This is a genomic window from Sarcina sp. DSM 11001 (genome assembly GCF_900101015.1).
GTDB lineage: Bacteria > Bacillota > Clostridia > Lachnospirales > Lachnospiraceae > CAG-791.
The window spans coordinates 57,672-115,342 of record NZ_FNFZ01000006.1; the positions used below are offsets into that span (position 1 = coordinate 57,672).

A 57,671-nucleotide genomic window follows, 5' to 3' on the forward strand; every position below is an offset into this window, starting at 1 on the left:
ATGGGTGCGGCAGCAGCTCAAGGCAGCTCGTCAGGCAGGAGACCTCGTCCTGGCAGCCAGTCACCAGACTCTGCTGACCCATAACAGGCTGTTTTCGGACGGATATGTGATCGGGAAGGGCAGCCGGCTGCTGGAACTCTACGAAGAATACGGCGTATTCTGTAACCTGAGCGGACACATCCATATCCAGCACATCGCTCAGAGCCAGAAGGGCCTGACAGAGTTCGTCACATCTTCCCTCATCACATCGCCCTGCCAGTACGGGATCCTGAAAGTAGATCCGAATGAGCTGGATTACCACACAGAGCGGATTTCTTTTTTCCATGCGGCAGAGGCAGAGCAGTTCTTCCGGGACACCGCCTGGCGGATGGCCTCGCAGCTGCTGCCTGACGCAGATGACGAACTGTATAGTCATTTTACAAATCTCAGCGTCGCATATTTTTCAGGCCGCCTTGATACTCATTTAAAAGATGAAGCCCTCTTTAAGGACATCTGTGCACGGGACCCCTTTATCGGCTTTTACCTTCAATCCATTCTCGAAGACGGGTTTCAGGATCATACACAGAGAAAGGTAACAGTGGGACATTAATGGTGGAACCGATCCGGAAGGGGACGCTTCTCTGTCTCTTTTTTTGAGGAGACAGAGAAGCGTCCCCTGTCTTTCTTCCTCCGTCTCCGCAAATCTGTTCCTTTGTCTCCTTCATGATTGCAGCAGGACCACGGCAGGACCACATCGCATGATCACATCGCATGATCATAGAGGAGATCAGTCGAAAAAGGGGTATTGCATTATACCGGTGGGGGGTATATAATAGGTCTCAGATACCCAGGTGGGGTATCTGAGGCCTGATTTCATATCCAGGATATATCCGGAACATGATCAGATTCTGACCGGGCTTTTTAACAATTCTTGTTTTTGCAGTTTAATACGTTAATACAGTTTTTACATTTTTGTTTATATGGAGATTTGACCATGGAAAGCATGGAGAAAACGAATCCTGAGGGCGTACAGGGAGCAGGAGATACGGAGAAGACCTGCTGCTGCCGCAAAAAGCTCCGCCCGGAAAAAGAATACAGGGATCTGCTGAACCGCCTCAGCCGTATAGAGGGGCAGATCCGGGGCCTCAAGGGAATGGTCGAGCGCGATGCCTACTGTATAGACATCCTCAACCAGGCATCTGCCGCGAGCAGTGCTCTTTCGAGCTTCTGCAAGGTGCTGCTCTCCAGCCACATCCGCACCTGTGTCACAGAGGATGTCCGCGAGGGAAATGACGAGAAGGTCGATGAACTGGTTAAGACCCTGCAGAAAATGATGCGGTAGAAAGTATTGCAGAAAATGATGCGGCAGAAGACTCCGCAAAAGATGCTGCAAAAGAATCTGCAGAAGATGCCGCAAAAGCTGCGGTATAAGATGCTGTATAAGCAGCTGTAAAAGACGCCGCAAAATATGTCTGGGTGATTCAGTATATCATGCAGAAAGAAACCACGCAGATCTGCCCGGATTTACGTTTATATGTGGAATTTAAGAGGATTAAATTTTAAGAGGATTAAGAAGGAATGGATCAGTACACAGTCACAGGAATGAGCTGCGCGGCCTGTCAGGCGCGCGTGGAGAAGGCGGTCTCCAAAGTCGAGGGAGTGAGCAGCTGCAACGTGAGTCTGCTCACGAATACGCTGGCGGTGGAGGGAACAGCTTCGCCGGAGGCGGTCATGCAGGCCGTGGAGAATGCGGGCTACGGCGCGGCGCCCAAGGGTGCCGGAAGCGCGGCAGGCGCCGGATCCGCGGGGGCAGGGAGCCGGGGCGCCCTGGGGAGTCTCTCCGCGAAACTGGCGGCGGAGGAGGATGCGCTGAAGGACCGGGAGACACCGGTCCTGAAAAAACGTCTTCTGACTTCGCTGGGCTTTCTCATCGTCCTCATGTATTTTTCCATGGGGCATATGATGCTGGGATTACCCCTGCCGGCCTTTTTTACAGGCAACCATGTGGCGATGGGTCTGATCCAGCTCCTTCTGGCCGCCATCGTCATGGTGATCAACCAGAAGTTTTTCGTGAGCGGGTTTAAGAGCCTGCTGCACGGCGCGCCCAACATGGATACGCTGATCGCCATGGGCTCCGGCGCGGCCTTTATCTACAGCACGGTGATGCTGTTCGCGATGACACGCGCGCAGACCGATGGAAATATGGCTGCGGTCTCGCAGTATATGATGGAGTTCTATTTCGAATCCGCTGCGATGATACTGACTTTGATCACAGTGGGCAAGATGCTGGAGGCCAGGTCCAAAGGACGCACGACGGACGCGCTGAAGAGCCTGATGAGGCTTGCGCCCCGGACTGCGACAGTCATCCGGGACGGGCAGGAGCAGGAGATCGGGATCGATTACGTGCGGACGGGAGATATTTTTGTTGTGCGTCCGGGCGAGAACATCCCTGTGGACGGTATCGTCCTCGAGGGATCGAGCGCGGTCAATGAGGCAGCGCTCACGGGCGAGAGCATTCCGGTGGATAAAAAGGAGGGAGACGAGGTCTCGAGCGCGACCCTGAACCAGTCCGGCTATCTGCGCTGCGAGGCGACGCGTGTCGGAGAGGACAGCACTCTCGCCCAGATCATCCAGATGGTGAGCGACGCGGCTGCGACAAAGGCGCCCATCGCCAGGCTGGCGGACACGATCTCGGGAGTCTTCGTACCGGCGGTCATCGGGATCGCCCTGGTCGTGATCTTCTTCTGGCTTGTGATCATGCACCGGCCGGCCGGCTTCGCGCTGGCCCGCGGCATCTCTGTGCTTGTCGTGAGCTGTCCCTGTGCACTGGGGCTGGCGACGCCGGTTGCGATCATGGTCGGCAACGGCATGGGCGCGAAAAACGGCATCCTCTATAAGACTGCGGAAGCCCTGCAGGAGACAGGCAACGTGCAGATCGTAGCCCTGGACAAAACGGGGACGATCACGAAGGGGGAACCCGTCGTGACAGATATTCTTCCGGCGGACAAGGTTTCGGCAGAGGAACTGCTGACCTGGGCGGCAGCGCTGGAATCCCGCAGCGAACATCCGCTGGCCAGGGCTGTTCTGGATCATGCGGCAGCTGTGTCTGCAGGAAGCGCAGAAGTATTTCCGGATTACAGGGCCCTTTCCGTCTCGGATTTCGAGGCAGTACCCGGCAATGGCCTGACAGCCGTCTGTGAAGGAAGGAAAATGGCGGGCGGAAACCTGGCCTTTATCCTGACCAGAGTCGATCAGCCTGCAGACGCGGACGGTGTCATGGGGACGCAGATCCGCGGAACGGCGGACAGACTGGCGGAAGAGGGGAAGAACCCGCTGTTTTTTGCCCGGGACGGACAGTATATGGGCACGATCGCTGTGGCGGACACCATGAAGGAAGACAGTGCGCAGGCTGTTGCGGAGCTTCGCGGTATGGGCATCCATGTTGTCATGCTGACCGGCGATAACCGCAGGACGGCGGAGGCCATCGGACGCCAGGCGGGCGTCGATGAGGTCGTGGCGGGAGTCCTGCCGCAGGGCAAGGAGGAGGTCATCCGCCTTCTGCAGGAAAAGGGCAGGACAGCCATGGTCGGCGACGGCATTAACGACGCTCCGGCGCTGACCCGGGCGGACATCGGCATCGCCATCGGAGCAGGCACGGACGTAGCGATCGACGCCGCGGATGTCGTCCTAATGAAGAGCCGGCTGACAGATGTCAGTGCTGCCGTGCGCCTTAGCCGGCAGACCTACAAGACCATCCTGTGGGGCCTTTTCTGGGCGCTCATCTACAATTCGATCCTCATCCCCATCGCCGCGGGACTCCTCGTCCCCCTGGGCATCACCATGGATCCCATGTTCGGCGCGCTCGCCATGAGCCTGTCGAGCTTCTGTGTGGTCACCAATGCGCTCCGCCTGAACCTCATGCAGGTGCACAGCGCCGCAAAGGATACAAAAAACTGGAAAAACAGCTCCGGGCATCCGCTGCCGCTTGACGCGGACGGGAAGCTTCTGGCCGACTACACCCGCCGGCAGGAAGAGCGGAATAAAGAGGAGCAGCAAAAAGCGCTGGAAGCGTTGAGAAAGGAGAATCTCATGACTAAGACAATGGAAATCAAGGGTATGATGTGCACCCACTGCGAGGCGACCGTGAAAAAGGCCCTCGAGGCTGTTGCAGGTGTGACCGCGGCGGATGTCAGCCACGAGAAGGGTACAGCTGTCGTCTCCATGGACGCTGAGATCGCGGATGATGTCCTCAAAAAGGCGGTCGAAGACAAAGATTATGAGGTGCTCGGCATCGCGTAAAAAAGCAGACATAAGAAGCAGCCGCGAAAAGCAGCTGTAAAAAAGTAAACGCAAAAGAAAACAATTGGAAAAGCAGACTGTTTTTTAAGAACGTGAGAAATTAAGAACGCGAGAAATGATCAAAGGGGCGTTTCCTGCAGCAACGGGAAGGCCCCTTTGTCAGGAGACAGTCAGGAAATAGTCAGGAGACAGTCAGGAGGCAGAACCATGCGTCAGAAAATGCTGTCGGAGGCGCTCAGGGAGCGCTTCGGGACAAAGGTCTATAAGCTGTCGCTGACGAGCGGCTGTACATGCCCGAACCGGGACGGGACGATCGGGACGGGAGGCTGCACTTTTTGTTCCGAGGGAGGCTCGGGAGAATTCGCGGCTCCTTTTCTTCCGATCGATGAACAGATCAGGGTCGCGAAACAGTGGGTCGACTCGAAATTCCCGGCAAAGATTCCGGTTTCTGAGCGCAGGTATATCGCCTATTTCCAGTCCTTTACAAATACCTGGGGAGACGTGGACAGACTGCGGCAGCTCTATCTGGAGACGATCCGGAGGCCGGAGATCGCCGTTCTGTCGATCGGGACGAGACCGGACTGTCTGCCGGCGGAGATCCTGCAGATGCTGCAGGAACTGCGCTCGATCAAGCCAGTCTGGGTGGAGCTTGGCCTGCAGACCATGCATGAGCGGACCGCCCGGGCGGTCAACCGGGGATATTCTCTCCCGGTGTTTGAAGAGGCCTGCAGAAACCTGCACACGATCGGCGTCGAGGTCATCGTCCACCTGATTATGGGACTTCCGGGTGAAACCCGCGAGGATATGCTGGAAACCGTCCGGTACATCTCCCGGCTGGACCCGCTTCCCGAAGGTATAAAACTTCAGCAGCTTCAGGTGCTGCGCGGAACAGAGATTGGAAAGCTGTACGAAAAGCTGTATGAAAAACTGTATGGAAAACCGTGTGAAAAACCTTATCGATATCCCAATCTCAGTGAAGAAACTCACCGCGATATCCGCAGGGAGGAGCAGCCCTTCCCTATCATGTCATTAGAGGAGTACTGCAGCCTGGTGCGTGACTGTCTGGCGATCCTGCCGGAGAGTATCGTGGTCCACCGCCTGACCGGGGACGGCCCCAAATCACTGCTCATCGAACCGTCGTGGTCTGCGGACAAAAAGCGTGTGCTCAATACCATGCGGAAATATCTGACCTGAGATTTACAGATCAGCTGTCCGGTATTTTTTCAAATCAGCTGCAGTGCGCTGAAGCTTAATCCGGATGATTGATCACCCTGGCCGGATGACTGGCGCTGAAGCCGCTGTCAATCCAGATGATTGATCATACTGGCCAGATAACCGGCGCCGAAGCCATTGTCAATGTTCACGACACTGACACCGCTGGCGCAGGAATTAAGCATTGACAGAAGAGCGGACAGGCCTCCGAAGGAAGCTCCGTAGCCAACACTGGTCGGCACGGCGATGACAGGGCAGTCAACAAGCCCTCCGATGACACTGGCCAGAGCCCCCTCCATACCGGCGATGGCAATGATGACGCGGGCGGAGAGGATCTCATGCTGGTGCGCCAGAAGGCGGTGGAGCCCCGCTACGCCGACGTCGTAGAGACGGATGACTTCATTTCCAAAGGCCTCCGCAGTCAGTGCGGCTTCCTCCGCGACAGGCATGTCACTGGTGCCGCCTGACGCGATGACGATCCTGCCGCGGCCGTCCGGCACGGGGATCTGTCCGATGATGCCGACCTGGCTGAGGGGGTCATAATTCAGGGAAATGCCGCTGCCGACAAGATCAGCGGCTTCCTGAGACATGCGCGAAATAAGGACAAGCTTCTGCCCGTGGGAAATCAGGGAGCGCGCGATCCCGAGGATCTGTTCAGGCGTCTTCCCCGCGCCGTAGATCACCTCGGGGATGCCCTGGCGCATGGCGCGGTGCAGATCCGGCCTGGCATAACCGAGATTCGCAAATCCGTGTCCGTACGCGGCATTTGTATCATTCGTATCGCAGCCGCAGGAGGGGTCCTGCTCGCTGCTGTGGGGAGCCCCGCCCGGAAGGGCATAGGGAATCTCCCGCAGTTCGATGGCGGCTTCCTCAGGGGAGACTGTGCCGGAAGCCACCTGTTCAAGTAGATGTTTCAGTTCTTTGTTATTTTTCATAGCTGCCTGTCTTATAAATGTCAATCTTCTTTCTGTTGTCCGAATAACGCGGCTGCCTTTTCAAGTTCGTCGCGGATTTTGATATGCTGGGGACATACTTCCTCGCACTTACCGCACTTGATGCACTGGACAGCCTGCTTTTGCCCGTGACCGCCGACGAGCCAGCCCTCCTGGTGTTTTGCGGCATCCAGGTTATTGAACTGTGTATAAATATTAGAGGCTGTGAAGGTGCCGGAGATTCCGATATTTTTCGGACATACTTTGGCACAGTAGTTGCAGGTGGTGCAGGGGATAAGAGGGATGCCGCTGAGGACTGTGCGGGCCTTTTCGACGACCCCTTTCTGCTCTTTTGTGAAGCCGGTGAAATCCTTCATGTAGGAGAGATTGTCCTCCATCTGGGCGAGGTCGCTCATACCGGAGAGAACGACCAGGATCCCCTCCAGGTCCGCGGCGAAACGGATCCCCCAGGAGGCGGCGGAGATAGAAGGATCCGCGGCATTGAAGATCTCCATTACTGCTGCGGGAGGGTTCGCCAGGAGACCGCCCTTGAGCGGCTCCATAATGATGACGGGCTTGCCGTGTTTTCTGGCCACCTCATATACGCCACGGGACTGGATCGCGGGATTTTCCCAGTCGGCATAGTTGATCTGCAGCTGGACAAACTCCGCGTCCGGATGAGCTGTCAGGATCTGGTCCAGCTCCTCAGGAGTCGAGTGGAAGGAGAAACCGTAATGACGGATCTTTCCTTCCGCCTTTTTCTCTTTCACAAAATCCCACAACTTGAAATCGTCAAAAACCCGGGTGCGGTGCTCGCCGAGGTTGTGGAGCAGATAGCAGTCAAAATATCCTGCCCCGGTCTTTGCCAGCGAGGTCTCAAACTGGGCAATGGCATCCTCCCGGGTCTTACACTGGATCCAGGCGGCGTTCTTGGTCGCCAGCTGGAAGCTTTCTCTGGGATACCGCTCCATCAGGGCCTGCCGTACCGCTTCTTCCGATCCTTCATAAGCCCAGGCTGTATCAAAATAGGTGAAGCCGGCTTCCATGAAGCGGTCTGTCATTTCCTTTACCTGTTCAATGTCAATGACATTATCTTTTTTGGGAAGGCGCATCAGGCCGAATCCCAGTTTCCTGATTTCTTTTTCAAAGAGCATGGTAATCCTCCGTTTGTACTCAATATACCGCCTGTTCTTTGTTTTTTTTCGATGGATTTTTACTCCAATGGAAATTTTTTCCGGTGGACTTTTACTCCAATGGAATTTTCCCGGATGGATTTTTCGATTGAATTTCTCCGATTGAATTTCTCCGATGGGATTTTCCCGGATGAAATTTTACTTGATGAAATTTACTTGATGAAATAAGAATTTATGTAATAAGCTGATTATAGCGTATCTGTTTATGAATTAGAAGTGCCTTGTCTGTTCCCACACGAGTGCAGAAAATGTTGCAGAAAATGTTTGTTTTGAAATTGAAATCTAATCATTTTCAGTCTGGTGTGGTATGATTGTCTGTGAAAAAAGGCAGCGCAGGATTGTATTAGGAGGGACAGCGGATTATGAAAAAGCATCAGCTGCGAAATATGTTTATAAAGACGGCAATTGCCCTTACAATGATGATTTCGGCCGCATGGCTCTCCGGTTGCAGCCGGCAGCAGGCGGAGATGGAACAGAAAGTCGTGCATGTTTCTGAATATGGAAACGATGAGACAGGTACAGGCACATGGTACGCACCGTACGCAACCATTTCCCACGCGGCCGAAACAGAGCCCGGATCGCTGATCCTGGTAGGGGGAGGGGAATACGAGCCATTTGAGCTCGGACCGGGCTGTTCGGGCAGCGAAGATTCGCCTACAGTGATCCGTCCGGCAGAAGGCGCGAAGGTGGTCATTCCTGTGGAGGATGAGGCCGGTATTTTCCTGAAGAATGTACAAAATATATCGGTCGAAGGACTGGAAACCGTGGGTGGTGTTTATGCGATCGAATATCTCAGTACTCCTGAAGCGGGTAAACAGACCTTAAGCAACATCAGTATCCGGAACTGCAGAGTTCACGATGTCCGCGGAGAACATGGCATTTGTGTTTATGCGCGCAACGACCTGGCACCTGTTACAAACCTTACGATCGAGGGGTGTGAGGTATACGACTGTGAGTGCCACTGGAGCGAATCTATGGTCATCAACGGCAATGTAGACGGATTCCTGATCGAGGGAAACAAGATCCATGATAACAACAACATCGGGATCGACATGATCGGCTTTGAAGGGATGGCGTTTCATCAGGACGAGGCCGGCGGGATAAACCCATATGATGCGGATTATGTAAGAAACGGAATCTGCAGGAATAATTTTGTCTATAATATCAGTACTGAGGGCAATGAAGTGTATTACGAGGACGGGGAATACGACCTCTGCGCCGGAGGTATTTATGTAGACGGCGGTCAGAATATTGAGATATACAACAATTTTATTTTCAACTGCGATATCGGAGTGGAAGTCGCCACTGAACACAGCCCTGATGATAATGAATTGTTCAAAGTATCGGGAATCAATGTACATGACAATGTGATTGCCGACTGTACGGGATGGGCAGGAATAGTTTTCGGAGGATATGATAAGGACCTGGGATTTACTGAAGATTGTGTATTTGATTATAATACTCTGATCGATAATGTTTATCAGATCGTAGTACAGCGCAGCCAGAATAACCGGGTATGCTCCAATCTTATTCTCGGCGGAGAGGAAGGGATCCATTTTGAATATTTAGTCTGGGGAGACAGCCTGGTCAACGAGATCAGTGGAAATGCTGCCTCCGGGATTATGAATGAGGAATCCTGGTCGGAAGTGTTCGGAACAGTATATCCCGACAGATCAGAAACAAAGGATGGCTTCCGCTCGCTGGTCGAAGATACAGGTTCCCGCTTTGTACCCGACAAAGAAATGACAGCTGTCTACAAAGCTCAGATAACCAGGAAAAGATGGAACAACCTGAAGGAAAGAGTTAAATCCTGGTTCGATCGTTATTTCGGGGAACCGGAAGAAGAAAATGCGGAAGAAGAGAATGCGGCAGAAGAAAATGTGGAAGAAGAAAATGCGGAAGAAGAATAAGCCTGAAAACCGGGCAGGCGAGGCTTCCCCGGATCTTTAATGTAAACCGGGAAGGTACGCCGCCAGCACGGACAGGAGCACAGCCGGAAGCATATTGGCGACCCGGACCTTTTTCCCCCAGACCAGATTAAGGCCCACGCAGAAGATCAGGATGGAGCCGATGAGGGAGAGGTTTGAAATGGCTGCTTCTGTCATGACAGGCGCAATGAGCCTCGCCAGAAGTGTGATGCTTCCTTCAAAGAGAAAGATCGGGACGGCGGCAAATGCGCATCCTTTCCCCATGGAGGAGGTCATGACAGCGACGATGATAAAATCGAGGACAGATTTGACAGCCAGGATCGAATAGTCGTGGAGGATCCCGTCCTGGATCGCCCCGACGATCGCCATGGCCCCGATGCAGACTGTCAGGGAACAGGTGACAAAAGCGTCCACAAAACGGGTGTCCCCTGCGTTTCCCGTCCGGTTCCTCAGCCAGATTCCGAACTTCTCAAAATAGTCCTCAATCCCGATCAGCTCTCCGATCACTGTGCCCAGGGCCAGACACAGGACGATAAACATAGAGCGGCCGCTCGTGATGGCGGCAGTGAAGGGAACACCCCCCGAAGCTGTGACCGCTGTCTCTGCGGCTGTACCCATATTTTCCTGGACCGCAGCTGTGTTCTGGGTTCCGGCGGTAAGGGCTACCTGAAGCATTCCCTCCATGGCGCCGGCGATCCCGATAAAGAGAACGCTTATTCCGCAGGCCATGCTGAGGGAATCCTGTTGCTTTTTTGCAAAAAAATGCCCGACCGTCAGGCCGGCAAGTCCGCCTCCCGCGACGCATGCAGTGTTGATGAGTGTACCAATGCCTGTCATTTCCAATCCCTGTTGTCTTATACCTTTCTATTTATGCCGTTCTATGTTTGCCTTTCTCATAGAGTCTGTACAGCATAACACATCTGTGAGTGAATTGCCATGGTCCCGGAAAAAACAAAAACACCTACAGAGCTAAATGACTACAGTACACGCCCTATCGAGGGCGTGTACTGTAGCTTGCGAAAATCCCATTCAAAATCGCTTCGCGATGGGATTTTCGCCGTAAAACTCGGGTTTTTAGCGAAAAAGCCGCGAAAAACGCCTCGAGTTTCGAGCCGGTCTGTATTGTAACGCTAATGACCATATTGAATCGGAGGAAATAATTCATGCAGAAAATCGTTCTTCTCTTTCCCGGTGTGGGTTATCACACAGATAAGCCCCTTCTTTTCTACGGCAGAAAACTGGCACAGAACTACGGTTATGAGACCGTGATCAGCCTGTCTTACGGGGGATTTAAAGGCGGGATCAAGGGAAATCCCGAGAAGATGAAAGAGGCGTTTGAGAGCGCTCTTTCCCAGTCGGAGGAAATCTTCCGCAAGGAGTGTAAAAAGAACGGGCTCGACCGCAAGACACTTTTTGCCGGGGATAATGAGGTCCTTGTCATTTCCAAGAGCATCGGCACGGCCGTGGCGGCCGCCTTCCAGCAACAGCATGGCTTTGTCGGTAAGAACATTTATTTTACTCCGGTGAAACAGAGTTTTCTGTTCATGCAGCCCCGGAGCGGAATCGTTTTCCACGGGACCGCGGATCCCTGGGCGGAAACGCAGGATATCCGGGAGGGCTGTGAAAAACTGGGACTTCCGCTCTATATCACAGAAGGGACCAATCACTCCATGGAAACAGGGGACTGCCTGAAGGACCTGCAGATCATGCAGGAGATTATGGGGCACTGCAATGAGTATCTCAGTTCATAAAAAACTTTCTGGCAGAAGACTGGCAGAAGAATCCTGCTGCCGTTGAAAAACAGGATTGCCTTGGAATCTGCTGCGTGATATACTAGATCCTTGTTTGAGACTTTAGCGCGCCTGCGTGATACAGTGTTAAACAGAGCTGCTTTCAGCGGCTTCCGGTTATTAGAAGTTATTAGAATAAGGAGAAAGAAACTATGAGTATCAGAATCGGAATCCTCGGTTATGGAAATCTTGCAAAGGGTGTTGAGAGCGCGATCATGCAGAACGACGATCTGGAGCTGGCGGCGGTATTTACCCGCCGGAATCCGGCTTCTGTCAGCATTCGTACAGCCGGTGTTCCGGTTCTCTCTCAGGATGCCGCGGCTGACATGAAGGACAGTATAGACGTCCTTGTGATCTGCGGCGGCAGCGCCACCGACCTTCCCGTCCAGACACCGAAATATGCCGAGATGTTCAATGTGGTGGACAGCTTCGATACCCATGCCAATATCCCGGTCCATTTTGCAAATGTCGACGCTGCGGCGAAAAAGGGCGGTAAGATCGGGCTGATCTCCTGCGGCTGGGATCCCGGGATGTTCTCTCTGAACCGCCTGTATATGAACTGCATTCTGCCCGAAGGCAGGGACTACACCTTCTGGGGAAAGGGCGTCAGCCAGGGCCATTCCGACGCAGTGCGCCGGATCGAGGGTGTTATTGACGCGCGCCAGTATACCATTCCTGTAGATGCGGCTGTGGAGAGCGTCAGGAAGGGTGAGAATCCCGAGCTGACGACCCGCCAGAAACACACCAGGGAGTGCTTCGTCGTTGCGGAGGAAGGCGCGGACCTCGCCCGCATCGAGCGTGAGATAAAGACGATGCCCAATTATTTTGATGAATACGACACAACGGTGCATTTTATCACTGCTGATGAAATGAAAAAGGATCATTCCGGCCTTCCCCATGGCGGGAGCGTCATCCGCAGCGGTGTGACCGGCATCGACAAAGAGCACACCCATGTCATTGAATACAGCCTCAAGCTTGATTCCAACCCCGAGTTCACAGGCTCTGTTCTCGCAGCCTATGCCCGGGCAGTCGCCCGCATGAGCAAAGAAGGCCGCACGGGCGCGGTCACCGTCTTTGACGTGGCTCCCGTCTACCTTTCTCCTTCTTCTCCGGAGGAGATCCGCGCGCACCTTCTGTAAAAGAACCGGATATGATCAGCCTGCGCAGTCTGTCCCGGCTGTGCGGCTCATACAAATACAACCGGTATTTTATCCGCACCTGCTTCCTGCACGGTGTACTTGACAGATACATTGGACGATTGAAACACCTCCGTTTTTGTTTGATCAGAAGCGGAGGTGTTCTGCGCACAGCAGATATCGGATGGTTTATGACAAATGGTGAAACGTTACAAGTCACACCCGCGCCAGCCAAAAACCGGACAACGGATTCTTCTTTTATGGTCTATAAATTTTATGGTACTATAAATGCGAAAAAAGGGAGACCTTTAAAAAAAGGGAGACCTTCAAAAAGGAAAACGCTCAAAAGAGAGACATACAAGAGAGACATACATTAGGAGATATAGATTATGTACAGACTGACTTCAAAACTGATCGTTTACAGGGAGATTGGAGAGGAGAGCATCCTGATGCAGCTCTCTGACGTCTGCAGGGCTTTTGACAGGGGAGACTATGACCGCGAGGAGCTGACAGCCCGTGTGCTGGACCAGATCCACCGCCTTCTGGATCTGGCGACGAGATACGGTTTTAACAAAAACCTGTGGCACAATTACCTGGCCTTCCTGCTGGCTATGACGGAGACTCCTTTCACGCTGGTCTCCGAAAAAGTAGGCGCCAATGAGGGTTCGGTCAATCATTTTGTCAAAAATGACCTCCGCGTGTTCCGCCAGCTTTTTGATTATGATTTCGGACCGCTTGAAAAAGCGCTGGGGACCGACGTTTTTTCCGTCATCGAGGATTATCATGCGGTCGGAAAAAAAGAGCGCGTCTATAACCGCAGTGTGAGCGAAAAGGTACAGGCTCTGAGCAGACAGCTGGAGGAGTCCGCCGATGAGGATGATATGTACCGTGTCGTGACGGATTTTTACCGGGATTACGGTGTCGGCATGTTCGGCTTAAACAAGGCTTTCCGTATCAACGAGCGCTGGAGCAGCGCCGTGGAGACGGGAAATCCGGGAAGCAGTGCAGCACCCGGAGCGAAAATGAATACGGCCTCCTCTTCCGGAGGCGGGAAACCGGTGGATTATGCCGCTGCGGGAGAAAGCGATTTCCTGATCCCTATTACAGCTACCAGCGATGTCGTGCTCGACGATCTGATCGGTTACGAACTCCAGAAAGAAAAACTGATCGCCAACACAGAGGCTTTTGTCAGTGGGCGCCTGGCCAATAATGTCCTGCTGTACGGGGATGCGGGAACAGGTAAATCCACCAGCATAAAAGCGATCCTGAACCAGTATTATGACCGCGGACTGAGGATGATCGAAGTCTACAAGCATGAATTCCGCTATCTGCAGCGTATCCTTGCCGAGGTCAAGAACCGCAACTACCGCTTCGTGATCTACATGGATGATCTCTCCTTTGAAGAGTTCGAGATTGAGTACAAATACCTGAAGGCCGTCATTGAGGGCGGCCTTGAGACAAAACCGGAAAATGTCCTGATCTACGCGACATCCAACCGCCGCCACCTGATCCGCGAGACCTGGTCGGACCGGTCCGACCGATCCGACGACGAGCTGCACCGGTCCGATACCATGCAGGAGAAGCTCTCCCTGGTGGCCCGCTTCGGCATTTCCATCGGTTACATGAAGCCCTCTCACAAGGAGTATCTGCATATTGTCAGGGAGCTGGCGCAGAGGTATCCTCAGATCACCCTCTCGGAGGAGGAACTCCTCCAGAAGGCGAACCAGTGGGAGCTCCGCAGCGGAGGCGCCTCGGGACGCACTGCCCAGCAGTTCATCAATTTCCTTGCCGGGCAGGAATGAAAACTGCTTACCGGACACTTTTGCCAGCCTCAGGGGCTTTCGCGGTTCGTGAAACGAAATGATGCGTTCTCTGCCTGAAAACCCGGGAGAACTGCCTCGACACAATCGCGGAGTGTGTTGCGCACAGCGAAGCATACAACAAAGCTTCGCACTGTTGAATCTGCTAAATCGCCGCGCGCAGGCGTTACATGTCCACGCCCTTTGAGGAGGCGTGGACAGATCATATCAGTAACGCGGCAAGAAACGCCGGAAACGTATCTTTCATGTGTCCTTGCTTTTTTCATGGCACATGTTTACAATAGCTAATACGGGTTTAATAGTTGATATTGTTTAATATGGACGCGTATGCCCACCGGACAGACAGGGCGGTTCCGGAAACGAAAAGAGATTCTCCGGTCTTGCGCTGACCAGGGTGTGTCCGTGAAAACCTGAAATAAATCGAAACCGGTCAATAAATGACCGGCACCAAAAATCATTTTACGGCTTCAGGAGAGTAGTTTACATGGAGACTAAGCTTCCGGTTTTGTGGATCGTCATTCCCTGCTATAACGAGGAAGCGGTACTGCCGATTACGGCTCCGATGTTCCTGGATAAAATCACACAGCTTGCACGGGAAGGCCTGATCGCGCAGGAGAGCCGGATCCTTTTTGTCAATGACGGTTCGAAGGACACCACCTGGCAGATCATACAGTCTCTGTCCGGGGAGGATCCTCACTATCTGGGAATCTCCCAGAGCCGGAACCGGGGACATCAGAATGCTGTTCTCGCGGGCCTCATGGAAGCCAAGGAGCACTGCGATATTACTATCTCTATTGACTGTGACGGCCAGGATGATATCAATGCGATGGACGAGATGGTGCGCCAGTACCGGGAGGGCTGCGAGATCGTCTACGGAGTCCGGTCCCGCAGGGATACGGACACCTGGTTCAAGCGTGTGACTGCCGAGAGCTTCTATAAACTGATGAATGAGATGGGCGCGGAGGTCGTGTACAATCACGCGGACTATCGTCTGGTTTCTTCGAAGGTGCTCTATGCCTTTGAAAATTACAGGGAGGTCAATCTCTTCCTGCGCGGTATGTTCCCTCTGGTCGGATTCAAGAGCACGTCAGTTTATTACGAGCGGCATGAGAGGATCGCGGGACAGAGCCATTATCCGCTTTCAAAAATGCTGGCGCTTGCCCTGGACGGTATCACCAGTATGAGCACGAAACCGATCCGCCTGATCACCGGATTTGGCTGCCTTGTCGCTGTCATCAGCTTCATCGGTGTGATCTGGTCCATCGCCGCCCACTTTATGGGCGCGGCTGTCGCCGGCTGGTCCAGCATGGTCTGCATCCTCTGCTTTCTGGGCGGGATCCAGCTGCTGGGGATCGGCGTGATCGGTGAATATGTGGGCAAGACATACATGGAGACGAAAAACCGTCCCAGATATATCATTAGTGAAAAGACCTGGAAAGATCCCGAAGATCCCGGGATCCGGATTGGATAGTCTTCCTCCGGAAGCTGATCCATGACAGGCTGTAAAAATATGATGAAAGCGACGCGGAGCGCGGGACGCGCGAAACAGCGCTCAGCTTTGATCACAGTGTTTGTGAACCGAGGTTTTAGCCACAGGCATGAAAGGAAAAGAACCATGATCCAAACGGCAGATTTCGATTATTATGCTCCTACAAAGGTGGTTTTCGGCAGGGGAGCTGAGAGCAGGCTCGGGACGCTGGTCCGTGAGCAGGGCTGCAAAAAGGTCCTGATCCATTACGGAGGCGGCAGCGCGGTCCGCTCCGGTCTGATCGCCCGGGTCGAAAAGGCCCTGGACGAGGAGGGAATCGGCCATGTCGCTCTCGGAGGCGTTGTGCCCAACCCCCACCTCGGCCTTGTCTATGATGGAATCGAACTTGGCAAAAAAGAAGGCGTGGATTTCATCCTTGCTGTGGGAGGCGGGAGCGTCATTGATTCTGCCAAGGCTATCGCCTACGGGATCGCGGATCCGGAAGAGGGCGACGTATGGGACTTTTTTGTAAAGAAGAGACCCTCAAAAGCCTGTCTGCCTGTCGGTGTTGTCCTGACGATCGCTGCAGCGGGCTCGGAGATGAGCAATGATTCTGTCATCACAAATGAGAAGACCGGCATCAAACGGGGACATGGAAATGATATCTCCCGCGCGAAATTTGCGGTCATGAATCCCGAGCTGACGATGTCCCTGCCGGATTATCAGTCCATGAGCGGCTGCACCGATATCATGATGCATACCATGGAGCGCTATTTTACCAACAACGGTAACATGGAACTGACCGACAGCATCGCAGAGGGACTCCTGAGGACAGTCAGAAAATACACGGAGATCATTCATGCGGAGCCTGACAGTTATGAAGCCCGCGCGGAAGTCATGTGGGCGGGAAGTCTTTCCCACAACGGTCTGACCGGATGCGGTGCCAAAGAGCGCGATTTTGCCAGCCACATCCTTGAGCATGAGCTGGGAGGAATGTTTGATGTCACCCACGGTGCAGGGCTTGCGGCTATCTGGGGCACATGGGCCCGCTATGTGTACCGTGACTGCCTGGACCGCTTTGTGAAATTTGCCGTCAATGTCATGGATGTCGAACCCGGGGAGACCGGGGAAGAGACCGCTCTGAAGGGGATCGAGGCCATGGAGGCCTTCTACAGACGGATCGGTATGCCAACCAGCCTTCATGAGCTGGGAGTCGATCCCACTGATGAACAGATCGACATTATGGCCCACAATGCTATCATCGCTTCCGGAGGAAAAAGAGGCAGTGCCCGCGTCCTCTATGAAGATGATTTCGTCAGGATCTATAAAGCGGCCAGAGATGACCGCTGACCGGTCTGATCACCAGTAACGACAGCAGCGAGTCTTGAATCTGCTTCGAACAGGTTCTTTGACCAGAAGTTTTAGAGAATTTCCCGCGCCGGGAAAAGAGGTGCCTGATGGCTCTGCGCAGAGACAATAATAAGGAAAAACAATTGAACAGGGCAGGCTCAGGGCGGAGTAAGGCGCGAGGGGCAGGATTGTATGACCTCAGGTATTCCAATCAGGATCAGCCTGCCTCGACCTGGACAGGTCAGTCTGCGGATCTGTATACCTTTGGCGAGGAACTGGATCCAACAGGAAGAAACAGAGCTTCCGGCAGTTCCCAGGGGAGTTACGGCAGGACAGAAGCGGAAGAAAGACCTTACAGGGAGCGCCACCGTGTAGAAGTAAAAGAGACGGATTATACCAGAGGCAGAGGAATCGTGCGCGGCAACGCACCTGCGGAGCGAAGAGAAGCAGCGGATCCCGGGGAAAGAAGGGAAATCTCCGCTGACATGTTTGTTTCAAACCGGCCTTCCCGCAGGATCACCCGGCGTTCTTCTGCCGGGACAGATGGATATTCATATGGCAGCACTGCCGGACGAGGAGGTTCCCTCCGGACCCCCGCGGGGGTTAACAATCCGGGGACCAGCTACGCCCAGCTCTCTGATACGCGCCGCGGAAGCACGAACCGCGACCGGGAATACGCGCAGCCCTTTGATACGCGCCGCGGAAGCACAAGCCGTGATCGGGAATACGCGCAGCCCACAGACAGCTGGCGCGGAAGCACAAGCCGCGGCCGGGAATACGCGCAGCCCACAGACAGCTGGCGCGGAAGCACAAGCCGCAGCCGGGAATACGCGCAGCCCACAGACAGCCGCCGCGGAAGCACAAGCCGCAGCCGGGAATACGCGCAGCCCACAGATACTCGCCGCGGAAGCACAAACCGTGACCGGGAATACGCGCAGTCCTTTGATACTCGCCGCGCGGCCACGAGCCGTGAGAATGATTACGCCCGCTCCTTTACCCAATACCAGGACTACAGCCCGGAGGACGAGGAGTGGACAGATTCTGTTTCAGATGAAACAGCGGAAAAAGAGAGAAGAGCCAGGCAGCGAGCCAGGATAAGAAAACAAAGGGAAAAAGAGCTCCGTATAACATACATTAAAATCGGGGCCGTGGCGTTTGTTTTTTTGTTTGCTGCCGCTTTTCTGATCTCCACTGCGGTAAGAAGACTCCCTCTCTTTTCCGGCAGTCACGGGACAGCAGCGTCTCAGGAGGCAGATGATTCTGAAGGGATCCTCGCCGCATCCGGAGGAGAAGAGTCCTCTGATGAAAAGCCATCTGATGAAAAGCTGTCTGATGAAAAGACTTCCGGAGAAAATCAGGATACGTCAGGGCAGGAAGATACAGCGGGAAGGGATCAGGCAGAAAAGGAGGATTCCCCTGCGGATGAGAACGGAGCGGCTGAAGACTCAGGCGAAAACGACCGGGAGACTGCGGATTCCGACGCGAAGGACAAAGACGCGCAGGCGGATGAGGAGCCTGAGCAGGCTGCAGAGGTGTCCGGTCAGCAGGATGATCTGGAGGCAGACGCCGGAGCGGACGTGGAGGATGAAGATCTTCTGATCCTGGTCAATCCCTGGAATACTGTCCCGGAGGGATATAAGGTGGAGACCTCCTCGCTCCTTAACGGGGAGTCTGTGGACAGCCGGTGCTACAGCGATCTCGCCGCCATGCTGCAGGAGTGCCTGGCAGCGGGCGGATCACCGATCGTCTGCTCTGCTTACCGTCCTCACGAAAAACAGGTGCGTCTCTATCAGGAGCAGGTGGATTCCCTTCTCGCTCAGGGCAGAACGCAGGAGGAGGCGGAAGCAGAAGCGGGGACCGTGGTCGCTGTGCCCGGTACAAGTGAACATGAACTCGGTCTCGCAGTGGACATCTGCGACAGCGAAAACCAGAACCTGGATGAATCACAGTTAGAGACATTGACACAGCAATGGCTGATAGAACACTGCTGGGATTACGGTTTCATCCTCCGCTATCCGGTGGACAAGAGTGAGATTACGGGCATCATCTATGAACCGTGGCACTACAGGTACGTAGGCCGGAAAAACGCGGCGAAGATTCATGAAAGTGGACTATGCCTGGAAGAGTACCTTGGTAAAAACTGAGAGACAACAGGGAAGGCAGTCATCATAAAATGCAGATAGATCCAGAACGGATTAAAAAAAGGACGAAAAGAACAGTCCGCAGAATCCAGAACAGAATACGAAAACAGAAGAAGAAAATCCGAAGGATACTATACAGGATCAGGCGGCAAAAGATCGTCCGCAGAGTACAAAACAAGGTACGGAACCAGGAGGCCTTCCGCAAAATAAAAATAAATGCGGGCAGGTCTTTCAGGCGCGCAAGGCGTTTTGCCGCCGCGAAACTGGAACCCGTAAGGATTCGCCTGAAGGATCTCTTTAAGGATGTCCCGCCGGCGCTCCCGGTCTCTATGGCCATGCTCCTTTTCCTTTTTATCGCACTGGCGTTGATGAGCAGGATCGAGCCGGACCACGGAGGACAGGGAGAGAATGAACCTTCTTCTGTTTCAGAAAATGTCTCAGAAAATACTTCAGAAAAAGAGGAAAAAGAAGGAGGGGCGGACAGCACAGAGCAGGATTCAGCCCTGAAGCTGGCTGTACAGAGCGTCCTTTCCCGTACGGTCCGGGAAGTAGTCGATCTCAAAGAGGGCGCGGAGCAGACAATGCGGGGAAACTTTATGGAGATCCTGGACAAAGGCCAGGGGGCTTCCTATGAGCTTCCTTCGGAAAGCTGGAGACCTCTGTGGGAGGAGACCCGCCGGGAGAGGCGAGAACAGCTCTCGCAGGATCCTTTCCTGCTTCTGGTCAACAAGTGGCATTATCAGCCTGACGGATATGAGGTCGAACCGGTCACGCTGCCAAACGGACAGCAGATCGGAGACCAGTGTTATGACCAGCTGATGAAAATGCTGGAGGACTGTGAGAAAGCAGGAGGTACACCGATCGTGTGCTCAGGCTACCGTCCTCACGAGTATCAGGTGGGGCTCTTCGAGGAGCAGACCAGCCGCTGGCTTTATGCAGGCTACGGGCAGGAGGAAGCAGAGGCACTCGCCGCTACAGCAGTGGCGATCCCCGGGACCAGCGAGCATGAACTGGGACTTGCCGCCGATATTTATTCCTCTGAAAACCTGAACCTGGATGAGAGCCAGGTCAATACCTTCACCCAGCAGTGGCTCATGGAGAACTGCTGGCACTATGGCTTTATCCTCCGCTATCCTAAGGATAAGAGTGAGATCACAGGCATTATCTTCGAGCCGTGGCATTACAGATATGTCGGGGATGAACATGCCAGGAAGATCCACAGCGCGGAAATCTGCCTGGAGGAATATCTTGATATGGCAGAGCATCCCGATGAAGCAGGGGATTCAATCGCAGCCGATTACCTCAAGGACAGCTGAAGCTGTTATTCAGTCAATCATTACAGGAGGGCAATATGAAACAGGATGTTATCTATATCACAGGACACCAGCATCCGGACACGGATTCGATCGCGGCCGCGATCGGCTATGCTTTTTTCAAGCGCGCCAATGGGATAAAGGCAGTACCCTGCAGGCTTGGCAAGATCGGGACGGAGACGAAATACCTTCTGGACAGATTCGGCTTTGAGGTACCCATGCTCCTGGAGGATGCGCGTGTAAAAATGTCGGAGATCGAGATCGATGATCCGGTGACCATACATCCCGAAAAGACGATCTATGACGCGATCCAGCTGATGCACGAGACAGGGAGAAAGACCTGCGGGGTCGTGGACGATCAGGACAGGGTGGTCGGAATGCTCACCCTCAACGACATCGGCCTAGTCGCTATCAGCGACACAGAAGACTCGGAGAAGCTCCTGGAGGACATCTCCCCTGAAAATATCAATACAGCGATCGGCGGCAGGATCGTTTACCGGGCACCCGACCGCCACATCAGAGGCAGAGTCTCAGTCATCGCCATGACCAAAAAGGATCCCGCCATCCATGATGTCGAGGGTAAGATCGTGATCGCGGGTGACGATCCGGATTCGCAGAAGCACCTGATCGAGATGGGAGCAGGTATGCTGATCCTGGTCCGTACGGATTCGCTCAGAGAGGATGTGCTGGAAGCCGCGAAAAAGATGGGATGTTCCATCCTGTTCTCCGGCCATAAGACGATGAATACCTCGCGATACACCTACTTTGCTCCTCCGGTCAGCAAGATCATGTCGACCAAAGTGGTCAAGTTCTATGCCAACGAACTTGCGGAAGATGTCGGTACAAAAATGATGCAGACCCGTTACCACGCCTATCCGATCGTGGATGAGAACGACAGGATCGTGGGCTGCGCGTCCCGCTTCCATATCATGAACAGCAAGAATAAAAAGATTATCCTCGTGGACCACAACGAGTTTTCCCAGTCTGTCCGCGCGATCGAAAAGGCCGAAGTGCTGGAGGTCATCGACCACCACAGGATCAATGACTTTTCCACGAAACGCCCTGTCGCTTTCCGAAATGAGATCATAGGCAGTACGGCTACGATCGTGGCGACCATGTTCCGTGAGAACCAGATCCCGATCCCCCAGAACCTGGCCGGACTCCTTCTGGGCGCCATCCTCTCCGATACCCTCAAGTTCCAGTCCCCGACGACGACGGAAAAGGATATACGCACAGCTAATATCCTGGCCGCCATCGCGGATCTGGACATCGATGAGTTCGCGTCGGACATGTTCTCTGTCGGAGCGGATATCAAGGGCAAGACCATCAAGGAGCTCCTCAACCAGGACATCAAATTCTTTGACATCGAGAACTGCAGGACCATGGTCTCACAGGTGATCATCTCCAAATTCTCGGCTCTTGTGGGTATGCAGGATGAGATCCAGTCGGTCCTCGATGAGTTCACGATGAAAAAGGAACTCGACCTCTGCCTGATGGCCTTCACCAGTATCCTGGATAACGGGTCGATCTTCTTCATTTCCGGAGAAAAGACCGGCTGGGCTCTGGAAACCTTCCCCAACCAGGATGAGGAGATGCATTCCATCCAGCGGGGCGTCCTTTCCAGAAAGTCACAGATCGTCCCGATGCTGACAGCAACGATCCAGAAGTATTCATAAACAGAAAATATGTTTAAGCAGAAAAAATGTTTAAGCAGAAAAAATGTTTAAGCAGAAAAAATGTTTAAGCAGAAAATATGCTTAAGCAGAAAATATGCTTAAGCAGATAATATGTTTAAACAGAAAATATTCATAAATTGGAAACATTCATAAGCAGGAAACATTAGTAAACAGGAAACCGAATGGAAAAAGAATACAGAGATTATATGATCCGGGCAGTTGCGGCAGACGCGCAGATCCGCGCCTTTGCCGTGAGCGCCAGGGATCTGACAGAAAAGGCCAGACAGGCCCATAACACCAGTCCCATCGCGACCGCTGCCCTGGGACGCGCCATGTCCGGAGCGCTCATGATGGCGGATATGCTCAAAGGACCCAGGGACCTGCTGACCCTGCAGATCGATGGGGACGGCCCCCTGCAGGGACTGGTCGTGACGGCAGACAACCACGGACATGTAAAGGGATATGTCAAAAATCCGTCCGTCATCCTTCCCCCCAACGCCCAGGGCCATCTGAACGTCGGGGGCGGGATCGGCAGGGGCACCCTGACGGTGATCCGGGATATGAACCTGAAAGATCCCTATATCGGTCAGATCCCCCTGGTGACAGGGGAGATTGCCGAAGACCTGACGGCCTATTACGCCCAGTCAGAACAGATTCCTTCTTCAGTCGGACTGGGAGTCCTGATGAACCGGGAGAATACAGTCCGCCGGGCGGGAGGCTTTGTTGTGCAGCTCATGCCCTTTGCGGACGAGGATGTGATCAGACAGCTGGAAGAGAATATCCGGGGAATTTCATCCGTCACCGCCATCCTGGAAGAGGAGAGTACGCCGGAGCATCTGCTGGGGACAGTGCTGAAAGGTTTTGACCTGCAGGTCACCTCCGTCGAGGACGTCTGCTTCCAGTGCAACTGCAGCCGGGAACGTTTCGAGCGGGGCCTTTTGCTCCTGGGGAAGGACGAACTCGAGAGTATGATCGCCGACGGTAAGGACGTCGAACTGACCTGTCAGTTCTGCAACAGTGTATACACATTTTCACCCGAGGACATCAGGACTGTTCTCGGGAATCTGTCCGTATCATGAACAGGTCCCGGGGATCTGTAGATTATCAAATTTTTTACATGTTCTGAATGAGGATATAGAAAAATGTATTGTGCAAAATGTGGCGCTTTTCTGGCTGATGATGCCAGAGTATGCAGTTCCTGCGGGAAGCCTGTACGTATCCGGCCCGCTGCGGGAATACCTGCCGGGGAAAAGACAGACCGGACAGACAGGCATTCCCGGGGCGCTGAGAGCCGGCAGCAGATCACAGATGACGAGCAGATCATGGATCCCGTCTACTTTGAGGACGCCGAGGGAAATCCTGATCTGGAGTCAATCATCAGGATGGCAAGGGGAGAGACCATTCAGGAGCCGGAGGACCGGACCCCTGAAAAGAACAGGACATCTCCGGAATCCCGTGAAGATACCGGAAGGCCCGCCTCCAGTAAAACCGCCGATCAGTCTTCAGACAATTCCGGGTCTGGAAAGAAAGCTGCTCCGGACAGCCAGAGCAGGACAGTCCGGACCCCTCTGACCGCTGAGGAGAGAAAAGAAGCAGAGGCTGCCAGAAAAAGACAGGAAGCAGCCCTGAAAAGAAGGCAGGCGTCCGCCGCAAAACGTAAAAAGGCAGCCGCATCGAACAAAAGAAAGGCAGCTGCTGCCAGACAGGAAAGACCGGTGTATTCGGACAGAAACACCAGCCCTGCTGTCAGGCGTGACCCCAAAAAGCCATCCATGTTTGACGGAATCCGCCGTAGCATGACGGAATACACCCATGCCAGAGAGGAAGCTGCTGATGAAAGGCAGATGAGAAAACATATGGCCAATGCAGCCAGGTATTATGCCTCTCTGGACATGTCTGAGGAATGGACAGAAAGGCAGCCCGGCCGTACCGGCTATGGGAAGGCGGACACATATGACACCGCTCCGGGCAGGGTAAAAGACTTCGGAGAAGACTTCGCAGCCGACTTCGCAGCCGCTGAATTTGGACCTGAGGCTGCGGGAACTGCCCGAAAGACAGCCCCTGTGAATGTCCCTGCGGCAGCAGAGCCCACTGAGTTTGCGGCGAAGGCTGTGGAGACTAAGGCGGCTGTAAAGAAAGCCGCTCCTGCGAGGACAGCAGAGCCCGCAGACCGCACAGCCAGGTTCGAGGAGCTTGCGGAAAAGGCCACTCCTGCGAGGACAGCAGAGCCCGCAGACCGCACAGTCAGGTTCGAGGAGCTTGCGGAAAAGGCCGCTCCTGCGAAGGCAGCAGAGCCCACAGACCGTACAGCCAGGTTCGAGGAGATTGCGGAGAAGGCTGCTCCTGTGAAGGCAGCAGAGCCCACAGACCGTACAGCGAAGGCAGAAGAGGCTGTGAAAAAGACAGCCCCCGGGGAGAAAACGGCTGCAGAATACGGATTGAAAGAAGATCATGCAGCAGATACAGCTGCCGCCGGCAAGATGTACGTCTCTGCGGCAGCAGTAGAGGAGCTCCGTGCCCGGCTGACGGAAGAGCTCCGTCCCGGTCTTGAAGAAGAGATCCGCGCAGGCCTGGAGGAAGAACTCCGTCCCGGTCTTGAAGAAAAGATCCGCACCGGCCTGGAGGAAGAACTCCGTCCCGGTCTTGAAGAAGAGATCCGTGCCGGTCTGGAGAAAGAGATCCGCAGCAGTCTGGAAAAAGAGTACGCAGCCAGAGCAGAGACCGGAGCTGCTTTGAAGGCAGGTTACCTGAGTGATGATGGGGGTCAGTATAATGGCCTTTTCAGCGAAGAGGAACTGCGTATCGAAGCTGCCCGCCGTCTTCGCAGGTATAACGACGCGGAGCTGGAAGAAATCAATGCCGCTTTTGGCCTGTTTGGGCTGAACAGGGCTATGACCGTCCGTCTCGCCACTTTCTTCCTGATCGTAGTGCTGAGCGTGATCTATGTGATCGGCAGGGGAAATAATCCGGAGGATATCCAATCTGCTCCTGCCGGGACCGTGTCAGAAGATGCTGTATCCCCGGATAAAGAGGAAGGTACCCAAAAGAAAGAGGGCACAGCAGATTCAGTCCCGACCGGCGGCGGGGAATTCGGCGGAGAGGATGCTTCTGAAGAAGAATAAATAATAACAATAAAAGAGGAGGCAGAAGGTTAAGTCATCATGCAAAGAGAAAAATTGGGCAGCCGTTTGGGTTTCATTCTGATCAGCGCGGGATGCGCGATCGGGATCGGGAACGTTTGGAGATTCCCTTATTTATGCGGACAGTACGGCGGAGGCGCTTTCGTACTGATTTATTTGTTTTTCCTGATCATCATGGGGCTTCCAGCCATGTGCATGGAGTTCTCAGTGGGCAGAGCCAGTAAGAAGAGCCCGATCTGTATGTATCAGGAGATTGAGCCAAAAGGAAGCTTCTGGCATATCCACGGTCTGTTCTGTATGTTGGGCAACTATCTGCTCATGATGTTTTACACCACTGTGGCAGGCTGGATGATACAGTACTTTTTCCGTGAAATCAGCGGGACGTTTGTAGGACTGGAACCGGATGCTGTTGCGGAGGTTTTTTCAAACGGTCTCTTGAACCCGGCTGTCCAGGTCGGATGCATGGCGTTCGTTATCGTTGTCGGTTTCTTTGTCAATATGCGCGGCCTTCAGAGCGGTCTGGAGAGCGTAACAAAGGTAATGATGACCATGCTCATCGTCATCATGCTCGTCCTTGCCGTCAACAGCCTCTTCCTGCCCGGCGCAGGAGAAGGGATCCGTTATCTTCTGGTCCCGGATGTAAACAGGCTTGTAAGCCAGGGAGTCTGGAATGTGGTCGTCGCCGCAATGAACCAGGCGTTCTTCACGCTCAGTATCGGTATTGGTTCCATGGCGATCTTCGGCAGTTACATCGACAAAGAGCAATCCCTGCTGGGAGAGTCTGTCAACGTAGTCCTTCTTGATACCCTCGTTGCGATCAGCTCCGGTCTGATCATTATCCCCGCCTGCTTTGCCTACGGGGTGGAATCCACAGCAGGCCCCGGCCTGATCTTCATCACCCTTCCCAATATCTTTAACAACATGCCCATGGGAAGGCTGTGGGGAAGCCTGTTCTTTGTATTTATGTCATTTGCCGCTTTCTCCACTGTCCTTGCTGTATTTGAAAATATCATGGCCATGTGCATGGATGCGTTTGGCTGGTCAAGGACGAAGGCGGGAATCATCAATATCTTCCTGCTCCTTATCCTTTCCCTTCCCTGCGCGCTGGGCTTCAATGTCCTTTCCGGGATTCAGCCTCTCGGAGAGGGAAGCTCCTTCCTGGACCTGGAGGACTACATTGTCAGCAACTTCCTGCTGCCGCTCGGAGCCCTGGTCTTTGTCCTTTTCTGCACCCGCCGCTCGGGATGGGGATGGGAGAATTTCAGGAATGAAGCCGACCAGGGAGAAGGTTTGAAGGTTCAGGACTGGATGCGTCCGTATATCACCTGGGTACTCCCGGTACTGATCATTGTTGTTTTTGTCATGGGACTTCTTTGATGGACTGAAAGAACCGGCCGGCCCCGAAGCCTGAAGGACTGAAAGAACTGACCGGGGCATAGCGCGAAAGGAAAATGCACTGAGGATGTTGTCTGTAAAACCAGAAACAACAGAAGATGCTTTTGCTGAAAAAAGGGCGAGACGGAGAAAACCGTTTGCTTTTCCTGTCCTGCTTCTTTTTTCTGTACTCTTTTTGGTGCTTGGGGCAGCACTGGTTTTCCTGCTGTTCTTTCCTTTCAGGTACAGCGACCGGGAAGTGGATGAGTACGTCCACAGCATCTATGGGGACAACTGGAGCCTGAGTGAAAAAACGGCTTCTTTTGACCGGGAGGGGGGAAGTGCACAGTATGTGTATGAGGATCAAAACGGGAATTCCTTTTCTGTTTTTTCTTTCTCCAACCGGATCTTGAAAAATGGCATTCCGACCGGCAGGTACCGTAAAGCGCTGACGGACAATTACTTCAGCACAGTGATCGCAGAACACCTGGATGAACTGAAAAAACTTGGAAAAAAAGCCCGGAAGAAGTCCGGCCCCGTTCTGGAAATAGAAGAGACCGGCCCTGGTCTTGAAATAGATAAGACCGGTTCTGATATGGAAACAGAAAAGACCGGCCCCGGTCTGAAAAATGGAAATGAGGGACAGGGGGAAAAACCGGAAAACCTGGAAAACGTGTACGGGAAACAGTATATCTTCCGGCTGTATCTGGAGGACAGGGATTCATTCGCAAAAGCCGCAGAACTCCTGGAGAAAATGGATAAACTGCTGGGCTTCTCCTGCAGAGAGGCGGAAGTGACTTACGCCCGGCTGCGCCCGTCCACCCCCTTTGTCCAGATCTATCTGAAGCCGGACAAGACCAGAGTAGAGGAGGCGGCTGATGCCATTTCCTCGGCTGCCGGATCCATGCAGACCGGTGACCCTTCTGTAAAGGGGCAGGACCTGGTGCAGGAGGATGAATGGAAAAGCAGTACCGGGAGGTCTTCCTATGAGATCAGCAGAATCTCTTTTTCTGACGGCTCCCTTCCGCCCCTGTCTGCAGACCGCCTGCTTGTGCGGCTGGAGAACGATTTTGTAGACGCTGCCAAGACCTTTGGAAGATCCTATTATTACATTTCTGAAAAACTCTGGAATAAATATCCCTCCCCCGTTCTGACGCTGGTCAATGCGGGAGGGAATGACCTCAGGGAAGAGGAAGAGGCTGCCGTGGCAGCCGGACCGGCGGAGCTGGCTTCTGCTGTCCCGGAAGAGAACCTGTCCGGACCTGTTCCGGAAAACTCTGAAGCCTCTGAAGCTGGACTGGAAGAAAATGGTCTGGAAGAGACTGATTCGGAAGAGACTGATTCGGAAGAGACTGGATCAGAGGAGGCTGCTTCTGAAGAAAGATCCCGGGACGACACCAGCAGTGCCGGAAACACCGCTGACACTCCTGCCGGCGATTCGGTTGCAGGTACAGACAAAGCCAGGAAACAGTTTACCTACCAGCTTTACTACCACCGCAGGACGGGGACCTACTGGATGACCGGACTTGATCCTTTTGAAGATTATGAAGGAAATCCCTTCGGAGAATATCCCCGCAGGGGCGCCTTTGCACAGCTTGTCCGATACCTGGGCGGGACTTCTTATGCCGACCGGCACGGAGGCAGCTGGAAGATTGGTTCCTCGACCTGGAACGCTTCCGTGAAGACCATCAGAACGGCTGGATCCCCCTATACCTATAGCGGGATCCGGATGACCCGCAACGGCAATACCACCTATCTGGACCAGGTACCTGAAGCATTTGAAGGGACCGGAGCCACTGCTGCCGGGAGACCCTTCAGCATTCACGATCTGATCCGGATGCTGGGAGTGAGGATCACTATCAACCAGCGGGAGATGACTGCCGTCATGTTTCCGGATGCCGGGGATGCAGAATAAGAGCAGAGGAAAGGCATTTTCCTTATTTCCGGTCCAAATCAGTTAAGTGGCTAAAATCAGTTAAGTGGCTGAAATCGGTTAAGCAGTAATAAAAATCAGTCACCCATTGTAAATCAGTTATCCGTTGTAAATCAGAAATACTCCCTTTCCGGGCAGCGCAGGAGCCGCATTCATTCTCCTGTCTGCCCGAAAGGGAGCATTGTTTGTGTGCGCCGGGCGGCGAACGTTTCTAGCGGGTGAAAGTCCCGAATCCGCCCGGTAGCGGGAAGGATATTTAAAATTCATTGCTCAAAAAACATTTCTATCTTTTGTTTTTCTGCCGCAAACTGGCCCATCTGGGGCTCAAGTTCCTCCATCTGTGCACGGAGTTTCTGTGCCTTTGCGGTATTTCCTGCCTTTTCCCAGGCATTTGCCAGGAAGGCTTTTTCAAAATATCTTCCAACAGCATAGTAATCCAAAACATTTTTTACCTGCGGATTGTTTTCATTGCCCAGTCCGTTCTCATACCACCGCTCGGCCAGGGAAGCATATTCTCCGTCTGACAGACGATAATACAGGTACTGCTCCTGATCGTAGGAAACGCTTTCGACATCTCTCAGGATATGAATGGAAATGATGATTGAGAAAGCCAGGACGATGCTGAGGAAAACGATCAGAAAATTCAGAATGGAAAATGGCTTCTTGCCGGATCTGCGGCTGTTGTTCTTATTGTTCATTTCTTTCTCCAGTGTGAAAGGGCACTGCCTCGCGACTTTGAAGCTGCAGCTAAATCAGTTCCAAAGAATGCATATTTCCTTATGAGACTTCATTGGGAAACCCTTATTAGGAAACCCTTATTGGGAAACCTTTATTGGAAACCCTTATTGGGAAACCTTTATTGGGAAACCTTTATTGGAAACCTTTATTGGGAAACCTTTATTGGGAAACCTTTATCAGGGCGTCTGCTGTTCCTCGTATTGCGCAAGACCTCTCTCGACCAGGAGCGCCCGGTTCCCCCTGGACAGTTCCGGCATGCTCCGGGCTTCCTCAGAGGTCATACCCAGATAGGCGATCAGCAGGGCCTCCATGGACTCCTTCATATTGGCGATGTGCCGCTGTGTCCACTCCGATTCATAGTCCTCGTAATAGGAATAGTTGTCAGGATCCAGGGACTCATAAAAGGACTGGATGTATTCCGACGTATATTTTGTGATATGTGCTATGTTCGAATAACGGCGGGGATTGACCAGCTGCATGATCTGCTGGGCAGCATACCGGTAGGATTGTGAGACCCTGTAGAGGGGATAGTAGCGGGCATAGTTTTTATTATATGAACCCAGCCGCATTTTGTAATAATACGAAGAAAACCCGATGTAGTCCTCCTCGTCCAGATAACGGTCCGCCTCCTGCAGCAGCTGTTCAGTATTTTTGGAGAGACGGTGCTCCTCCAGGATGCTGTTCAGCATAAAGCTGTTTGCCTGGATAAAAATATTCGCGGCGATCGCGAGGAGCAGAAAAGCGATCGCGGCGATCCGCACTGCCCGCCTTGATTCCCGGCCTGCCCTCTGCGTTACATCCTGTTTGGTCTGATGGAAATCAGCCTGATACTTCTGCATATCCATGGCGTGCTGACGGGCCTGAGTATTCGCTGTCCCGCAGTAGGGGCAGTAGAGATCCTCCAGCCGGATCTCTCCTCCGCAGTTTTTACATTTCATGATTTTTACCTGTTATTCGTTTATTCCTGATGTGGTCCTTTCTCCGTGTCCTGGCAGATTTCCGGGTGATTCCGGACATATTCTTCGCAGTCCCCGTAGGATGGATAACCATTGCTTTCCCTGAGTTTCCTGTCAAAAAACTGAAGGTCTTCCTCTGTCATGAGAAATATTTCGGTCAGATCATTTTCGTAAGGGGCCAGCAGCCCGTGCAGGCGCTGCCGGTCCTGGGAAGGGAGCTCCTTCCTGTGATCAAGGCCCCGGAACTTCAGCTCGTCGTGCAGGAGCTGTACAGCATCATGTTCTCCAAACAGGCCTTTTTTGCGGCTCTCGAGAAAAAGATCAGCATAGATCGTGCTTTCATAGAGTTCGCAAAAGGTTCTGTGTTCCCATTGGTAGAGGTCATGCCCTTCGTCTTCATAAGCGCGGACCTTTTCCAGAAGAGTCTTATAGTCCTCTGTTTCGTAGAGCCGGTTCAGCTCCGGATACACCTCCTGCTGCCATGTGTATTCCTGTCTGTTTCTGGTGTTCTCACGCTGCTGATGCCAGTGAACAATGCCCATCACGATCACGGCAAATACCAGGATCACGCCCAGGATCCGCATGACCCGGGAGGAGACCCTTTTGATCTCCCGGCTCGATGCCTCCGCGCCTGCCTCTCCGACCTGATCCAGGTCAGCCCGCACCTGTTCCAGCTTTCTCATATATTCCCGTTCCGCTTCCGGTTCATAGGAAGAGCCGCAGTAAGGACACCGGGCCTGGCCGGGAGGAATTATGGATCCGCACTGCCTGCAGATGATCTGTTTGTTTTCCATAAATGCTTCCCCTGATGATCGCTGTGTCTGACAACATACCCCTGCTTTACTGCACCCGCTTGAAAACCGGGATATTTAACTGCCGCAGCAATAAGATACCTGCCACAGCCCTGAAAGGCAATAAAAGAACTGGGGCAGCTCTTATTATAACACGATGTTACTGAACTCAGGAACCTCGAATATACTGTATCCATGACGGCTGCCATAACGGTGTACACAGAAGGTTACGGCCTGCCTGAAGGGAGACAGGGGATGATCTGAACTTTAACCACGGAAGTCGTGGACGCGGAAGGCCACGGAAACCACGGAAGACCACAGAAATATCCCCTTGTATTGCTATCTGTTCATCTGTTATTATTCTTTTCTGTTGCCAGTAAGGGCATATAATGATACTCTGTCTGCTGTATGAAGAAAGGCATGCAATGGCATGCCGGACAAAAATAGAAGGACGGTGTGACATGGATAGATGGATGAAAAAGAATTATGATTTTAAAAGCAGGAGAGGGATTCTGCGGTGGTTTTTGACCTGCCTGACCCTGTTCTGGATGGTCTTTATTTTTATGATGTCCTCTGCAGGGAAGGACGAGAGCAATTCCCAGAGCGGGGCAGTCTGCGAATTTATCTGTGAGCACTTCGTGGAGGGCTACGAAGAAATGGCTCCCGAAGAACAGATCCAGATGCAGCAAAAGATTAGTTTTCCCGTTAGAAAGTGCGCTCACCTGTCAGAATATGCCGTTCTGGGGGCGCTTATGACACTCACTGCGGCTTCCTGGCGCTGGGAAGATGAGGAGACCATGCGGACTGGAGAGACGCCAGGAGGGACCGTGCGTATCCTGCCGGTCCTGGCCGCAGGCTTTCTGTACGCCGTATCAGATGAGATCCATCAGATCTTCGTTCCGGGCCGTTCAGGAGAGCCCAGAGATGTCCTGATCGATACATCCGGCGTTCTGATCGGGATATGCCTTGTCCGCTTTCATTTTTCTTTACGCGAACGGAGAAAACGCAAACATCCCCGAACGCTTCCTGAAGTATAAGCAGTATAAGCTTTTTTCCATACGGGAACAGAGAAAACGGCGATCGGGACCTGCAGAGACGGATCATTTATTGCTATTACCAGCTTTTATCAGTATTTAACAGTTTTTTACCTGATTCTTACCAGATTCCCATTTTAGAGGAAGCAGCCAGGAGGAGGCATAAATTATGAGCAGGATGACATTAAAAATGGTGCTGTTTGATCTGGACGGGACGCTGCTTCCCATGGTCATGGACGAGTTTACAGGCGGATATTTCAAAATGCTGGCCAAAAAGCTGAATCCTTATGGTTATGAACACCAGTCGCTGGTAAAGGCGATCTGGCACGGTACAGCTGCCATGGTACGAAACGATGGAAGCTGCAGGAACGAGGATGCTTTCTGGAAGGACTTTTCGGCGACCTATGGAGAGCAGGCTCTGAAGGATAAGCCTCTGTTTGACGATTTCTATGCCAACGAGTTCCAGGATGCAAAACAGTTCTGCGGCTGCAATCCAAAAGCCGCAGAGACAGTCGGCTGGATCCGCGATCAGGGACTGCGGATCGCCCTGGCTACAAACCCTCTGTTTCCACGTATCGCTACGGAGACCCGGATCCGGTGGACAGGCCTTGAGCCGGAGGATTTTGAGTTTTTCACGACTTATGAGAATATCTGCTGGTGCAAGCCGAACCTGGATTATTACCGGGAAGTGCTCCGCAGAGCCGGCCTGAAGGGCGAGGACTGCCTTATGGTCGGCAATGATGTGGGCGAGGATATGATCGCCGCATCCCTGGGGATGAAAGTGTTCCTGCTCACGGACTGCCTGATCAATAAGGCGGGAGAGGATATCAACAGGTATCCGCATGGCGGCTTTGATGAATTGAGAAGATATGTTGAGACCCTTATCGAAGGCGGGCAGGAGGAATGAAACAGGAGTATAAGGTAAAAACTAAGGGTATAAGGCAAAAACTTAAATAAGTGAAATGATCCGGTAAGGGATGAATAATCAACACCCCATACAGGATCATTATTGTTTTAAATATTAATGTTTTAAAAAAAGAAAAATGCAGCTAACAGGACTTGAACCTGCACGGGGATGCCCAACAGAACCTAAATCTGCCGCGTCTGCCAATTCCGCCATAGCTGCATAATAAAACAAGTATTAAGTTGTCCGTGCATGGAGATGGTGAGCAAGGCTCACAGCGTCTGTCCCCATTTTTGTCCGTGCATGGCTCTGATCCACGCAATTCGCCATGCCCAAAAGCCTCGCGACCGCGCGGCGTTCGCTCGCTGTCGCGGCATTCGCCGTATACGTCCAAAAATGTGTCCATCCGCTTGTGAGCAAGGCTCACACCGTCTGGCCTCATTTTTGTCCGTGCATGGCTTTGATCCACGCAATTTCGCCATGCCGACAGGCTCGCGACCGCGCGGCGTTCGCTCGCTGTCGCGGCATTCGCCGTATACGTCCAAAAATGTGTCCATCCGCTTGTGAGCAAGGCTCACAGCGTCTGTCCCCATTTTTGTCCGTGCATGGCTCATTGCTTACACGCAAAATGCGACGACGCAAAGATTTGTGCCGCCGCAGAAAAAAGGAAAAAGAAAATAAGAAAAAAGTGAGACATGGGGGACTCGAACCCCCGACAACTTGATTAAAAGTCAAGTGCTCTACCATCTGAGCTAATGTCCCAGGAAACTGGGCTAGTTGGAATCGAACCAACGATACAGCAGTCAAAGTGCTGTGCCTTAACCGCTTGGCGATAGCCCATCAGTTTGACCGCCCACAAAGGCTGTATGATAAAGAAAAAAGGGTGGGTAGTGGGACTCGAACCCACGCTCTCCAGAACCACAATCTGGCGCGTTAACCAACTACGCCATACCCACCATATTCTTCTGCGGGAGAAGAGGATCTCTTTCTCCTTCGTATGCCCGGGGGGACTCGAACCCCCGACACCCGGCTTAGAAGGCCGGTGCTCTATCCAACTGAGCTACGGACACATAAGCCGTTCGCAATCGCTCCTGCTGAAAACGCAATACCCATTGCGAAAGCGGGTGATGGGAATCGAACCCACATATCTAGCTTGGAAGGCTAGTGTTCTACCACTGAACTACACCCGCACAAATGAATTACTATGAAATTGAATTGCAACCGGAGAATCACGATCGGGGTGACAGGATTCGAACCTGCGGCCTCCTGGTCCCAAACCAGGCGCTCTAGCCAAACTGAGCCACACCCCGGAAGAGACCGTTGTCTCACATGCAAGAGCTATTATATCTGACTATGGCGATTCTGTCAATGACAAAAATTCGATATATTCTTACCGTAATAGCGAATATATTCGGAATACATTCAGAAGCAAAAATGTCTGTTTTTACGGTGGTCAGGTATTGATTTCACCTTCGTACAGCCCCAGGAGTGCCATCATCTTCCGCAGGGCCTGTCCTCTGTGGCTGATCCTGTTTTTTTCTTCCGGTGCTATCTCCGCGCTGGTTTTGCCGTATTGGGGGAGATAGAAGAAGGGGTCGTAACCAAAGCCGTTCTCACCGGCGATGGAGTGGCCGATCCTGCCCTCCATGGCACCGCGCACGACTTTTGAACCGCCATCAGGAAGGACGGCGGCGACAGCGGCGACAAATCTCGCTGTGCGCTTTTCCTCGGGGACGTCTTTCATCAGGTCGAGGATGTGCTCCATGCGCAGCCTGTAGTCGGTGTCATACCCCATATAGCGGGCGGAATGAACTCCGGGAGCTCCGTCCAGAGCATCGATCACCAGGCCGGAATCATCGCTCATCACGATGCGGACAGTGCCTTCAGGGGCGGGGCGGGAGAGCAGCAGGTCATAGACTGCACGGGCTTTGATCAGGGCATTTTCTTCGAAGGTCTGTCCGGTTTCGTCGGGATCAGCCTCCACACCGGCTTCTTTCATGGAGAGAACTTCAATCTCCGGCACAGCTTCCCCGGCTTCAGCCTGAGAACCCGGAACCGGGCGGCTTTTGTTTTCCTCTACGATAGCTTTGATCTCACGGATCTTTCCCTGATTGCCTGTGGCGAAAATGATCTGGTACTTTTCTGATGACATAGCTGTGCTTCCTTCCATAAAGGGGATTCTCATGAAGACATTTTATAAAGGCTTTTTAAAAAGACATTTTATAAAGGCTTTTTAAAAAGGCATTCTCATAAAGGCATCCCACTGCCGGGGACCGATCCGGCAGTGGGATACGCTGTCAGGTATCCTGTCAGATGGATTTTGCCGGAGACCGGCGTCTGGGCGGGCGCGGGCCCGGGAACTGGTAATAATAGGTCTTGAGCATGCCGTTGTAGATCTTCCTGTTTCTGGCGGCTTTTCTGCCGATGGCTTCCTCGCATTTGTCGTAGGAAGTGATCACATACATGGACCAGGTATCCAGAGCGCGGAAGCGCTCTCCCAGGGTCTCATACAGGTCATGGAGCGCGGAGGTGTTGACGCGGGCTCTTGCCTCATCAGTCAGGTCTGTCTCGGTCAGGGCCTCTGAACCGGGAGAGAGACGTTCGCCATAGGGCGGGTTGGTAATGATGAAGCCGTACTTTTTCGGGTGGGAGAGGGCGGAGATCGGACGTGTCTGGAAGTGGATCAGTTTTTCCACTCCGGCAAGGCGGGCGTTCTCCCTGGCCGCCGAAATAGCGGCGGGGTTGATGTCATAGCCCTGCAGGTCAGTTTCCACGGAGAGGTCGATCATGTCGCGCGCTTCCTCGCGGGCGTCCGCCCAGCATGCGGAGGGGATGATCTCTGTCCAGTCTTCCGCGATAAAGTGGCGGAAGAGGCCGGGGGCGATATTTGCGGACATCAGGGCGGCTTCGATCAGGAAGGTTCCGCTCCCGCAGAAAGGGTCCACCAGGACCCGGCCTGCCTGCCAGGGGGTCAGCATGATGAGACCGGCTGCGAGGTTCTCAGCGATCGGCGCCTTGACCTTCATCCGGCGGTAACCGCGCTTGTGCAGGGAATCCCCTGAGGTGTCGAGGGCGACCGTGACTTCGTCTTTATAAATAAACACACGGACCGGATAATCGGAACCGGTCTCAGGGAAATGATCGATCGGATACTTTTGCTTCATGCGCTCGACCATCGCTTTTTTCATCACGGACTGGATATCGGAAGGGGAGAACACCCGGCTCTTTACGCTGGCCGCTTTTTTGATCCAGAAACGGGATTCCCGGGGCAGAAACTGCTCCCACGGCAATGACATCGTGCCCTGGAAAAGCTCCTCGAAGTTTGTCGCCGTAAAGGACCCGACCTTCAGAAGAATGCGTTCTGCTGTACGCAGACAAATGTTGGCCCTTGCGATCGCCTCTTCATCGCCGATAAAGGTGACTCTTCCGTCCGTGACTTCTGTGATATCGTACCCTATCTCGTAGATTTCATTTTTGACAACGCTCTCCATTCCGAAATGGCAGGGCGCGATCAGCTCAAACTGGCGCATAGACCCAATCCTTCCCGGGCTTCTGACAGATCTCTGTGGGCAGAGGCCTCTCACGTGGTAACAGGAAACTGTTCATGAATTATGTGTATATAACCCCTAATGATGATTTTATCTCAAAAAAAACAAGTTGTAAAACATTTCCTTGCTTTATTCAAATATTGTCTGTTATAAAAGAACAATACCTGAAATAAAAAAACAAAGGTACTGAAAAAAGGTGCTGAAACGGCGAGGGTACTGAAAAAACAAATGTACTGAAACGACAAAGGTGCTGGAATAAAAGTATTGAAAAAACAAAGGCACTGAAAAAGGTACTGAAAAGGTGCTGAAAACAAAACAAATACAAAACCAGGGGCTGTGAGAGCCGGGAGCAGATGAGAATATTCAGCTCCCTGTTTTCACAGCCCCTGCGGGTATTCATTGCGTTTGTTCGAGACGGCAATGGCAGATCATGGCAGATTATGTCAGATCCTGTCAGATCATGGCAGTCTTTTTCCCGGTGCGGCTCCGGCTGTGTCAGGATTTTGACTTGGCAGCAGCGAAACTGGCAGTGCGGTATACGCACGGAGTATTCAGGCCGGGAGACCGGGGAATGACCATTGTGACCATTGACCTGTCAGCTATATTACACGATGCCCTGTGCCTCCATGGCGGTCAGGATCTTCTCGAAGCCGGCGATATTGGCGCCTGCGACATAGTTGCCTTCCATGTCGTACTTCTTGGCAGCCGCGGCGATATTGTGATAGATGTTGACCATGATGCCCTGAAGCTTGGCGTCGACCTCATCGAAGGACCAGGACAGGCGCTCGGAGTTCTGGCTCATCTCGAGTGCGGAGGTGGCGACACCGCCGGCATTGGAAGCCTTGCCGGGAACGAAGAGGACGCCGTTCTCCTGCAGGTACTGGGTCGCCTCCAGAGTGGTGGGCATGTTTGCGCCTTCGCAGACAGCATAGACGCCGTTTGCGACCAGGGCCTTTGCGTCGTCGAGGTTGAGCTCGTTCTGGGTCGCGCAGGGAAGGGCCACATCGACCTTGATGGACCATACGCCTTTGCCCTCGTGATATTCCGCGCTGGGCTTGGCGGCCTTGTACTCGGTCAGGCGGGCGCGGCGGACTTCCTTGACTTCCTTGAGCAGAGCGACGTCGATGCCGTCGGGATCATAGATCCAGCCTGTGGAATCGGAGCAGGTGACGACCTTTGCGCCGAGCTGCTGTGCCTTCTGGATCGCGTAGGTTGCGACATTGCCGGCACCGGAGACGGAAACGGTCTTGCCTTCCAGGCTGGTGCCGTGATCCTTCAGAAGCTCCTGGGTCAGGTAGACGAGGCCGTAGCCGGTCGCCTCTGTCCTTGCGAGAGATCCGCCGTAGGTGAGACCCTTGCCGGTCAGGACGCCCTCATAGAGCTGTGTGATCCTCTTGTACTGCCCGTACAGGAAACCGATCTCGCGGCCGCCTACGCCGATATCGCCGGCGGGAACATCAGTGTCAGCGCCGATGTGCCTGTAGAGCTCTGTCATGAAGCTCTGGCAGAAGGCCATGACCTCGCGGTCGGATTTGCCCTTGGGATCAAAATCAGAGCCGCCCTTGCCGCCGCCGATAGGAAGACCCGTCAGAGAGTTTTTGAAGATCTGTTCAAAGCCGAGGAATTTGATAATGCCCAGGTTGACGGAAGGGTGGAAGCGGAGACCGCCCTTGTAGGGGCCGATTGCGCTGTTGAACTGTACGCGGAAGCCGTTGTTGACCTGAACCTGTCCCTTGTCATCTACCCAGGGAACGCGGAACATGATGATCCTCTCAGGTGTGGTCAGGCGCTCCAGCAGAGCCTCTTTGCGGAAATGCTCTTCATTGGCTTCGATCACAACACGGAGAGATTCGAGGACTTCCTTAACGGCCTGGTGGAATTCGGGCTGAGCAGGGTTCTTCGCAATTACCTTCTCGAGAATTTCATCAACATAAGACATAAGATACCTCCTTTTTTGCTCTCTGCCGACCCGTATGAGGAGCCGCCTGCAGTCAGGTCGATCCCATACAAATGCATACAATCGGTACTAAAATGCATTATTGTATACAATCGGCGATGTAAAAAGACGTAAAATCCAGTCCGGATCCTCGCTGCGATCCTGAAACGAGATTGGATTTTATCAAAAAAACAATTACAGTATGCATTATAATGCGTGTTTTAGCATACGACAAGATAAAATTATAAAAAAATACCGAAAAAATGAATATTGGGATAAAAGAATAACGGCATAATTGTATACGATGATACAATTATGCCGTTATCAATTCCAATTTCCACTGCTTACTTTCCACTGCTTTTTTGCTGCCTGAAAGGAAACTCAGGTTTACAGCAGCTGTATGCCTGCATCGAGGAGAGCCTTCTCTGTTTCTTCAGGCCAGAGGGAGGACTGGACTTCTCCGATATGGGCCTTGCGCAGGAAGAACATGCATATGCGGGACTGACCGATTCCGCCGCCGATCGTGAAGGGCAGTTCGTCGTTGAGGATCGCCTTCTGGAAGGGAAGGTTTGCCCGGTCTTCACAGTTGGCCTTTTTCAGCTGGTCTGCAAGAGACTTCGCGTCGACACGGATACCCATGGAAGAGAGCTCGAGAGCGATATCCAGGACAGGGTAATATACGAGGATATCCGCATTGAGCTGCCAGTCGTCGTAGTCCGGAGCCCGGCCGTCATGGGGCTCTCCGCCTTTGAGCTTGTCCCCGATCTGCATGAGGCAGACGGCACCTTTGGCACGGGTGATGATATACTCGCGTTCCTTCGGGGTCTTGTCAGGGAACCGGGCTTCCAGATCGGCGGTCGTGATGAAATAGATCTCCCTGGGGAGGGTTTCTTCAATATATTCATACCGGATGGACATGTAGCGCTCTGTCATGCGAAGGGCGCGGTAGACAGCGCGGACGGTCTCTTTGAGGGTGTTCAGATTTCTGTCTTCTTTGCGGATGATCTTCTCCCAGTCCCACTGGTCTACGTAGATCGAATGGATGTTGTCCGTCTCTTCATCCCGGCGGATCGCGCTCATATCCGTGTACAGGCCTTCGCCCACACGGAAGCCGTATTTCTTCAGGGCATAGCGCTTCCACTTTGCGAGGGACTGCACGACTTCCCCTATGCGTCCGTCCTGCTCGAGAATATCAAAATTGACGGGACGCTCCACACCGTTGAGGTTGTCGTTGAGACCCGTGGCGGGATCGACAAACAGAGGGGCGGAGACACGCAGGAGATTAAGACCCTCTGCGAGCATCCCCTGGAAAAAATCCTTGACGGTTTTGATGCCGACCTGTGTATCGTGGAGATTCAGCGCAGACTCGTAACCTTCCGGTATCATAGGGTTTTTCATTATATTTTCCTCCTGAAAAGCTGCAGGGAGGAGAAGGGTATTCGGCCCTGGTCTTCCCGTTGACGGTACATGTTCGGGTCATAGCCCCGGTGGGAAGGGAACAGGTTATAAGCTTCCTGCCGGAAGTGTCCCCGGGGATGACCGGCCGGATCGAACCGGCCGCAATGAACAATGAATATAGTAAACAACATTCCAAAGAAAAATGCAAGCTTTGTATACAATGATACAAATAAATATTAAGCCGTGTGGAATGAGTGTTCCAGTTACAGTACAGACCGGCTTGAAACTCGAGGTGTTTTTCACGGCTTTTTCGCGAAAAACCAGAGTCCAACGGCGCGAACACACTCGCAGAGTGTGTTGCGCACAGCGAAGCATATGACAAAGCTCCGCATTGTTGAATCACCGCGCGCAAGCGTTACATGTCCACGCCCTTCGAGGGGCGTGGAGTAACTTGTTTCCGGCTGCTTCCTGGCCGTATTACGAAAATGATAGACAGAAAAAAGCAACCTTTGGTAAAATGAGCAGGAGTATGCATCGGGTTGTGAATACAGGAACTACTGGATTCATACAGACCTATAAAGCTGTCAACGGGGTACTGGTTTCACGGTCACATACCGGCGGGCAAGTGACGGGAAATGTCAGATGGTCTGCCGGAAGGGGCAGGACGCAGGGGAGCGATGCCATGGGAGATAGACAAAAGGTCCTGCGAATATCGGTGCGCAGACTTGTCGAGTTTTTGCTGAGAAGCGGTTCCCTTGAGTCAAGGTCGGGGCCTTCCGGAGAAGCGGCAATGCGCGAAGGGGCCAGGATCCATCGGCAGATCCAGAAAAAAGGGGGAGAGGGTTATCGGGCGGAAGTGCCGCTGAAACTGGAGATCCCTCTGAACGAGGACGGTCTGCCTGTCCTTCCTGTCTGTACAGAGACCGCGCTGGAAAGTGAACTGAATGTGTCAGGAAATGACAGAATTGCCCCGGCATGTGGTATGACCGCAACTGACAGTGACAGCTCTTCGCCGGAAAGTGATCAGACGCCGGTCTGTCCTGCCCCTGTTTCGGGGCAAAGTCCCGGGAATGGCGCTTACGGCCATGACAGCCCCCGGACCTGTGCCGGAAACAGAGACCAGGTGCCTTCTTCTGATCTTTTCCTGTGTCTGGAGGGAAGGGCGGACGGGATCTTTAAAAAAGATTCCTCTGATATTTTTGTGGTCGACGAGATCAAGACTGTTTCCCGGGGGCTGCAGGAAATGCGGGAGCCGGAGGAGGTCCATCTGGCCCAGGCGAGGTGCTACGCCTATATGTATGCGGCGAAGGAAGGCCTGGACAGGATCGGTATCCGCATGACTTATTGCGGACAGGTCACCGGAGAGATCCGCTTTTTTTATGAAGAGCAGTCTTTTGAAGAACTCAGCCTGTGGTTTTTCTCCCTGATCAGGGATTACGGTCCCTGGATAAAAAGGAGACTGTCTTTTGAGGAGTCGGCCATCAGAACGATCAGGGCTGTGAAATTCCCTTTTCCTTATCGGGAGGGGCAGTTTGACCTTGCGGCGGGAGTCTACAGGACGATCGTCCATGGCAGAAAGCTTTTTCTGCAGGCTCCGACAGGGACCGGGAAAACGCTTGCTGTCCTTTTTCCTGCCCTGAAGGCAGTGGGAGAGGGGAAGGCGGAGAAGATTTTTTATCTCACCGCCAAGAATGTGACCGGCAGGGTGGCGCTGGAGAGTCTTCGGCTGCTTTATGAGCGGGGGCTGTGCGTCCGCAGTCTGGAGCTTGTCTCGAAGGAGCGCTCCTGTGTCTGCGATGAGGTGGACTGCAGGTCTTCCAGCTGCCCCAGGGCAGACGGCCACTATGACCGGATCAACGGGGCGCTCAGAGATCTGCTGGACGGTGCGGAGGGCGGAGAACCCATAACGGCGGAGAAGATCGCGGACTGTGCTGAAAAGCACTGTGTATGCCCCTATGAGCTGTCCCTTGACGCAGCGGATTTCTCGGATGTCATTATCTGCGATTATAATTATGTCTTTCACCCCCGGGTCCGTCTCACCCGCTTTTTCGGAGACACGGAAGCAGCCGGGAAAAAGAACGGAACCATCCTCCTGGTCGATGAGGCGCACAACCTGCTGGAGCGGGGAAGGGAGATGTACAGCGCGGAAATCTCCGCCAGAGAGGTAAAACAGTTCAGAAGATCTGTCAGGGACAGGCAGCCACAGCTCTGGAAGACGCTCAAAGACCTGGTCCGGGTCCTGAACGGTATGGAAAAAGAAGCTGCGCTAAAGAGCGCGCCCGGGAAGAGCGCGCCCGGGGCAGGCGGAGAGATCTGTACCTTCCTGCCCGGGGAACTGGATCCCGGCCTTTCGACTGCCCTGCAGCGGGTCCGGGACAGGATCAGGTGGATCCTGGAGCAGGACAGGCGGAGCGAAGTGCTGTATACGTCTTTTATCTCAGGTGCAGGGGAGTACGAAGGGGAGAATAAAAGAGGAAAGGGAAAAACTGAGCCGGACACGGACGGAACAGGGACCGGCAATGCAGAAACAGACGCGGATATAGCGGATATAAATATTACGGGTATAAAAAGAAAGAATAAGAAGGGAAACAATAAGAAAGAAAACAATAAGACAGGAAACAGCAGGGCAGACACCGGCAAAACACCGGAGCTTCTGGAATTCTATTTCGAAATCACGCGCTTCCACGAGGTTCTGGAAATGCTCGATGAGCACTATATCGTTTATTCGGTAAATAAGCCGGCCCGGCGGGAGGGCGGAGGCTTCAATCTGCACCTGTACTGTGCGGACCCTTCCGCCCGTCTGCAGAATTGTGAGGCCGCCTCTGTGTCAACGATCTGTTTTTCCGCCACCTTTCTCCCGATTCAGTACTACAAGGGGCTTCTGGGCGGGACCGGCGATGATTTTGAGATGTATGCCCGGTCTTCCTTTGCTCCGGACCAGCGCGAGGTGGTCATCGTAAAGGATGTGACGAGCCGCTACCGGGACCGGAGGGCGGATAATTATGAGCGCATAGCGCGCGGTATCCGGCAGATCGCGGCCTGCCGGCCGGGAAACTATATGGTTTATTTCCCTTCCTATGCATTTCTGGAAAATGTACAGGAGGCTTTCACGAGGATTTTCGGCATTGCGGCAGGCTCTGCAGAGGGAACAGACGACCTTGAGGAGAGCAGGGAAGGGATCACTCTGTTGACGCAGAAACCGCGGATGGACGATGAGGAGCGGGTTTCTTTTTTGAAAGCCTTTGAAAATCCCCGCAGTGGCTGCTCTCTGATCGGCTTCTGCGTCCTGGGAGGAATGTTCGGGGAAGGGATCGATCTCAGAAACGACCGGCTGATCGGATGTCTCATAGTGGGGACTGGGATCCCGCCTGTTGAGCCCCGGAGGGAGCTTCTGAGAGAGTATTTTTCCTCCCGGGGTAGAAACGGATATGACTATGCCTACCGGTTCCCGGGTATGAACAAGGTCCTGCAGGCAGCCGGCCGTGTGATCAGGACGGCGGAGGATGCGGGCGTGGTGGCCCTTATGGATGAAAGGTTTGCGGAGCGGGAAAACCGTGAGCTGTTCCCGCCGGAGTGGGGAATCCCCCGGGAGGCGGACAGCGGCGGCGCGGCAGTCATCGTCAGTAGTTTCTGGGAAAACCTTTCCCGCGGGATGAAAGAGGGAAAAGTTTTGTAAACTTGTTAAAGACTGAATTATCTGTAAATATTTGGAATTATTTGCGTAATCCTGGAAAATCAGAAAGTTCGAACAGCAGTGAAATTGTGGATAACTCTGTGGATTTTGGGGATAACAATGTGATTTTGAGAAAATATCAAGGTTTTTGAAGTCTGATTGCAAACGGAATATCGACGAAAAGTGGCGGTGCCGTTATTATTGACTGGATTGATTAACAACATTTTTGTAAACTTCAGACCCCTTCGAAAAAGGGGGGAGTAGAGCGGCAGAACAGCACCAGGACTGGTCAAAGGAACGGAACAGAGACAAAGTCAGATAAAGTAACAGAACAGAAACAAGAGCAGGAAAAGGAAAGAGAGGAACAGGATATGTGGGCACAGGAGAGCGTTTTTTATCAGATTTATACCCTGGGATTCTGCGGAGCACCGGTTTTCAATGAAGAGCATTCTGAAGAACAGACAGCTCTGCACAGGATCCGCAAGGTTGAGGAGTGGATCCCTCATTTAAAGAAACTTGGTATCAATGCCGTGTATTTCTGTCCGCTTTTTTCGTCGGATTCCCACGGTTATGATACAAGGGACTACTATAAGCTGGATGAAAGGCTTGGCACTAATGACGATTTCCGCGATGTCTGCAGGGCCCTGCACGATAACGGGATCAGGGTCGTCCTGGACGGTGTGTTCAACCATGTCGGACGTGGATTCAAACAGTTCAGGGATGTTCAGGAAAAGCGGGAACAGTCTCCCTACCGCGACTGGTTCCATATCGATTTTAACGGGAATTCCAATTATAACGACGGTTTCTGGTACGATGGCTGGGAAGGTCATTATGAGCTTGTCCGTCTGAACCTGCGCAATGAGGAAGTGATCGGGCATATCTTCGAGGCAGTCAGGTACTGGGTCGAAAATTTTGAGATCGACGGCCTGAGGCTGGATGTGGCGTATTGCCTGGACAGGGATTTCCTTCGGAGGCTCCGCTCCTTTACGGATTCCCTTAAACCTGATTTCTTCCTGATCGGAGAGATCCTGGGAGGGGATTACAAGACGATCATTGGCGACGGACTGCTGCATTCGGCTACAAACTATGAGTGCTATAAGGGACTTTATTCCAGCTTCAACAGCATGAACATGTTTGAGATCATCCACTCTCTGATCCGGCAGTTCGGTTCGGACCCCTGGACTTTGTACAGGGGGAAGCACCTGCTGTCCTTTGTGGATAATCATGATGTCACCCGGGCGGCGACGATCCTGCAGAATCCGGATCATCTGCCTCTCATGTATGCGCTCTGCTTCGGCATGCCCGGCATCCCCTGCCTCTATTATGGAAGTGAATGGGGAGTGGAAGGAGATAAAAAGGACGGAGATCAGACCCTGCGGCCCTGTTTTGAAAAACCGGAATGGAATGCGTTGACTGATCTGATCAGCAAAATGTGCAGAGCCAAAACAGGATCCGATGCCCTGTGCCACGGGGATTTCAGGAGCGTTCTCCTTACGAACAGGCAGTGCATTTTTGAGAGAAAGACAGAAAAAGAGCGTGTTCTGGTCGCTGTCAATGCGGACGAAGAGGAATATGTCGCACACTTTAATGCCGGCTGCGGGACGGCCGTCGATCTGATCACAGGCAGGATGCATGATTTCGGAGGCGGGAGCCATCTGCCTCCCTGCAGCGCCGCATTCTGGAAGATGGAAAAGTGATCAGTACAACGCATGCTGCCACTGAGCGGCGGCAAACCAGCTTCGTCAAAAATTTTCCCAGGTATTATCAGGTATTTTCCCACGTTTTTCAGTGCAAAAAGCCAGAGGAAGCCTTGCACGGGAGGGGGCGGTCAGGAGGCCTGTAAGCAGACCATTGAATAAAGAGGGATTCGGGCATATAATAAGGATATATTATGAAATATTACAGAAATTATAAAATATTTTAAAATAAGAAGGCAGGCACAGTAAGAAGGCAGGCGCCGGGAAATGTGGATTACGACTGTCAGGGCACTGTTTAGAAGTTATTAAGCAACAGTGCCTGCACCCCTGCTTCACACTTAAAAGTGTGTGGATACAATCCGGCCTGTCAGGGGGTGAGGTCGTTGCGGCAGTACAAAACAGGAGCAATGCACAGCTTCTGACTGTGGTAAAGAAGGAGAATAACGAATGGAGAACCTTCATAAGGATTATCGAGAGCATGGAACTCCGCCCGGGGGAGAGACAGCGGGACTGTCTCCGGAGGAGATCCGTGCGCTGATCCAGGAAAATGAGAACCTCAGGCAGGAGCTGCGGATACGGGACAATGATATCCTGAGCCATGACCAGGTTTTTGACTCTATTGTGTCAGGAACTCTTCACGTGATCCTGGTAATGTCTGTCACCACCTTTCGCGCGGAATTCATCACCTCAAACCTGGAAAATGCCCTGGGGGTTCAGACCGGGGAAGCCCTGGAGGATGTCCGAAGGATCAGTCCCGCTTTTGAAGACATTGAGAAATATGACAGGAGGGAAGAGACCTTTATCCACAGGACAAACGGGTCGCGCCGTCAGTATCTGATCTATGTGATCCATCTTCCCTATGGCAGGTCCGACCGGGTCGCGGTCGTTCTTTTGTGCACATCGAACGCGGCAAAGGGTGATCTGGAGGAAATGATGCTCCAGCAGACACAGGATATCAACCGTGCCGCTGGTTATTTCCTGGCCAGTATGTCGCATGATTTCCGGGTTCCGATAAGTTCCATCTCGGGTTTTGTCATGCTGCTGATGAAAAACGCGGAGAATCCCTCCAAGGTCAGGGAATATGCACACAGGATCGGGGTCGCCTGTCAGGAGATTATGGGGACTGTGGATCAGATCCTTGATATGAGCCGGATCGGGTCCGGTGATCTGAACATGGAGTCCGAGGAATTCGGACTGGGGCTGATGCTGGAGGAGGTCTCCACCATATTTTCCAGTCTGGCCAACGCCAGGAATCAGAAGTTTGTGTTTTCCACTAAGGGCATTGAGCATGATATCGTCCTGGGGGACAGATCCAGAATCATGGAAATGCTCCGCGGCGTGTTGTCCAATGCAGTCAAGTTTACCCCCTCGGGAGGCAGGGTGGAACTGACTGTCACCGGGACACCTGACCGGGAAGGCAGGGAGGTTGCCCTTACCTTTGAGGTCAGGGACACGGGGATCGGTATGGACAGAGAGTCTGTTGAATCATATTTCCGGAGCGAATCTTCCGAGGATGTGCGGAGCGAGCCCGGGCGCGGGACAGGAATCTGGCTGACCAGAAAGCTTGTCTCCATGATGGGTGGCACGATCTCTGCACAGAGTTTACCTGGAGAGGGGACGATCATCTGGATCCGTCTCCGCCTCAGTATGGTCAATGGGAGCGATCCCGATTTCTGGAATCAGAGAGGGATCCACCGTATGCTTATCGTCAACAGCAATCTTCAGGAGGGAGCAAGGATACGCAATCTGATGGAAAGCGCAGGGGTCGAGGCTCTGAGTATTTCCTCCGGATACGGGACGGTCAAGATGATCGAGCAGTCCAGCGCCGAGGAAATGGGATTTGACCTGATCCTGCTCGATGAAGATATTCAGGATCTGGAATGGCGGGAAGTGCTGGGAAATCTCCGCGCCATGTCCTGGATCAAAATGCCTGTGATCTTCCTGATGTCCGGACGCACTTCCATGGCCAGGGAGATCGAAGGGACGGGTGTAAGCCATGTCCTCCAGAAGCCGTTTTATTTCTCCGCGCTCCACAGACTGGCGGAACAGGCCTTTGAAGAACGGAAGGACGCCGGGCAGGCGGATGACCAGACAGATGATTATTCTCTGGAAGGACTCCGTTTCCTCGCGGCGGAAGACAATGCCATGAATGCAGATCTGCTCAAAGAGCTCCTGGAGATGTCGGGCGCCCGCTGTGAGATCGCCAGGAACGGCCGGGCTGCGCTGGCCATGTTCAGCAATTCCAGGCCGGGATATTATGATGCCATCCTGATGGATATCCAGATGCCGGTCATGGACGGCTGTACGGCTGCTTCCGCTATCCGGTCGCTTGACCGGGAGGACGCAAAGACCATCCAGATCTATGCGATGACGGCGGGGACCCTCGAGGAGGATGTGGCCAGATCATTTGAAGCCGGCATGAATGCGCATATTCCCAAGCCTGTGGATATCCATGTCATCAAGAATCATATCCGCAGGAAAAAGGATATCCGGTCCTGAGGGAAACCCGGAGTGGATCAAGGCTGCCAGGCTGCTCAGGGATATCAGGTCCAGGGGTGTCACGATCAGGATAACAGGCTCAGGATATCGGGATAAGGGATATCAGGCTCAGGATATCAGGATCAGGGGTATGAGGCTCAGGATTATCAGGAATGGAAGAGAAGGGCTTTTTTAAGAGACTTTTTGAAAAGATCAGGGAATGGTTTCTGCACCTGCTTCGGATCCTGTTTCCTCAGGATATCCTCGATGAGATCAGGGAGCGCGCAGGAAACAGGGAAGAAGGAAATGCGGCCGGGGGATCCGGTGCGGACACAGAAGACAGCGGATTGTCGGACATGGAGAGGAGGCAGATGATGGCGTCGCCCGTTACAAGGCTCCATTTGCGTTTTTTGGGACGCGTACAGGGCGTTGGATTTCGATACCAGTCAATGTATGCTGCCAGAAATTTCAATTTGACGGGCTGGGTGAAAAATATGCCGGACGGGAGTGTGGAAATGGAGGTCCAGGGACCTGAAGAAGCCATTGACTACATGCTCCTGCAGCTGCAGACCGGCAGATGGATCCGCATAGAACACATCGAAAAGAAGAAGCTGCCCCTGGTGCGGGAAGAGCGCGGATTCCAGGTAAGAGGGTATTAGTGTACTGATGTCCCATTTTCCCGCAGGCCGGATACTTTGTAATGTGTTGATGAAAAGACAAAGTAGAAAAGACCAAAGCGCCTCCAGCTTCGGTGCGGACGCTTTGGTCTTTTGTGTGTTACAATTCCTTATCAGTTCTTACAGGAATCAGTTTTTTACTGGAAAAAGTTTTTACAGGAAATAGATTTATTCCAGGAAAATAGTTTTTTTCCAGGGAAAATTTTTTCCAGAAAAATGGTTTTTACAGGATAAAGTTCTTTATAGAAAAAAATTCTTTATAGGGAAAAAAACAAGAAGAAAAGACAATACAAGGGAAAAGAAAAACGAGGAGAAGAGAAAATGAGTCACTCCGCGGCGCTGAGCACTCTCTGCTATATGGAAAAAGACGGAAAATATCTGATGCTGCACCGGACTGTCAAAAAAAATGATGTCAACAAGGACAAATGGATCGGTGTCGGGGGACATTTTGAGGCGGACGAGAGTCCCGAGGAGTGCCTGCTGCGGGAGGTCCGGGAGGAGACCGGCTACAGGCTGACCTCATGGCGGTTCCGGGGGATCGTGACCTTTGTCTCCGGGGACGGCGTCACAGAATATATGCACCTGTTTACAGCGGACGGCTTCGAGGGAGAACCCATCCTGTGCGATGAGGGACAGCTCGAGTGGGTGGACATCAGCCGGGTCTGGAACCTCAACATCTGGGAGGGTGACAAGATCTTTTTCAGGCTGATCGACGAAAATGAACCCTTCTTTTCCCTGAAGCTCGTCTATAACGGGAGCGGAGGACTGGTCTCTGCCGATCTGAACGGAAAACCCATGGAGCTTTTTGAGATCCTGAATGAGGACGGAACGAAGACGGGGCTGGTGCGGGAGCGCGGCGTCGCTCACCGGGAGGGGAGCCTCCACGGGACGGTGCATACCTGGATCGTGAGGCGGGCCGGGGAGGAACCGTCGGATCCGTCAGCTCCGGATGGAAACGAAGGGCGCTGGGAGGTCCTGCTGCAGAAACGCAGCGCTGTCAAGGACTCCAACCCGGGCTGCTATGATATCTCATCGGCGGGACACATCGCGGCCGGAGATGAGCCGCTGGGGGCTGCCCTGAGGGAACTGGAGGAGGAACTGGGCATTACTGCGGATCCGGCTGACCTGCATTATGTCGGAAAGCACCGCGGAGCCTTTGAGGCACCGTTTTACGGGCGGATGTTCAGGGACAATGAGCTCAGCAGCGTCTTTGTCATCACCAGGCGTTTTGATGACGACGATTTTTCCCTCCAGGAGGAGGAAGTGGAGTCTGTCCGCTGGATGGATTATGAAAAATGCCGTGAGGCGATCCATGCGGGTACCCTGCCCAACTGTATCTATGAAGATGAATTTGAGATGGTCGGCGCCTATCTGAAAGGACTGTGATCAAGGGATGTGATCAAGGGACGTGGTCAAGGGATGTGATCAAGGGATGTGATCAAGGGGTGTGATCAAGGAATGTGATCAGTACCTGAAAGGAACAGGACAGTACACTTATTTTTTAGAGAGAGGGAGAACATGGCTTTTACAACGTATTCCTACGAACAATTAGGCCTCAGGTCAGGTATGGAGCCATTGACTGAAAAAGAAAAAAAGATCCTGGAGGAATCCTGGGCTTCTGTGTTTGCGTCCGGGATTTTTCCCTGTATAGATGAGATGCTTTTTGCCCCTCTTTTCAGTGAGGGCAGATCCAGACGCAATGTGCCCGTCAATGTGCTTGTAGGTGCCTTGCTCCTGCAGGAACTGCGTCAGATGTCGGATGAGGATCTGGTGGAAGCGGCCATGTTCGATCTGCGGATCCGGACAGCCCTCCATATTACCCAGGCGGTCGGTCAGCCCTTCAGCCTGCGGACGATCCAGAGGTTCCGCACCCGCCTGAAACGTTATCGGGAAAAAACCGGCGAGGACCTGCTGGCAGAATGCCTGACCGGCATCAGCGGGAGTCTGTCTGCCTATATCCGCAGATTCGGAAAACACACACCTTATTATTCACTGACTGAGTTCTCCGGTCCTGTCCGTAAGGACGGCGCACTGGAAAACAGCGCGCAGGGAAATGGTGTGCAGGACAGCGAAACCGGCGGGGGGACTCCTGCGCAGGCAGACGCCAGAGACGTCAGGGGCTGGAAACCCGGGCAGACGGCCCCGGCTCTGATCGCCGCGCTGAGGGCAGGGATGGAGCGGATCTCCTGTTTTGATCCCGCTGTTATCGCGGATCCGGAGATCTTTGAGCAAAACCGCCTCCCGGCCCACTCGGACCATGTGTTTTTCGCGGATGAAAAGGAGCTTGCGGCAGGCGCGGATGAACCGGCCGGCACAGCGGTTCCTTCCGCGCTGCGCCTTTCCCTGAACGGCCTCTGGAAATTTTCCTATGCGGAGAGGCCCCAGGATGCCCCCCGGGGGTTTGAGGATGTCTCTTTTGACTGCCGGGAGTGGGCGGACATCAGGGTCCCCGCCCATATCCAGATGGAAGGCTATGATGTGCCCGCCTATATCAATTATCAGTATCCCTGGGACGGGCGCGAGGACATTGTGCCCGGAGAGATTCCGGCGCATTTTAATCCCACTGCGTCCTATGTGAAGTATTTTTCTCTCCCCGAAAAAATGAAGGGATATGTGGCGGGAGGGAGCCCTCTGTGCATCTCCTTCCAGGGCGTGGAGAGCGGCTTTGCCCTTTGGTGCAATGGAAACTATGTCGGCTACAGCGAAGACAGCTTCAGCCCTTCAGAATTTGACCTGACTCCCTTTGTCGACGTCAATGGGGAAAACAAGCTCGCCGTGCGCGTCTTTAAGTGGACGGCTTCGAGCTGGCTGGAGAGCCAGGATTTCTTCCGCTTCTCCGGGATCTTCCGGGATGTCTGGCTCTATACCCTGCCTCAGGCACATCTGTATGACCTTCGGATCCGGCCGCTGACCGACGAGACCCTGACGGAGGGAACTCTGGAGATCGGGGCGCAGATAAGGCTGTACGGGGAGGCGCTCCGGGTGCACAGGGCGCACTCTGCCTGCCGCGCACAAAAAAGAGATCAAAAAGAAAATCAAAAAGATAATCAAAAAGAAAAAGAACAGCCCTCTGCAGAACAGCCGTCCGCCCGCCTGCTCATGGCCTATAGTCTGGCCTTAGAAGGCAGTGTGGTGCTGCGCGGAGCTGTGCCGCTGCCGGACCTGCCGGATCCGGATCAGCTGCCGGGGCATATGGGTGAGAACGCAGATACAGAGGGAGGAAGCACCGGGCTCTCCCTTTCCCTTGTTGAAAAGATTGAAAAACCGGCCTTGTGGAGCGCCGAAGACCCTCAGCTTTATGACCTGACCCTGCGTCTGGTCTGTGAGGGACCGGCCGCCGGCGGGGATTCCGGTGAAGGGGCGGCTTTTCAGCAGATCCTTCTGGAGATTGTCCGCGAGAGGATCGGTTTCCGCAGATTTGAGATGAAGGACGGGCTGATGTGCCTGAACGGGAAGAGGATCGTTTTCCGCGGCGTGAACCGGCACGAATTTACCTGCGACAGCGGCAGGACTGTCCCGGCAGAGATCACCCGCCGGGACCTCATTCTGATGAAGCAGAACAATATCAACGCTGTCCGCACCTGTCATTATCCGAATGCCTCTGCCCTCTACCGCTTCTGTGATGAACTGGGGCTGTATCTGATCGCGGAAAACAACATGGAGTCCCATGCCAGCTGGGCGCCCGCTGAAGCGGGACTGCCTACTCCCGGCATTGTCCCCGGGGATGATGAGCGGTGGAGCGGGCTTCTGCTGGACCGCATCAATTCCTGCTATCAGAGAGACAAGAACCATCCCTCGATCCTGATCTGGTCCGTGGGCAACGAGTCCTTTGGAGGAACTGTGATCAGAGATATGGCAGACAGGTTCCGCGCCCTTGATCCCGACCGCCTCGTTCATTATGAGGGGATCTTCCACGACAGGACCTGGCCCCGATCCAGCGATATGGAGAGCCAGATGTATCCTTCCGCGGAGGCAATAGAGGAGTTTCTGAAGGAGCATACGGACAAACCCTTTGTCTGCTGCGAGTACACCCACGCCATGGGCAATTCCTGCGGCGGCATGCACCGCTACACGGACCTGTCCATCAGGGAGCCCCGTTATCAGGGCGGTTTTATCTGGGATTTTGTCGACCAGTCCATCCGCAGTACGAACCACTATGGAGAGGAATTCCAGGCTTATGGCGGAGATTTCGGCGAGAGGCCGACAGACTATGATTTTTCCGGCAACGGGATCGTGGACGGCACCCGCCGTCCCTATGCCGGCAAGATGCAGGAGGTCAGATACAACTACCAGGCCATCCGCTTCGAAACAGGCAGGGACTGTGTCCGGATCATGAACGACAATCTGTTTACCGGAACCGAAAGCTTTGACTGTACTGTCCTTCTGGAGATTGAAGGGGAAAAGGCTGCCGAAGCAGCGCTGGAAACGGCTGTCCCGGCGCTCTCGGAAGCTGTGTATCCCCTGCCGCAGGAGATTCTGCGCAGGATCTCTGAACTGGAAGAAGGATCAGGAAAACCGGCATCCACAGGAACCGGATCAGATATAGATACTGCAGACCAGGGTAGTGGAGAATCTGATACTGCGGTACCGGAATCCAAAGAAGCGAAAACTGCGGAACAGGTCGTGGATCCGGCACAGACAGACGCGGCAGAGAGCAAGGGACCGAAGGAATATGCCGTGACTGTCTCCATGCGCCTGCGCGAAGATTGTTCGTGGGCGTCAAAAGGCCACGAGATCGCGTTCGGGCAGGGAGTTTTTCTGACTGGTGAGACTGGTGAAACAACCGGGAAAAGCCCGGATAGTAATCCGGATAAGACCCGGTTCAAAGAAGAAGCCGGTTCTCCGGAAGATGCTCAGCCCAAAGAGGATGTCAGATTCCAGGAGGATGCTCAGTCCAAGGAGGATGTCGGATTCCCGGAGGATGCTCAGTCCAAAGAGGATGCCGGATCCCCGGAGGGTATAAAGCACGACCTTGTTTTTTCCGGTACAGACTGGCAGAGGACCATGGAAGTCCGGACATCGTCCGGCAGGATCAGGGTGACTCGCGGAAGCTTTAATATCGGGATCAGGGGAGACCACTATGATGCCCTGTTTTCTCTCCTGAAGGGAGGTCTCATTTCCTTCCGGAAAGGGGGCAATCCCTTTGCAGGTTACGGCACAGGCGGCCCTGCCCGTTTACCGGGTACAGGAAGTGGGAGATCTGCTGCCGGGATGGAGCTCTTTGAAAAAATGCCCCGTCCCTGTTTCTGGCGGGCACCCACCAGCAACGATGCGGGGAACCACATGGCTGCCGGCCACGGCGTCTGGAAGCTGGCAGAGGAATACCAGATCCCCCGCCCGGAGACCCTGCAGATTTTTACAGAGGACGATTCTGTCCTGCTGCAGATCCGATACGCCCTTCCCCTTCTTTTTTCACACAGTGTTTCAACAGAAGCCTGTCCGTCAGTGACTGTCGGATACCGTTTCTCTGACGACGGGAAACTTACACTTTCCATGGACTGGGATCCCGCTGAGTGGAAGGATATTGACGGGAATCTCATCGGCCGGGATCCTGCACAACCCGCAGCCGGGCTGCCTTCCATGCCTCTTTTTGGTTTCTCCTTCTGCCTCAATGCGGATCTGGACCGCTTTACCTATTATGGGAAGGGGCCGGCTGAGAATTACTCGGACCGGAACCGGGGCGCAAGATTGGGGATTTTTGAAAGCTCAGTGCGGGATAATATGTCCCCTTATCTCGTGCCTCAGGAGTGTGGAAACCGGACCGGCGTGCGCTGGGCGGAGGTGACAGATCGCTTCGGGCGGGGACTTCGCTTTTCAGCAGGCAAAGCACAGGGACTTAAAGAGACGGAAACCGTTTCCCGTCCCGGCATGGAGAATATTGATAAGGAGTCTGCCGTCGCGGGAGCTGTGGGGGCTTACAGGGAGCATCCCTGTATGGAGTTCTCAGCGCTGCCCTATACACCGCAGGAACTGGAAAACGCCGGCCACAGCTATGAACTTCCTCCTGTACATTACACACATGTGCGCTGCTGTCTGATGCAGATGGGAGTCGGAGGAGACGACAGCTGGGGAGCCCCGACCCTTCCGCAGTATTGCCTGCCGGCCGACAGGCCCCTGCACTTTGAGGTTGTGGCAGAGGGAATATAATGTCCTTCTTTGTCGGTCTTTAATGATTTCTGAGAAGAACGACAGAATTTTTACAAATACCAGGAGAAAAAAGTTTATGAAGGAACAGGAAAACACGACAGCCGCCGCTCAGACGATCGCGCTGGGCGCACTGATCGCCGCAATCTATGTTGTGCTTACAATGATCTTTGCGCCGATCTCCTTTGGCCCCATACAGGTCCGGATCGCGGAGTCGCTGACGGCCTTTCTCATGTTCACACCGGCAGCTGTCCCCGGGCTGTTTGTCGGATGTCTGATTGCGAATATTCTGGGCGGAGCAGTCCTTCCAGACGTTATTTTCGGGAGTCTTGCCACCTTGATCGGGGCGGTGCTCGGCCGGAAGCTCTTTGACAAACGCTGGTTGTTCCCGATCCCGATGGTCCTTTCCAATGCACTCATCATCCCCTTTGTACTCAGGTACGGCTACGCAGTAGAGATTCCGATCCCCCTGATGATGGTATACATAGCCGGAGGAGAAATCGTCGGATGTTATATTCTGGGGGAAATACTGGTCTCTGTGCTGCTTAAATATGGAAAGCGTATTGTAAGAAGCGGTGATGAATAAACAGAGCTTTCCTGTGGCTTTCCCGTGACTCTATTACAGCCGCGTGGAATTCACTATTCAAAAGAATATTAGGTCAAAAGGATATTAGGAGAATATTGTTATGGAGACAGTAGTTCTGAACAACGAAATGCAGCTGTCTTATCCCGACGGCTTTCATGTCATGAGCGAAGAGGAACTGAGCAAAATGACCTTTTACGGTGAAGCGCCCGGCTGGTGCATTTCTGACCCTGAAAGGCATATTGACCTTTCTGTCTCATGGAAAAAGACGAACGGACTGTTTGCGAAGATCCTGAACACCCGGGAGATCGCCAAAAATATGGAGGCCCAGATCAGAAAGCCCATGGGACAATATGGGTACCGGCTGGACAGCTTTCTTGAAAAAGAGCTCGGAGGCAGAAGAGCGGACGGTTATCTGTACGCTTATGAAGTGCAGGGGACAGGAATGGCAGGAGAGTCCCTGTACCTCAAAAACAGAAATACCTTTTATTATATTCACTGCTATTTCAGGGACGCCCTCAGGGACGCCAGCCTGCCCGTCCTGGACGAGATCTTCGGAACCGTGAACTGGAAATAGGAGAGAGTCCTGCACAAGGACCAAAACCTTTTTAACATTTTTATTAAAGGAGGATGAACATGAACGAGAAAGAAATCATTCTGGAAGCAATGAAAAAAGCGGGAGAGCCCCTGAATGCAGGAAAGGTCGCGGAGCTGACCGGTCTTGACCGGAAGGTTGTTGACAAGGCTTTTGCTGCCATGAAGAAGGAAGGCTCCATCGTATCACCCGTCCGCTGCAAATGGGAACCTGCTGAAAAGTAATGGTTCAGAGAGGGCTGCTGATGACAGAATCAGCAGCCCTCGTTTACAGCTGCCAGGTATTTTTACAAACTCTGAATATAGGCCGCACTGAATAAAAAGAAAAAAATAAGAAGGAATAAAAAAGGCTTAATTCAGAGCCTGTACGTATGGCAGCGGGAGGATAGAGCAAATGGACAGATATATACTTGCATCGCAGTCTCCAAGGAGAAGGGAGCTTCTGCATATGGTGCTCAGTGAATACGAGGTGATCCCTGCCCGGGGAGAAGAGACTGTCAACAGTACGGATCCTGCGGAGGCAGTGAAGGAGCTCTCTTTTCAGAAGGCAATGGAGGTGTCCCGCATAGTAAAGCCGTGCGAGGGGGATCGAATCATTGTCATCGGCGCGGATACTGTCGTCGCGGCGGATGGAAGGATCCTCGGGAAACCGGCTGACCGGGCGGACGCGGCGCGCATGATCGGACTGCTGCAGGGCAGGGAGCACCATGTGTATACCGGCGTGACCGTGTGCTGCGTACAGCAGTCAAAAGACATCCGCCATTTTTCCTTTTATGAAGAGACGGCTGTCGATGTCTATCCCATGAACCGGGGGGAGATCGAAGGGTATATCTCCCTGCAGGAGCCTTACGACAAAGCGGGAGCCTATGGAATCCAGGGCGCCTTTTCAGTTTTTATCCGCGGGATCCGCGGAGATTATAATAATGTCGTCGGACTGCCTGTCGCGAGAATGTACCATGAGATGGCTTCACGGGGGCTGTTGTAAGAACTTTCAGGATCACTGATTGACCGGCCTTAACATAACCTTCACAAAAAAAGAAGAAAAGGGGCTGTTGCATTAGCAGAAAAGCATATCAAACGATACTTTTCTCTTAATGCACCAGCCCTTTTTGCTGATCTCAATAGTCCTCAAGGAAAGTGTTTCCCTGACTGTCACATCCTGCAGAACGTATCAGATCTCAATAGTCCTCAAGGAAAGTGTGTTTTTCCCCGTGGATCTTGTAGCCGAGAACTTTGTTGAGGACGACATTTTCCGTGGCGCGGAAGAGGTTGGCCTCGACCTGGGGAATGGTTTCCGAGAGTTCGGCGATGAGTTTTTTTGTCTCCAGACGTTTGGAGGCGGAGGGCTCGTGACAGTCGAACCCTTTTTCCTTCTCCAGCATTTCCGTGAAGCGGCAGGCGCACTGCAGGAACCGCAGTCCGTTGTCGTCGCGCCAGCGGCAGATGTCTTTTTCGCGGATGAGATACATGGGACGGATGAGTTCCATTCCCTCGAAATTTGTGCTCCTGAGTTTGGGCAGCATAGCCTGATACTGGCCGGAGTAGAGCATGCCCATGAGGATGGTCTCGATGGCGTCGTCAAAGTGGTGGCCCAGGGCGATCTTGTTGCAGCCATGCTCCTTCGCGAAGCGGTAGAGATAGCCGCGGCGCATGCGGGCGCAGAGATAGCAGGGGGATTTTTCGATAGTGGAAACGGCGTCAAAGATATTGGTGCTGCAGAATTCGATCGGGATTCCCAGGAGCCCGGCATTGGACTCGATCAGTGACCGGTTCGCAGGCAGATAGCCCGGGTCCATGCATAGAAAGACGAGCTCAAACGGGAACTTGTTGTGCCGT

Annotated in this window: 40 protein-coding genes and 7 tRNA genes (2 of these 47 cut by a window edge); 29 read left to right on the plus strand and 18 right to left on the minus strand. The window is 53.3% G+C overall.

Annotated features, from left to right (window positions below):
* The 4 genes from BLT02_RS04360 to BLT02_RS04375 all read left to right on the plus strand — a co-directional run.
* On the plus strand, positions 1-589 hold the end of the coding sequence (locus BLT02_RS04360) for a metallophosphoesterase family protein (RefSeq protein ID WP_092991960.1). 644 nt of this gene lie to the left of the window's left edge; only the last 589 of its 1,233 coding nucleotides appear in the window; its start codon lies beyond the left edge, outside the window; its stop codon occupies positions 587-589.
* Between the two features lie 393 nt (positions 590-982).
* A complete protein-coding gene (locus tag BLT02_RS04365; protein WP_092992101.1) occupies positions 983-1,321 on the plus strand; it encodes a metal-sensing transcriptional repressor in 339 nt (112 codons plus the stop codon).
* A 236-nt stretch (positions 1,322-1,557) separates the two neighbouring features.
* On the plus strand, positions 1,558-4,278 hold the full coding sequence (locus BLT02_RS04370) for a heavy metal translocating P-type ATPase (RefSeq protein ID WP_092991962.1): 2,721 nt from the start codon (positions 1,558-1,560) through the stop codon (positions 4,276-4,278).
* A 207-nt stretch (positions 4,279-4,485) separates the two neighbouring features.
* Entirely contained in the window at positions 4,486-5,472 is a 987-nt protein-coding gene (locus tag BLT02_RS04375; protein ID WP_092991964.1) for a tRNA modification radical SAM protein MnmL/YtqA, read from the plus strand.
* Positions 5,473-5,579: 107 nt separating this feature from the next.
* On the opposite strand, the gene larB is transcribed toward BLT02_RS04375, so the two are convergent.
* Both larB and BLT02_RS04385 read right to left on the minus strand, forming a co-directional pair.
* Positions 5,580-6,425, minus strand: coding sequence for a nickel pincer cofactor biosynthesis protein LarB (gene larB / locus BLT02_RS04380; RefSeq protein ID WP_092991966.1), 846 nt, complete (start codon positions 6,423-6,425; stop codon positions 5,580-5,582).
* A gap of 20 nt (positions 6,426-6,445) precedes the next feature.
* Complete coding sequence (locus tag BLT02_RS04385) at positions 6,446-7,576, minus strand: aldo/keto reductase (RefSeq protein ID WP_092991968.1); 1,131 nt, start codon at positions 7,574-7,576, stop codon at positions 6,446-6,448.
* 401 nt (positions 7,577-7,977) lie between these two features.
* Here BLT02_RS04385 and BLT02_RS04390 point away from each other — a divergent pair, with 401 nt between their 5' ends.
* Positions 7,978-9,525 carry a NosD domain-containing protein gene (locus BLT02_RS04390; protein ID WP_092991970.1) on the plus strand — a complete coding sequence of 516 codons (1,548 nt, stop codon included), beginning with the start codon at positions 7,978-7,980 and terminating at the stop codon, positions 9,523-9,525.
* A 36-nt stretch (positions 9,526-9,561) separates the two neighbouring features.
* Here the strand turns inward: BLT02_RS04390 and BLT02_RS04395 are convergent, their stop codons facing one another.
* Positions 9,562-10,380: a DUF554 domain-containing protein gene (locus tag BLT02_RS04395; RefSeq protein WP_092991972.1), complete on the minus strand. Its 819-nt coding sequence runs from the start codon at positions 10,378-10,380 to the stop codon at positions 9,562-9,564.
* A 326-nt stretch (positions 10,381-10,706) separates the two neighbouring features.
* Between BLT02_RS04395 and BLT02_RS04400 the strand changes: the two genes are divergently transcribed.
* The 12 genes from BLT02_RS04400 (at position 10,707) to BLT02_RS04460 (ending at position 28,666) form a co-directional block, all read left to right on the plus strand.
* Positions 10,707-11,294 carry a hypothetical protein gene (locus BLT02_RS04400; protein ID WP_092991974.1) on the plus strand — a complete coding sequence of 196 codons (588 nt, stop codon included), beginning with the start codon at positions 10,707-10,709 and terminating at the stop codon, positions 11,292-11,294.
* A gap of 191 nt (positions 11,295-11,485) precedes the next feature.
* On the plus strand, positions 11,486-12,472 hold the full coding sequence (locus BLT02_RS04405; protein ID WP_092991976.1) for a diaminopimelate dehydrogenase: 987 nt from the start codon (positions 11,486-11,488) through the stop codon (positions 12,470-12,472).
* Between the two features lie 386 nt (positions 12,473-12,858).
* A complete protein-coding gene (locus BLT02_RS04415; protein ID WP_092991980.1) occupies positions 12,859-14,271 on the plus strand; it encodes an ATP-binding protein in 1,413 nt (470 codons plus the stop codon).
* Positions 14,272-14,773: 502 nt separating this feature from the next.
* A complete protein-coding gene (locus BLT02_RS04420; protein WP_092991982.1) occupies positions 14,774-15,760 on the plus strand; it encodes a glycosyltransferase family 2 protein in 987 nt (328 codons plus the stop codon).
* A gap of 144 nt (positions 15,761-15,904) precedes the next feature.
* Positions 15,905-17,107 (plus strand): iron-containing alcohol dehydrogenase, encoded by a 1,203-nt coding sequence (locus BLT02_RS04425; protein WP_092992103.1) that lies wholly within the window; start codon positions 15,905-15,907, stop codon positions 17,105-17,107.
* Between the two features lie 107 nt (positions 17,108-17,214).
* Positions 17,215-19,251, plus strand: a complete 2,037-nt coding sequence (locus BLT02_RS04430; RefSeq protein ID WP_092991984.1) for a M15 family metallopeptidase — start codon at positions 17,215-17,217, stop codon at positions 19,249-19,251.
* Between the two features lie 29 nt (positions 19,252-19,280).
* Positions 19,281-20,564, plus strand: coding sequence for a M15 family metallopeptidase (locus BLT02_RS04435; protein ID WP_092991986.1), 1,284 nt, complete (start codon positions 19,281-19,283; stop codon positions 20,562-20,564).
* A gap of 35 nt (positions 20,565-20,599) precedes the next feature.
* Complete coding sequence (locus tag BLT02_RS04440; protein WP_092991988.1) at positions 20,600-22,237, plus strand: putative manganese-dependent inorganic diphosphatase; 1,638 nt, start codon at positions 20,600-20,602, stop codon at positions 22,235-22,237.
* 182 nt (positions 22,238-22,419) lie between these two features.
* Positions 22,420-23,316: an Hsp33 family molecular chaperone HslO gene (hslO, locus tag BLT02_RS04445; RefSeq protein ID WP_092991990.1), complete on the plus strand. Its 897-nt coding sequence runs from the start codon at positions 22,420-22,422 to the stop codon at positions 23,314-23,316.
* Between the two features lie 63 nt (positions 23,317-23,379).
* Positions 23,380-25,359 carry a hypothetical protein gene (locus BLT02_RS04450; RefSeq protein ID WP_092991992.1) on the plus strand — a complete coding sequence of 660 codons (1,980 nt, stop codon included), beginning with the start codon at positions 23,380-23,382 and terminating at the stop codon, positions 25,357-25,359.
* A gap of 39 nt (positions 25,360-25,398) precedes the next feature.
* Positions 25,399-26,754: a sodium-dependent transporter gene (locus BLT02_RS04455; protein WP_092991994.1), complete on the plus strand. Its 1,356-nt coding sequence runs from the start codon at positions 25,399-25,401 to the stop codon at positions 26,752-26,754.
* Positions 26,755-26,839: 85 nt separating this feature from the next.
* Positions 26,840-28,666, plus strand: coding sequence for a hypothetical protein (locus BLT02_RS04460; protein ID WP_092991996.1), 1,827 nt, complete (start codon positions 26,840-26,842; stop codon positions 28,664-28,666).
* 281 nt (positions 28,667-28,947) lie between these two features.
* On the opposite strand, the gene BLT02_RS04465 is transcribed toward BLT02_RS04460, so the two are convergent.
* From BLT02_RS04465 to BLT02_RS04475, 3 genes are all read right to left on the minus strand, one after another.
* Positions 28,948-29,382: a hypothetical protein gene (locus BLT02_RS04465; protein WP_092991998.1), complete on the minus strand. Its 435-nt coding sequence runs from the start codon at positions 29,380-29,382 to the stop codon at positions 28,948-28,950.
* Between the two features lie 216 nt (positions 29,383-29,598).
* Positions 29,599-30,360, minus strand: a complete 762-nt coding sequence (locus BLT02_RS04470; protein WP_092992000.1) for a zinc ribbon domain-containing protein — start codon at positions 30,358-30,360, stop codon at positions 29,599-29,601.
* A gap of 20 nt (positions 30,361-30,380) precedes the next feature.
* Positions 30,381-31,172, minus strand: a complete 792-nt coding sequence (locus BLT02_RS04475) for a zinc ribbon domain-containing protein (protein WP_092992002.1) — start codon at positions 31,170-31,172, stop codon at positions 30,381-30,383.
* Positions 31,173-31,630: 458 nt separating this feature from the next.
* Between BLT02_RS04475 and BLT02_RS04480 the strand changes: the two genes are divergently transcribed.
* A complete protein-coding gene (locus tag BLT02_RS04480) occupies positions 31,631-32,206 on the plus strand; it encodes a VanZ family protein (protein WP_175453687.1) in 576 nt (191 codons plus the stop codon).
* Between the two features lie 166 nt (positions 32,207-32,372).
* Positions 32,373-33,110, plus strand: coding sequence for an HAD family hydrolase (locus tag BLT02_RS04485; protein WP_092992006.1), 738 nt, complete (start codon positions 32,373-32,375; stop codon positions 33,108-33,110).
* A gap of 137 nt (positions 33,111-33,247) precedes the next feature.
* Here the strand turns inward: BLT02_RS04485 and BLT02_RS04490 are convergent.
* The 11 genes from BLT02_RS04490 to asnA form a co-directional block, all read right to left on the minus strand.
* Positions 33,248-33,329, minus strand: a tRNA-Leu gene (locus tag BLT02_RS04490).
* 467 nt (positions 33,330-33,796) lie between these two features.
* Positions 33,797-33,869, minus strand: a tRNA-Lys gene (locus BLT02_RS04495).
* 6 nt (positions 33,870-33,875) lie between these two features.
* A tRNA-Gln gene (locus tag BLT02_RS04500) sits at positions 33,876-33,947 on the minus strand.
* A gap of 42 nt (positions 33,948-33,989) precedes the next feature.
* Positions 33,990-34,063: transfer RNA gene (locus BLT02_RS04505), tRNA-His, on the minus strand.
* Positions 34,064-34,103: 40 nt separating this feature from the next.
* Positions 34,104-34,177, minus strand: a tRNA-Arg gene (locus BLT02_RS04510).
* 49 nt (positions 34,178-34,226) lie between these two features.
* A tRNA-Gly gene (locus tag BLT02_RS04515) sits at positions 34,227-34,297 on the minus strand.
* Between the two features lie 45 nt (positions 34,298-34,342).
* Positions 34,343-34,417 (minus strand) — tRNA-Pro (locus BLT02_RS04520).
* A 143-nt stretch (positions 34,418-34,560) separates the two neighbouring features.
* Positions 34,561-35,259: an RdgB/HAM1 family non-canonical purine NTP pyrophosphatase gene (gene rdgB, locus BLT02_RS04525; RefSeq protein WP_092992008.1), complete on the minus strand. Its 699-nt coding sequence runs from the start codon at positions 35,257-35,259 to the stop codon at positions 34,561-34,563.
* Between the two features lie 157 nt (positions 35,260-35,416).
* Positions 35,417-36,637 (minus strand): THUMP domain-containing class I SAM-dependent RNA methyltransferase, encoded by a 1,221-nt coding sequence (locus BLT02_RS04530; RefSeq protein WP_092992010.1) that lies wholly within the window; start codon positions 36,635-36,637, stop codon positions 35,417-35,419.
* Between the two features lie 622 nt (positions 36,638-37,259).
* Positions 37,260-38,594: an NADP-specific glutamate dehydrogenase gene (gene gdhA / locus BLT02_RS04535; RefSeq protein WP_092992012.1), complete on the minus strand. Its 1,335-nt coding sequence runs from the start codon at positions 38,592-38,594 to the stop codon at positions 37,260-37,262.
* Positions 38,595-38,978: 384 nt separating this feature from the next.
* Positions 38,979-39,989, minus strand: a complete 1,011-nt coding sequence (asnA, locus tag BLT02_RS04540; RefSeq protein WP_092992014.1) for an aspartate--ammonia ligase — start codon at positions 39,987-39,989, stop codon at positions 38,979-38,981.
* Positions 39,990-40,671: 682 nt separating this feature from the next.
* On the opposite strand from asnA, the gene BLT02_RS04545 reads away from it, so the two are divergent.
* From BLT02_RS04545 to BLT02_RS04610, 10 genes are all read left to right on the plus strand, one after another.
* Positions 40,672-43,665: an ATP-dependent DNA helicase gene (locus BLT02_RS04545; RefSeq protein ID WP_139187412.1), complete on the plus strand. Its 2,994-nt coding sequence runs from the start codon at positions 40,672-40,674 to the stop codon at positions 43,663-43,665.
* A 368-nt stretch (positions 43,666-44,033) separates the two neighbouring features.
* Positions 44,034-45,359, plus strand: a complete 1,326-nt coding sequence (locus BLT02_RS04550) for an alpha-amylase family glycosyl hydrolase (RefSeq protein ID WP_092992018.1) — start codon at positions 44,034-44,036, stop codon at positions 45,357-45,359.
* 447 nt (positions 45,360-45,806) lie between these two features.
* Complete coding sequence (locus BLT02_RS04555; RefSeq protein WP_092992020.1) at positions 45,807-47,858, plus strand: ATP-binding response regulator; 2,052 nt, start codon at positions 45,807-45,809, stop codon at positions 47,856-47,858.
* A 152-nt stretch (positions 47,859-48,010) separates the two neighbouring features.
* On the plus strand, positions 48,011-48,496 hold the full coding sequence (locus tag BLT02_RS18190) for an acylphosphatase (RefSeq protein WP_347474893.1): 486 nt from the start codon (positions 48,011-48,013) through the stop codon (positions 48,494-48,496).
* 339 nt (positions 48,497-48,835) lie between these two features.
* Complete coding sequence (locus BLT02_RS04570; RefSeq protein WP_092992024.1) at positions 48,836-49,900, plus strand: NUDIX domain-containing protein; 1,065 nt, start codon at positions 48,836-48,838, stop codon at positions 49,898-49,900.
* A gap of 132 nt (positions 49,901-50,032) precedes the next feature.
* A complete protein-coding gene (locus BLT02_RS17720) occupies positions 50,033-54,661 on the plus strand; it encodes a glycoside hydrolase family 2 TIM barrel-domain containing protein (protein ID WP_242869696.1) in 4,629 nt (1,542 codons plus the stop codon).
* 76 nt (positions 54,662-54,737) lie between these two features.
* On the plus strand, positions 54,738-55,244 hold the full coding sequence (locus BLT02_RS04595; RefSeq protein ID WP_092992109.1) for a QueT transporter family protein: 507 nt from the start codon (positions 54,738-54,740) through the stop codon (positions 55,242-55,244).
* Positions 55,245-55,344: 100 nt separating this feature from the next.
* Positions 55,345-55,818 (plus strand): hypothetical protein, encoded by a 474-nt coding sequence (locus tag BLT02_RS04600; RefSeq protein WP_092992027.1) that lies wholly within the window; start codon positions 55,345-55,347, stop codon positions 55,816-55,818.
* 59 nt (positions 55,819-55,877) lie between these two features.
* Positions 55,878-56,060, plus strand: coding sequence for a transcriptional regulator (locus tag BLT02_RS04605; protein WP_092992029.1), 183 nt, complete (start codon positions 55,878-55,880; stop codon positions 56,058-56,060).
* A gap of 169 nt (positions 56,061-56,229) precedes the next feature.
* A complete protein-coding gene (locus tag BLT02_RS04610) occupies positions 56,230-56,820 on the plus strand; it encodes a Maf family protein (protein ID WP_092992031.1) in 591 nt (196 codons plus the stop codon).
* Positions 56,821-57,013: 193 nt separating this feature from the next.
* On the opposite strand, the gene BLT02_RS04615 is transcribed toward BLT02_RS04610, so the two are convergent.
* Positions 57,014-57,671 carry the 3' portion of a tRNA 2-thiocytidine biosynthesis TtcA family protein gene (locus BLT02_RS04615; RefSeq protein WP_347474894.1) on the minus strand. Its footprint extends 206 nt past the window's final position, so 658 of the gene's 864 nt are visible here — the last part of the coding sequence; its start codon lies beyond the right edge, outside the window; the stop codon is at positions 57,014-57,016.

Excerpts from the sequence above, each read along its gene's own strand:
- BLT02_RS04365 (WP_092992101.1), top strand. The coding sequence starts at position 983 with ATGGAGAAAACGAATCCTGAGGGCGTACAGGGAGCAGGAGATACGGAG.
- BLT02_RS04370 (WP_092991962.1), top strand. The coding sequence starts at position 1,558 with ATGGATCAGTACACAGTCACAGGAATGAGCTGCGCGGCCTGTCAGGCG.
- BLT02_RS04375 (WP_092991964.1), top strand. The coding sequence starts at position 4,486 with ATGCGTCAGAAAATGCTGTCGGAGGCGCTCAGGGAGCGCTTCGGGACA.
- larB (WP_092991966.1), bottom strand. The coding sequence starts at position 6,425 with ATGAAAAATAACAAAGAACTGAAACATCTACTTGAACAGGTGGCTTCC.
- BLT02_RS04385 (WP_092991968.1), bottom strand. The coding sequence starts at position 7,576 with ATGCTCTTTGAAAAAGAAATCAGGAAACTGGGATTCGGCCTGATGCGC.
- BLT02_RS04390 (WP_092991970.1), top strand. The coding sequence starts at position 7,978 with ATGAAAAAGCATCAGCTGCGAAATATGTTTATAAAGACGGCAATTGCC.
- BLT02_RS04395 (WP_092991972.1), bottom strand. The coding sequence starts at position 10,380 with ATGACAGGCATTGGTACACTCATCAACACTGCATGCGTCGCGGGAGGC.
- BLT02_RS04400 (WP_092991974.1), top strand. The coding sequence starts at position 10,707 with ATGCAGAAAATCGTTCTTCTCTTTCCCGGTGTGGGTTATCACACAGAT.
- BLT02_RS04405 (WP_092991976.1), top strand. The coding sequence starts at position 11,486 with ATGAGTATCAGAATCGGAATCCTCGGTTATGGAAATCTTGCAAAGGGT.
- BLT02_RS04415 (WP_092991980.1), top strand. The coding sequence starts at position 12,859 with ATGTACAGACTGACTTCAAAACTGATCGTTTACAGGGAGATTGGAGAG.
- BLT02_RS04420 (WP_092991982.1), top strand. The coding sequence starts at position 14,774 with ATGGAGACTAAGCTTCCGGTTTTGTGGATCGTCATTCCCTGCTATAAC.
- BLT02_RS04425 (WP_092992103.1), top strand. The coding sequence starts at position 15,905 with ATGATCCAAACGGCAGATTTCGATTATTATGCTCCTACAAAGGTGGTT.
- BLT02_RS04430 (WP_092991984.1), top strand. The coding sequence starts at position 17,215 with ATGGCTCTGCGCAGAGACAATAATAAGGAAAAACAATTGAACAGGGCA.
- BLT02_RS04435 (WP_092991986.1), top strand. The coding sequence starts at position 19,281 with ATGCAGATAGATCCAGAACGGATTAAAAAAAGGACGAAAAGAACAGTC.
- BLT02_RS04440 (WP_092991988.1), top strand. The coding sequence starts at position 20,600 with ATGAAACAGGATGTTATCTATATCACAGGACACCAGCATCCGGACACG.
- hslO (WP_092991990.1), top strand. The coding sequence starts at position 22,420 with ATGGAAAAAGAATACAGAGATTATATGATCCGGGCAGTTGCGGCAGAC.
- BLT02_RS04450 (WP_092991992.1), top strand. The coding sequence starts at position 23,380 with ATGTATTGTGCAAAATGTGGCGCTTTTCTGGCTGATGATGCCAGAGTA.
- BLT02_RS04455 (WP_092991994.1), top strand. The coding sequence starts at position 25,399 with ATGCAAAGAGAAAAATTGGGCAGCCGTTTGGGTTTCATTCTGATCAGC.
- BLT02_RS04460 (WP_092991996.1), top strand. The coding sequence starts at position 26,840 with ATGTTGTCTGTAAAACCAGAAACAACAGAAGATGCTTTTGCTGAAAAA.
- BLT02_RS04465 (WP_092991998.1), bottom strand. The coding sequence starts at position 29,382 with ATGAACAATAAGAACAACAGCCGCAGATCCGGCAAGAAGCCATTTTCC.
- BLT02_RS04470 (WP_092992000.1), bottom strand. The coding sequence starts at position 30,360 with ATGAAATGTAAAAACTGCGGAGGAGAGATCCGGCTGGAGGATCTCTAC.
- BLT02_RS04475 (WP_092992002.1), bottom strand. The coding sequence starts at position 31,172 with ATGGAAAACAAACAGATCATCTGCAGGCAGTGCGGATCCATAATTCCT.
- BLT02_RS04480 (WP_175453687.1), top strand. The coding sequence starts at position 31,631 with ATGGATAGATGGATGAAAAAGAATTATGATTTTAAAAGCAGGAGAGGG.
- BLT02_RS04485 (WP_092992006.1), top strand. The coding sequence starts at position 32,373 with ATGAGCAGGATGACATTAAAAATGGTGCTGTTTGATCTGGACGGGACG.
- rdgB (WP_092992008.1), bottom strand. The coding sequence starts at position 35,259 with ATGTCATCAGAAAAGTACCAGATCATTTTCGCCACAGGCAATCAGGGA.
- BLT02_RS04530 (WP_092992010.1), bottom strand. The coding sequence starts at position 36,637 with ATGCGCCAGTTTGAGCTGATCGCGCCCTGCCATTTCGGAATGGAGAGC.
- gdhA (WP_092992012.1), bottom strand. The coding sequence starts at position 38,594 with ATGTCTTATGTTGATGAAATTCTCGAGAAGGTAATTGCGAAGAACCCT.
- asnA (WP_092992014.1), bottom strand. The coding sequence starts at position 39,989 with ATGAAAAACCCTATGATACCGGAAGGTTACGAGTCTGCGCTGAATCTC.
- BLT02_RS04545 (WP_139187412.1), top strand. The coding sequence starts at position 40,672 with ATGGGAGATAGACAAAAGGTCCTGCGAATATCGGTGCGCAGACTTGTC.
- BLT02_RS04550 (WP_092992018.1), top strand. The coding sequence starts at position 44,034 with ATGTGGGCACAGGAGAGCGTTTTTTATCAGATTTATACCCTGGGATTC.
- BLT02_RS04555 (WP_092992020.1), top strand. The coding sequence starts at position 45,807 with ATGGAGAACCTTCATAAGGATTATCGAGAGCATGGAACTCCGCCCGGG.
- BLT02_RS18190 (WP_347474893.1), top strand. The coding sequence starts at position 48,011 with ATGGAAGAGAAGGGCTTTTTTAAGAGACTTTTTGAAAAGATCAGGGAA.
- BLT02_RS04570 (WP_092992024.1), top strand. The coding sequence starts at position 48,836 with ATGAGTCACTCCGCGGCGCTGAGCACTCTCTGCTATATGGAAAAAGAC.
- BLT02_RS17720 (WP_242869696.1), top strand. The coding sequence starts at position 50,033 with ATGGCTTTTACAACGTATTCCTACGAACAATTAGGCCTCAGGTCAGGT.
- BLT02_RS04595 (WP_092992109.1), top strand. The coding sequence starts at position 54,738 with ATGAAGGAACAGGAAAACACGACAGCCGCCGCTCAGACGATCGCGCTG.
- BLT02_RS04600 (WP_092992027.1), top strand. The coding sequence starts at position 55,345 with ATGGAGACAGTAGTTCTGAACAACGAAATGCAGCTGTCTTATCCCGAC.
- BLT02_RS04605 (WP_092992029.1), top strand. The coding sequence starts at position 55,878 with ATGAACGAGAAAGAAATCATTCTGGAAGCAATGAAAAAAGCGGGAGAG.
- BLT02_RS04610 (WP_092992031.1), top strand. The coding sequence starts at position 56,230 with ATGGACAGATATATACTTGCATCGCAGTCTCCAAGGAGAAGGGAGCTT.